The 57671-nt window shown below is 64.4% G+C and carries 53 protein-coding genes (1 of these 53 running past the window's edge); 37 read left to right on the forward strand and 16 right to left on the reverse strand.

Annotated features, from left to right (window positions below; all coding sequences use genetic code 11):
• Positions 1-158: 158 nt before the first annotated feature.
• From HHL14_RS26405 to HHL14_RS26430, 6 genes are all read left to right on the forward strand, one after another.
• A complete protein-coding gene (locus HHL14_RS26405; protein WP_169500542.1) occupies positions 159-512 on the forward strand; it encodes a hypothetical protein in 354 nt (117 codons plus the stop codon).
• Positions 513-609: 97 nt separating this feature from the next.
• On the forward strand, positions 610-2433 hold the full coding sequence (locus HHL14_RS26410; protein ID WP_329601735.1) for an RHS repeat-associated core domain-containing protein: 1824 nt from the start codon (positions 610-612) through the stop codon (positions 2431-2433).
• A complete protein-coding gene (locus HHL14_RS26415; RefSeq protein WP_169500543.1) occupies positions 2433-2765 on the forward strand; it encodes a hypothetical protein in 333 nt (110 codons plus the stop codon). The genes HHL14_RS26410 and HHL14_RS26415 overlap by 1 nt, the downstream gene beginning before the upstream one ends.
• Positions 2766-3061: 296 nt before the next feature.
• Positions 3062-3340, forward strand: a complete 279-nt coding sequence (locus HHL14_RS26420; protein ID WP_169500544.1) for a hypothetical protein — start codon at positions 3062-3064, stop codon at positions 3338-3340.
• Positions 3341-3348: 8 nt separating this feature from the next.
• Positions 3349-3663 carry a hypothetical protein gene (locus HHL14_RS26425; RefSeq protein ID WP_169500545.1) on the forward strand — a complete coding sequence of 105 codons (315 nt, stop codon included), beginning with the start codon at positions 3349-3351 and terminating at the stop codon, positions 3661-3663.
• A gap of 89 nt (positions 3664-3752) precedes the next feature.
• The gene (locus HHL14_RS26430) at positions 3753-5474 is read left to right on the forward strand and encodes a PepSY-associated TM helix domain-containing protein (protein WP_169500546.1); all 1722 of its coding nucleotides are present in this window, start codon (positions 3753-3755) and stop codon (positions 5472-5474) included.
• 254 nt (positions 5475-5728) lie between these two features.
• Here HHL14_RS26430 and HHL14_RS26435 read toward each other — a convergent pair whose 3' ends face one another.
• Positions 5729-7924, reverse strand: a complete 2196-nt coding sequence (locus HHL14_RS26435; protein WP_169500547.1) for a TonB-dependent receptor — start codon at positions 7922-7924, stop codon at positions 5729-5731.
• Between the two features lie 326 nt (positions 7925-8250).
• On the opposite strand from HHL14_RS26435, the gene HHL14_RS26440 reads away from it, so the two are divergent.
• Positions 8251-8682 (forward strand): response regulator, encoded by a 432-nt coding sequence (locus HHL14_RS26440; RefSeq protein WP_206002527.1) that lies wholly within the window; start codon positions 8251-8253, stop codon positions 8680-8682.
• 96 nt (positions 8683-8778) lie between these two features.
• On the opposite strand, the gene HHL14_RS26445 is transcribed toward HHL14_RS26440, so the two are convergent.
• Together HHL14_RS26445 and HHL14_RS26450 are read right to left on the reverse strand one after the other, a co-directional pair.
• Positions 8779-9573, reverse strand: a complete 795-nt coding sequence (locus tag HHL14_RS26445) for a DUF4410 domain-containing protein (RefSeq protein WP_169500549.1) — start codon at positions 9571-9573, stop codon at positions 8779-8781.
• 789 nt (positions 9574-10362) lie between these two features.
• Positions 10363-10836 (reverse strand): hypothetical protein, encoded by a 474-nt coding sequence (locus HHL14_RS26450; protein ID WP_169500550.1) that lies wholly within the window; start codon positions 10834-10836, stop codon positions 10363-10365.
• Between the two features lie 314 nt (positions 10837-11150).
• Here HHL14_RS26450 and phaP point away from each other — a divergent pair, with 314 nt between their 5' ends.
• The 3 genes from phaP (at position 11151) to HHL14_RS26465 (ending at position 13834) form a co-directional block, all read left to right on the forward strand.
• Positions 11151-11576, forward strand: coding sequence for a phasin family protein (gene phaP, locus HHL14_RS26455; protein WP_169500551.1), 426 nt, complete (start codon positions 11151-11153; stop codon positions 11574-11576).
• 525 nt (positions 11577-12101) lie between these two features.
• Positions 12102-12551 (forward strand): DUF2844 domain-containing protein, encoded by a 450-nt coding sequence (locus HHL14_RS26460; RefSeq protein WP_206002533.1) that lies wholly within the window; start codon positions 12102-12104, stop codon positions 12549-12551.
• Between the two features lie 11 nt (positions 12552-12562).
• Positions 12563-13834 (forward strand): DUF3443 domain-containing protein, encoded by a 1272-nt coding sequence (locus tag HHL14_RS26465; RefSeq protein WP_169500553.1) that lies wholly within the window; start codon positions 12563-12565, stop codon positions 13832-13834.
• Between the two features lie 173 nt (positions 13835-14007).
• Here the strand turns inward: HHL14_RS26465 and HHL14_RS26470 are convergent, their stop codons facing one another.
• The 3 genes from HHL14_RS26470 to HHL14_RS26480 form a co-directional block, all read right to left on the reverse strand.
• Entirely contained in the window at positions 14008-14298 is a 291-nt protein-coding gene (locus HHL14_RS26470) for a BON domain-containing protein (RefSeq protein WP_407945310.1), read from the reverse strand.
• 121 nt (positions 14299-14419) lie between these two features.
• Positions 14420-14938, reverse strand: coding sequence for an SRPBCC family protein (locus tag HHL14_RS26475; protein ID WP_169500555.1), 519 nt, complete (start codon positions 14936-14938; stop codon positions 14420-14422).
• Positions 14939-15147: 209 nt separating this feature from the next.
• Positions 15148-16341: a zinc-binding metallopeptidase family protein gene (locus HHL14_RS26480; RefSeq protein ID WP_230413214.1), complete on the reverse strand. Its 1194-nt coding sequence runs from the start codon at positions 16339-16341 to the stop codon at positions 15148-15150.
• A gap of 572 nt (positions 16342-16913) precedes the next feature.
• Between HHL14_RS26480 and HHL14_RS26485 the strand changes: the two genes are divergently transcribed.
• From HHL14_RS26485 to HHL14_RS26500, 4 genes are all read left to right on the forward strand, one after another.
• Complete coding sequence (locus HHL14_RS26485) at positions 16914-20453, forward strand: transglutaminase family protein (RefSeq protein ID WP_169500556.1); 3540 nt, start codon at positions 16914-16916, stop codon at positions 20451-20453.
• A 29-nt stretch (positions 20454-20482) separates the two neighbouring features.
• Entirely contained in the window at positions 20483-23191 is a 2709-nt protein-coding gene (locus tag HHL14_RS26490; protein WP_169500557.1) for a circularly permuted type 2 ATP-grasp protein, read from the forward strand.
• Complete coding sequence (locus HHL14_RS26495) at positions 23188-24090, forward strand: transglutaminase family protein (protein ID WP_169500558.1); 903 nt, start codon at positions 23188-23190, stop codon at positions 24088-24090. Before HHL14_RS26490 ends, HHL14_RS26495 begins: the two co-directional genes overlap by 4 nt.
• A 109-nt stretch (positions 24091-24199) precedes the next feature.
• Entirely contained in the window at positions 24200-24442 is a 243-nt protein-coding gene (locus tag HHL14_RS26500) for a hypothetical protein (RefSeq protein ID WP_169500559.1), read from the forward strand.
• A 39-nt stretch (positions 24443-24481) separates the two neighbouring features.
• On the opposite strand, the gene HHL14_RS26505 is transcribed toward HHL14_RS26500, so the two are convergent.
• Positions 24482-24979 (reverse strand): hypothetical protein, encoded by a 498-nt coding sequence (locus HHL14_RS26505; RefSeq protein ID WP_169500560.1) that lies wholly within the window; start codon positions 24977-24979, stop codon positions 24482-24484.
• Between the two features lie 142 nt (positions 24980-25121).
• Between HHL14_RS26505 and HHL14_RS26510 the strand changes: the two genes are divergently transcribed.
• Positions 25122-26459, forward strand: a complete 1338-nt coding sequence (locus HHL14_RS26510; protein WP_169500561.1) for an MFS transporter — start codon at positions 25122-25124, stop codon at positions 26457-26459.
• Between the two features lie 180 nt (positions 26460-26639).
• Here the strand turns inward: HHL14_RS26510 and HHL14_RS26515 are convergent, their stop codons facing one another.
• Entirely contained in the window at positions 26640-27296 is a 657-nt protein-coding gene (locus HHL14_RS26515) for an L-2-amino-thiazoline-4-carboxylic acid hydrolase (protein ID WP_206002528.1), read from the reverse strand.
• A 126-nt stretch (positions 27297-27422) separates the two neighbouring features.
• Positions 27423-29414, reverse strand: a complete 1992-nt coding sequence (locus HHL14_RS26520; RefSeq protein WP_169500563.1) for an FUSC family protein — start codon at positions 29412-29414, stop codon at positions 27423-27425.
• A gap of 178 nt (positions 29415-29592) precedes the next feature.
• Between HHL14_RS26520 and HHL14_RS26525 the strand changes: the two genes are divergently transcribed.
• Positions 29593-30165, forward strand: a complete 573-nt coding sequence (locus HHL14_RS26525) for a GNAT family N-acetyltransferase (protein WP_268966649.1) — start codon at positions 29593-29595, stop codon at positions 30163-30165.
• A gap of 109 nt (positions 30166-30274) precedes the next feature.
• On the opposite strand, the gene HHL14_RS26530 is transcribed toward HHL14_RS26525, so the two are convergent.
• Entirely contained in the window at positions 30275-30916 is a 642-nt protein-coding gene (locus HHL14_RS26530; RefSeq protein WP_169500564.1) for a DUF1109 domain-containing protein, read from the reverse strand.
• A complete protein-coding gene (locus tag HHL14_RS26535) occupies positions 30913-31485 on the reverse strand; it encodes a sigma-70 family RNA polymerase sigma factor (protein WP_169500565.1) in 573 nt (190 codons plus the stop codon). The genes HHL14_RS26530 and HHL14_RS26535 overlap by 4 nt, the downstream gene beginning before the upstream one ends.
• Before the next feature lie 292 nt (positions 31486-31777).
• Between HHL14_RS26535 and HHL14_RS26540 the strand changes: the two genes are divergently transcribed.
• The 5 genes from HHL14_RS26540 (at position 31778) to HHL14_RS26560 (ending at position 35048) form a co-directional block, all read left to right on the forward strand.
• On the forward strand, positions 31778-32044 hold the full coding sequence (locus HHL14_RS26540) for a pentapeptide MXKDX repeat protein (protein ID WP_169500566.1): 267 nt from the start codon (positions 31778-31780) through the stop codon (positions 32042-32044).
• Positions 32045-32125: 81 nt separating this feature from the next.
• The gene (locus HHL14_RS26545; RefSeq protein ID WP_169500567.1) at positions 32126-32752 is read left to right on the forward strand and encodes a cytochrome b/b6 domain-containing protein; all 627 of its coding nucleotides are present in this window, start codon (positions 32126-32128) and stop codon (positions 32750-32752) included.
• Between the two features lie 26 nt (positions 32753-32778).
• On the forward strand, positions 32779-33555 hold the full coding sequence (locus HHL14_RS26550; RefSeq protein ID WP_169500648.1) for a molybdopterin-dependent oxidoreductase: 777 nt from the start codon (positions 32779-32781) through the stop codon (positions 33553-33555).
• A gap of 39 nt (positions 33556-33594) precedes the next feature.
• Positions 33595-33996 (forward strand): hypothetical protein, encoded by a 402-nt coding sequence (locus HHL14_RS26555; protein WP_169500568.1) that lies wholly within the window; start codon positions 33595-33597, stop codon positions 33994-33996.
• Positions 33997-34226: 230 nt separating this feature from the next.
• The gene (locus HHL14_RS26560; RefSeq protein WP_329601736.1) at positions 34227-35048 is read left to right on the forward strand and encodes an META and DUF4377 domain-containing protein; all 822 of its coding nucleotides are present in this window, start codon (positions 34227-34229) and stop codon (positions 35046-35048) included.
• Between the two features lie 77 nt (positions 35049-35125).
• Here the strand turns inward: HHL14_RS26560 and arsH are convergent, their stop codons facing one another.
• From arsH to HHL14_RS26580, 4 genes are all read right to left on the reverse strand, one after another.
• Complete coding sequence (gene arsH, locus HHL14_RS26565; protein ID WP_169500569.1) at positions 35126-35896, reverse strand: arsenical resistance protein ArsH; 771 nt, start codon at positions 35894-35896, stop codon at positions 35126-35128.
• Positions 35897-35898: 2 nt separating this feature from the next.
• Positions 35899-36429 carry an arsenate reductase ArsC gene (locus HHL14_RS26570; protein ID WP_169500570.1) on the reverse strand — a complete coding sequence of 177 codons (531 nt, stop codon included), beginning with the start codon at positions 36427-36429 and terminating at the stop codon, positions 35899-35901.
• On the reverse strand, positions 36426-36785 hold the full coding sequence (locus HHL14_RS26575; protein WP_169500571.1) for an ArsR/SmtB family transcription factor: 360 nt from the start codon (positions 36783-36785) through the stop codon (positions 36426-36428). The genes HHL14_RS26570 and HHL14_RS26575 overlap by 4 nt, the downstream gene beginning before the upstream one ends.
• A 162-nt stretch (positions 36786-36947) precedes the next feature.
• Complete coding sequence (locus tag HHL14_RS26580; protein WP_169500572.1) at positions 36948-37967, reverse strand: AraC family transcriptional regulator; 1020 nt, start codon at positions 37965-37967, stop codon at positions 36948-36950.
• 413 nt (positions 37968-38380) lie between these two features.
• On the opposite strand from HHL14_RS26580, the gene HHL14_RS26585 reads away from it, so the two are divergent.
• The 10 genes from HHL14_RS26585 to HHL14_RS26630 all read left to right on the forward strand — a co-directional run bounded on the left by HHL14_RS26585 (position 38381) and on the right by HHL14_RS26630 (position 50153).
• Positions 38381-39739 (forward strand): MFS transporter, encoded by a 1359-nt coding sequence (locus HHL14_RS26585; protein ID WP_169500573.1) that lies wholly within the window; start codon positions 38381-38383, stop codon positions 39737-39739.
• Positions 39740-39897: 158 nt separating this feature from the next.
• Complete coding sequence (locus HHL14_RS26590) at positions 39898-40989, forward strand: porin (protein WP_169500574.1); 1092 nt, start codon at positions 39898-39900, stop codon at positions 40987-40989.
• 534 nt (positions 40990-41523) lie between these two features.
• Entirely contained in the window at positions 41524-43269 is a 1746-nt protein-coding gene (locus HHL14_RS26595) for a tannase/feruloyl esterase family alpha/beta hydrolase (RefSeq protein WP_230413215.1), read from the forward strand.
• A gap of 167 nt (positions 43270-43436) precedes the next feature.
• The gene (locus HHL14_RS26600) at positions 43437-43859 is read left to right on the forward strand and encodes a MarR family winged helix-turn-helix transcriptional regulator (protein ID WP_169500575.1); all 423 of its coding nucleotides are present in this window, start codon (positions 43437-43439) and stop codon (positions 43857-43859) included.
• Positions 43860-43943: 84 nt separating this feature from the next.
• Entirely contained in the window at positions 43944-44369 is a 426-nt protein-coding gene (locus HHL14_RS26605) for a MarR family winged helix-turn-helix transcriptional regulator (protein ID WP_169500576.1), read from the forward strand.
• A 77-nt stretch (positions 44370-44446) separates the two neighbouring features.
• Positions 44447-45547 (forward strand): HlyD family secretion protein, encoded by a 1101-nt coding sequence (locus HHL14_RS26610; RefSeq protein ID WP_206002530.1) that lies wholly within the window; start codon positions 44447-44449, stop codon positions 45545-45547.
• Between the two features lie 7 nt (positions 45548-45554).
• Positions 45555-47138: a DHA2 family efflux MFS transporter permease subunit gene (locus HHL14_RS26615; protein ID WP_169500577.1), complete on the forward strand. Its 1584-nt coding sequence runs from the start codon at positions 45555-45557 to the stop codon at positions 47136-47138.
• A gap of 9 nt (positions 47139-47147) precedes the next feature.
• Entirely contained in the window at positions 47148-48575 is a 1428-nt protein-coding gene (locus HHL14_RS26620) for an efflux transporter outer membrane subunit (RefSeq protein WP_169500578.1), read from the forward strand.
• Between the two features lie 259 nt (positions 48576-48834).
• Positions 48835-49770 (forward strand): 2-dehydropantoate 2-reductase, encoded by a 936-nt coding sequence (panE, locus tag HHL14_RS26625; protein ID WP_169500579.1) that lies wholly within the window; start codon positions 48835-48837, stop codon positions 49768-49770.
• A gap of 83 nt (positions 49771-49853) precedes the next feature.
• Positions 49854-50153, forward strand: a complete 300-nt coding sequence (locus HHL14_RS26630) for a hypothetical protein (RefSeq protein ID WP_169500580.1) — start codon at positions 49854-49856, stop codon at positions 50151-50153.
• Positions 50154-50210: 57 nt separating this feature from the next.
• On the opposite strand, the gene HHL14_RS26635 is transcribed toward HHL14_RS26630, so the two are convergent.
• Positions 50211-50648, reverse strand: coding sequence for a carboxymuconolactone decarboxylase family protein (locus HHL14_RS26635; protein ID WP_169500581.1), 438 nt, complete (start codon positions 50646-50648; stop codon positions 50211-50213).
• Positions 50649-50765: 117 nt separating this feature from the next.
• Here HHL14_RS26635 and pdxR point away from each other — a divergent pair, with 117 nt between their 5' ends.
• From pdxR to HHL14_RS26665, 6 genes are all read left to right on the forward strand, one after another.
• Positions 50766-52253, forward strand: coding sequence for a MocR-like pyridoxine biosynthesis transcription factor PdxR (gene pdxR, locus HHL14_RS26640; RefSeq protein WP_169500582.1), 1488 nt, complete (start codon positions 50766-50768; stop codon positions 52251-52253).
• Between the two features lie 412 nt (positions 52254-52665).
• Complete coding sequence (locus HHL14_RS26645; protein ID WP_169500583.1) at positions 52666-53115, forward strand: HU family DNA-binding protein; 450 nt, start codon at positions 52666-52668, stop codon at positions 53113-53115.
• A 474-nt stretch (positions 53116-53589) separates the two neighbouring features.
• Complete coding sequence (locus tag HHL14_RS26650) at positions 53590-54999, forward strand: circularly permuted type 2 ATP-grasp protein (RefSeq protein ID WP_169500584.1); 1410 nt, start codon at positions 53590-53592, stop codon at positions 54997-54999.
• Between the two features lie 247 nt (positions 55000-55246).
• Positions 55247-56197, forward strand: a complete 951-nt coding sequence (locus tag HHL14_RS26655) for an alpha-E domain-containing protein (RefSeq protein WP_169500585.1) — start codon at positions 55247-55249, stop codon at positions 56195-56197.
• Between the two features lie 12 nt (positions 56198-56209).
• A complete protein-coding gene (locus HHL14_RS26660; RefSeq protein ID WP_169500586.1) occupies positions 56210-57010 on the forward strand; it encodes a transglutaminase family protein in 801 nt (266 codons plus the stop codon).
• Positions 57011-57296: 286 nt separating this feature from the next.
• Positions 57297-57671: the beginning of a proteasome-type protease gene (locus HHL14_RS26665; protein WP_169500587.1), read on the forward strand. Its footprint extends 498 nt past the window's final position; 375 of the gene's 873 nt are visible here — the first part of the coding sequence; it begins with the start codon at positions 57297-57299; its stop codon lies beyond the right edge, outside the window.

The following is a 57671-nucleotide window of genomic DNA, read 5'->3' on the forward strand; positions in this document are numbered from 1 at the left end:
GTTTGCGCGTGCGTTTCGTTGACAGATCCAGACCAAGGCCAAGTTGTGCCATCACCCACCCCTTAAATTCTCCTGCTCCCAGGATAGTCCACCCTCACATCAATGCCAGGAATTTTGCAGACTTTCCTTAACGGGCCATCGAAGATTAGACAACTTCCATGATGCAGAACTACTTAGTTTGGGGAACCGTTGAAAACTTCGCATCCCGCTACGAAAGGATGGATGATGACGGTAACTTTGTTCCCGACGTCAAATCGCAGGAAATCGTTAGGCGATCACTGGTTGCGCTTCGGCGATTCTTCGCAGACAACGAGTTGGTGACCGTGAAAATGTTTGATGCCAAAGGCGATCTGATTGACCGTGAATATCGAAAGGACGATTTCACGGCGGAGGGAGTCGAGTTGATACGCCGGAAAGAAGGTGCGTGGCTGAAATCGGAGGGATCGAAGAAGGACCCGCCGGACATGAAGCTGCTGGAGAAGGCGCTGGCTGAGATTCGGGCCGGGAAATAATGGAAAGGGGCCGCGATTGCGGCCCCTTTGTTCCTCTATCTGGATTGCGACCTGTACAGATCACTGACTGCGAATTCAAATCGACGGCGCGCCGCTGGTGGACTTCGAGCGCGACCGGCTGCACCGCGAGACGGGTCGCACGCATGCGGCTTTCAGCCAGGCGCGCGAATACGATCCGATGGGGCGGCTGGCGCGGTTCACGGTGAAGCAGATGGGCGCGGCCAGCCCACATGAGCGCATTGCCGAGCGGCGGCTGCATTACAGCGCGGCGGGCCACCTCACGCGTATCGATGATCACGCGCGTGGTGCGACGGATTACACCTATGATCCGGTCGGGCGGCTGCTGAAGTCCGTGACGCCGGACCTGACCGAAGTCTTTGCGTTCGACCGGGCAGGCAATCCGGTCGACCCGGAGAAGGTGCCGCCGAGGCCGGAGGTCGAGACGCCGGAAGAACAGGCGTCGCGCTTCGCGCGGGAGCGTGCCGAGGACGCCGCATGGCTGCGGGCGAATCCTGGCGAAAAATATCCACCGCTGCGTTACAACAGGCGAGGCGTGGAGGATACGCGCAGGCTGGACGCATGGGAGGCGTCGCTGCCGAAGTGCATCGGCAACGTGCTGAAGGGGCTGAACCGCACACGCTATGCACACGATGCGCATGGCAACCTCGTGCGGCGGGTCGATCCGGACGGCACGACGTGGCTGTACGGGTACGACGCAGCGAACCGGCTGATCGAAGCGAAGCGCTATGCGAAGCCGCCGGAGGCGGATGAGCTGGCGCGTAGGGAACCGGTGGCGGGTGGTGGTGCGCGGTTCGTCGATGGGAGTGTGCGGCCGCTGCTGGAAGTGAGTTTTGCGTACGATGCGTTTGGGCGACGCACGAAGAAGAAGGTGACGCGACCGGATGGCGGGATCGAGCGCACGTTCTTCACGTGGGACGGCGATGTGCTGCTGATGGAGGAGCGCTTCCGGCTGCCGGTGAAGCACGAGCATGTGTATCGCGGGCTGGAGTTCCGCAGGGCGCAGATCGTGCGGGAGGAGCCGGAGGATGTGTATTCGCTGCCGGTCGCGCAGCGCATGCATACGCTTGACACACATCATGAGTGGCAGGCGGCGTCGCTTTATCTGCACGAGCCGGGATCGTTCGTGCCGCTTGCGCGGCTTGACGAGAAGCTGGTGGAGCCGGCGTTTCTCGCGACGGGTACGGACGGGCGTTTTGTGCAGGTGGCGGCGAGGACGCGGCATGCCACCTACTTCTACCAGAATGATCACCTGGGCACGCCGCAGGAGATGGTGGACGAGTCGGGCAAGGTGGTGTGGCTTGCGCGGTACAAGGCGTGGGGTGAGGTAAAGCGTGCGCCGTATGGCAAGGCCGATGCGGTTGGCGCGGATAACCGGATCCGGTTCCAGGGGCAGTATCATGACGAGGAGACGGAGCTCGCCTATAACCGGCACCGGTACTATGATCCGCAGAATGGGCGGTTCATTACGAAGGATCCGATTGGGTTGGCGGGTGGGATCAATGTCTACCAGTACGCGCCAAACCCTATCGGGTGGGTCGACCCCTTAGGACTGGATCGAATCACTAATGCGGTTGAAGGTGCGCGGCGTGAGGACGTGTTCAACGCGCGCATGAAAGCGCAGCATCCGAATGCGACAATCCAGTGTCAGTGCTACTTGCGCAATGCGCGAGGCCAGTCCGTGAGAGACCCGGATACGGGTGAGCGTCGGCGGATCGATACGGCAGTAATTGAGAACGGGCAGGCGCAAACCTACGAAGTGACGAGCCCGACAGCCGATAAGGTTGACCAGCTTGCCAAGGAAAACCGGATCTTAGGTATCGGCGGAACGTTTGTACGAAATAGAAGCACTGGTCAATTAGTACCCGTGAATGGTGCATCGGTTATCGAGAGAATTGAGTAATGCTAGACGACTACAAGATGTGGGATATAGACCAGTTACTGGGGTCATATATCAATGCTCCTGACATGGCTGCGTCTGTAAGGCAGAAGATGGAAAGCCTATTCTTGTTTCTTGAACGAAACTCGCTGCTGAAATGCAAGGTCAGTGACGGAAGCGGGAATATTGCGAGACGCTCACTCATGAGGAGTGAATTGACTGAGGAAGGAACCAAGCTCGCGAGCGGACCTAAGAACCTTGTACATCGATGGCTAGGAAGCAAAGCTTCGCAAAAAAACCCGCCGGACATGAAGCTGCTGGAGAAGGCACTGGCCGAGATTCGAGCCGGGAAGTAATGCAATGAGTGCTAGCTCATATGAACTGGCGGCGATACGGGTACGATTTGACGTCTGATCTACTCTGGTTAACTGTCGCGCGATGTCCGGGTGGCCTTGCTATGCAAGGCTTGATGACAGGTTGGTCAATGAGCGACACCTCTACGACGAAGAATTTAACCATTAACGATGCGTAGACGGGACTGCACTATAACCGGCACCCCACCGCCGCCACTCCCTCAGCACATTCCATGTATGATAATGATTCTCATTAATAGGCATTAAACCCCGCCCACTCCAGCCGTTTTCACCGAATCATGGGGAATCTTCCAATCGTCGCGCCGGCCGTCGCCGGCGCGTTGCTGTTTTATCTCGGCTCGCCCGGCCAGCGCTGGCTCCGCGCACCGTGGCCCGGTCGTCCGACGCGCATCGGCGCCGCTATTTGCGTTGCGCTGTCGGTGGTTTTCGCGGCGCGCGCGTTGCAGCCGGCGACGGCGCTGTCGGTCGTCGTGACGACGCTGATGGCGAGCCTCACCGCGTGGCCGTTTATCGGCGCGCTGCTCGAACGCAACCGCGCCCGGCGCCTCGCACGATGACGCGAACGATGACCCGCCCATCCGCCAGCCGGCGCGCGCCCGGTTCGATCGAGCGCGATCTGCTCGCCAGGTTCGTGGCCGGCATGCTCGGCGGTTTCGGCCTTGCGATCGCCGCGAGCGCGTTATTCGCGCGCTTCTCGTCGGGCGGTCTCGATGCGCCGAGCAAATTCCACGTCGCGATGTGGCTGGTGCCGCCGCTGTGGATCGCGATCGCGTCGGCTTCGTTCATGTTTCGCAGCGGCGCGCGTGCGTTCGGTTGGCTCGCGTTGAGCAACGTCGTCGCGTTCGCGCTCGTGCTGCTCTGTCAGCATGTGCCGTTCTGAGCGCCGCGCGCATGAGCGTGCGCTGCGTTCGCTAGCTTCCGTCATTTATTCCGCGAGCGGCGTGCCGCCCGTTTGATCCTCCTTTCAGCATGCGTAGCGACATTCTTCGCGTCTATAAGACCGTTCATACGTGGACTGGCATCGTCGCCGGTCTGCTGCTTTTCATCGCGTTCTACGCGGGCGCGATCACGATGTTCAAGGATTCGCTCAGCGACTGGACCACGCCGCCTACGGTTGCCGCGTCGCCGTCGGTGCCGCTCGAGCGCGCCGACGTCCTGATCGACCGCACGCTCGATGCGTATCCGGCCGCGCGCAAGTTGTTCACGCTGTCGCTCGTCGGCGATGATCGCGTGCGGCTTTCGTGGCAGTCCGCGCCGGGGCAGCGCTGGGATGCGTGGCTCGACGACGCTGGCCAGTTGCGCAGCGCGCAAAGCCGGCCCTCGGACGCGGCGCGCTTTATCGACGTGCTGCACATGACGGCCGGCGTGCCGGGCGGCTACGACGTCGGCATGGGCGTGATGGGCGTGGTGTCGCTGCTGTACGGACTCGCGCTGGTGTCGGGCGTGATCGTGCTGTTGCCGACGCTCATCAAGGATCTGTTCGCGCTGCGCATCGGCAAGAATCTGAAGCGGATGTGGCTCGACGCGCACAACGTGATCGGCATTCTGAGTCTGCCGTTTCATCTGGTGATGGCGCTGTCGGTGGTCGCGTTCGGTCTCGGCGATTACATCTTCAACGTGCAGGACAAGGTGATCTACGAGCGCGCGCTGCAGCCGATGATGCTCGCGCAGAATCCGTTCTTCGCGCAGGCACCGGTCGCGAAGAACGCAGCCTCCGAACCCGCGCCGACGATGCTGCCGCCCGCGCAACTGCTCGCCAAGGTGCACGAGCGCGCACCGCGTTTCGAGCCGACCGCACTGCGCTATCGTCGCGCGGGTCAGCCTGGCGCAACGGTGTTTGTGGCCGGCGACGATGCACGCTATCTGGCGCGCGACGGCGGCTTCGCATTGATGGACCCGTTCAGCGGCAAGTTTCTGAACGCGCAGTTCCTGCCGGGCGAAGGCAATGGCAACAACTGGTCGGCGTCGACGAGCGCGTTCTACGCGTTGCACTTCGGTAGCTATGGCGGCGCGCCGGTGCGCTGGGGCTATTTTCTGCTCGGGCTCGCGGGCGCGTTCCTGTTCTATTCGGGCAACCTGCTGTGGATCGAAAGCCGCCGCAAGGCGCTGCGACGCGACGGTATTGCCGTGACGCAGCGGCGTTCGACGTTCGTGATGGCGTCGCTGACGGTCGGCGTCGCGCTGGGCTGCATCTGCGGCATTTCGCTGACGCTGCTCGCGGGCAAGCTGCTCGCCGGACGCGTCGACGATCTGCATGCATGGCATATCGGCATCTACTACACGGTGTTCGTCGCTTCGATCGTGTGGGCGATGCTGCGCGGCGCCGCGCGTGCATCGGTGGAACTGCTCGCGCTCGCGACGGTTTCGACTGTGGCGATTCCGCTGGCGAGCGTGATCGGCGCGCTCGTGCCGTCGAGCGGTTTGTGGTTTTCCGCCGACGCGGGGCCGCTGGGCGTCGATATCGGCGCGGCGCTCGGCGCGCTGTGTTTTGCGTGGATGTGGCGCAAGACGCGGCAACGGGTGGTGGCAGGGCGGGTGGATAGCGTGTGGTCGCTGCGGGCGACGCAGCGCAGCGGACAAGCGGAGCATGAGGCGGCGGATACCGGCGAGAGTGTAACGAAAGAGGCGCAAGAGCCGCAAGAAACGAAAACGGCGGAACAGGTGGCGATCGATACGCAGCCGGGGCGATGAAGCTGGATTCGCACGTGCATTTGCTGGAATCTGCACATGAGTCCAGTCATGAGTGATCCTGAGCATTTTCCGCGTAGTCCCGGATAACCCCACCGGCAACCCGATAACAATAGCCAGCCATTCCCCCACAAAAAAATCGCCGCCGGGCCTCACAACCCGGCGGCGATTCTTTTCATGCCGCAAAAAACAAAGGCCGCCATCAAGGCGGCCTCCGTATCACGCCAGTCAAAAACCAGCGTCTGGTTTATCGCGTGTCAGAAATCCGTCGTCATCGACATCAGGAACGTGCGCGGCGCGCCCTGCGTCAGATAACCGCCGGTCGTCGACGCCCAGTACGACTTGTTCGCGACGTTCAGCAGGCTGGCGCGGAAGGTGGTCGGCTTGCCGAACAGCACCGTCGCGTAGCGCGCGCCGAGGTCGACCGTGTCCCACGTCGGGATCGACTGCGTATTGGTCGTGTTCAGATACTGCGGACCCGTGTGCGTCCAGCGCGCGGTCAGCGTCAGGCCGTTGAGCATCGGCACGTCGTATTCGGCGCCGACGTTGAAGATGAAGCTCGGCACGCCGATCGGACGCTTGCCGTCGGTACCGCTGTTGCCGGTATCGAGCTGCGTCGCGTTGATGTACGTCGCGCCCGCGATCAGGCGAATGCCTTTGTACGGCTCGCCGAACACGGCTGCTTCGATACCGCGATGCCGTTCGGTGCCGTCGGTGCCGAACACGTTCGCGCTACTCGTGACGGTCTGCGGCTTCTCGATCTGGAACGCGGCGATCGACGCACCGTACTTGCCGTTGTCGTATTTCGCGCCGACTTCATACTGCTTCGAGCGCTCGGGCGGCAGTGCCTGGCCGAAGTTCGCCGCGTACGACGGAGCGATCTGGCCGACCCCGAGCGCCTCGCTGCGATTCGCGAACAGCGCCACGTTCTGCCACGGCTTGACGACGAGGCCGAACAACGGCGTCGTGATCGACTCGTTGTAGTTCTGCGTCTGCTTGCCGGTGTAGTCGTAGTTGTTCGCGAGAATCGACTGATGACGCGCGCCAACCGTGAACAGCACGCGATCGTTCAGGAAGCCTAAGGTGTCGGACACGGCGACGCTGCGCATCAGCGTGAGCGAGGTGGTCTGCGGATCGTCCATGTTGCCGCCGGAGTACAGCGTCGGCGGGACCGCGACCTGCGGCGTGTTGTAGAGGCTGGTGTCGAACGAGCCGCTCATCGTGTAGGCCGACTGCGCGTCGACGCGCACGATCGACGCACCCGCCGTCACGAAGTGCGACACCGGGCCGGTGTTGAAGCGGCCGCGCACGCCGGCTTCGGCGGACGTCGCATCTTCCTTGTGCGGCACGGACAGGCGCGACGCGGTCGTGCCGGTGTTGCCGTAGTACGGCGACGCATAGTCGCCGTACTCGTTGGTGTGGCGCGTGCCGCCCGCGACGTACGCGGTCCAGTTCGGCACGAAGTCGTATTCCGCGCGCACGATGCCGACCGTGTCTTCGAGCGTCGTATTGGTCCACGTCTGCGCGTAGTTGTAGGTCGCCGACGGCGTTTCCGGCACCGTGTCGCCGTTCACGAACACGGTCGGGCGGCCGCCGTTCACGCGGTTGCGCTGATACAGGAAATCGCCGTACAGACGCAGCTTGTCGCCGCGCCAGTCGAGCGACACCGCGGTGGTGTTGTCGCGGCGATGTTCGCCGTCGACGGATGTTTCGCCGTCGCGATTCGCCTGGTTCACGCGGATGCCGAACTGGTCTTCGCTGCCGAAGCGGCGGCCCACGTCGACGTGGGCGCCGAACTCGCCCGACGCGCTGCCTTCGAGCGTCACGCTGGTGAGCGGCTTGTCGTCCGCGCGCTTCAACTGCAGGTTGATGCCGCCGCCGATCGCCGAGCTCGACGGCGCCGCGCCGCCGATGAACGCATTCGCGCCCTTGAACACGTCGACGCGTTCGAGCGCCCCGGTGTTCACCATCTGGCGCGGCGTGATGCCGTACAGGCCGTTCAGCGATACGTCGTCGCCGTACAGCTGGAAGCCGCGGATCACGAACACCTGCGCAAAGTTGCCGTAGCCGTACGCGGTACGCACGGACGGATCGTTCGCGAGCACGTCGGCGATCGTGCGGGCCTGCTGGTCCTGGATCAGCTTCGACGTGTAGGTGCTCATGCTGAACGGCATGTCGATGGTCTTCTGCTGACCGAACACGCCGAAATCGCCGCCGCGCGCAACCTGGCCGCCGCCGAAGGTCGGCGGCAGGTCGCCGGGCAGCACGTCCTTGGGCGCCTGCACCTTGACGGTCGGCAACGTGCTGTCGGTGGCGGCGGCCGGATCGGCGGATTGGGCGAAGGCCGCGGCCGGCGCGCTGAAAGCGATGGCGATGGCGGCGAGGATGGTGGCGCGATGCAGGGCAGCTTGGGCAGGCGTGGCCCGCGGGCGATTCAGGCGTGAAACGGACATGAATGGAAAGTTGGCGTGGTCGTCGATCTTCCGTCCCGGGGCGGTTCCTGGCACCCAGGCGGCATTTGTTCTTGGTCACGCGCGCACGACGCTGCGGTGCGATGTAAGCCGTCGGGGCGCGGAACGAAAGATTCGGCGGAATTATAGTGCAAATGGGAATCATTCCTATTGCATAAAAGCAACGATTTACATAATAGATGGGGGAAAGGGGGGGAAAGGGGGGGTAGATGGGGTCCGATTATCTGCGGGCAGAGATCGCTGCGCTGCGGCAAGCGGGGAACGCCGTTTGCTGGTCCGGCTGATTATTTTTATCGCAGGTTGTCCGCATGTCCCGAATCCCGTCTACCTGCCAGCGGTGGAGTGCCCGAGTCGTGCAGTTATTACACGAAGTGCCGCGCGTGCTTGTCGTCGACGACAACGCAAACGCGGCCGAAGCGCTCGCGACCTGGCTTTCCTACGAGGGCGTCGACGCGCGCAGCGCGGCCGGCTGTTCGGCGGCGTTGCGCTGCGTGCGCAACTGGGTGCCCGACGTCGTCGTGCTCGACATCATGATGCCGGAGCGCGACGGCTACGAAACGGCGAGCGCGCTGCGCCGCTATCTGCCGACGCATAGTCTCGGCATCGTCGCGTTCACGTCGCTCGACGAGGATCACGTCAAGGAAACCGGCCGCGAGCGCCACAATTTCGATGGCTATTGTCAGAAGGGCACGGCGCCGGCCGCGTTGCTCGCGCTCATTCGCGGGTTCTGGCGGCGGTAAAAAAAACGCGGCGGCGTGGAGACCACTCCACACCGCCGCGCTGACTACCGTGATGCTGCCGCAACTGTGCCGCAATACTGCCGCTCGATCCCGCGCTCAACTCTTCTGCGCATTCCCCGCCGACACGAAGCCCGCTTCGACGCCGAACTGCGTGACCTGTTTCGCGACCGCGTCGCCGAGGCGCTTCGCATCGGCCGACACGCCCGCGCGCTTCGTTTCCGCGACGCCATGCAGCCCCGCGCCCGCCGCCGCCGAGGTTGCCACGACGCCGGCTGCCGCGCCGACGCCGGCGGTTTCGACCATGCCGGGCATCTTGCCGCTGTCCGCGTGCGCGGTGAAGCTCTGCACCAGACGCGGCGCGCCGTCGGCCGGCTGGTAGAAGATCCGCACCGCGCTGCTCACCTCGCTCTTGCCCGCGCCGAGGCCGATCAGCATGCGGCGGCGGCGATTGCCGGAGTCGATCGTCTCGAAGCTGCCTTGCACCACCAGCGCGTTCTGGCCGGCGGGCAGCGGCCTGTCGAGGCGCACCGCGTTCAGTCCAGCCGAGCGCAGTTGCTGGACGATTTCGTCGGCGACCTGTTCGCGCACCTCGGCCGCGTCGTCGACCTGTTGCTGTGCGGTCGACGAACCCGACATCTGCGTCTTCAGTTTTTGCAGCATCCCGCTATCGAGCTTGACCTGCTGCGGATCGGCGTCGAACGTCGACACGTAGATCACCTCCGGATGCAGCGTCGCTTGCGCGCCGGCTTCGGCGCTCGCCGGCGCGTTCACCGCGCTGACGTTGGTGACGGCGGCGCCGGCGCAACCGCTCAGCAGCGCGCTGCCGCAGACGAGGGCCATGCAGGTGAAACGGACGGCGTTCTTTTTGATGAAGTTCACTGAAGTCGACATGATGATCCTGGGTTCCGGTTCGAAGTAATCGGCCGATGATCGGGCAACCGTGGGATCGTCGATCATCGGCGAAGGGATTCGCACGTGAAGCAGTGTCGATCTCATGCGTCGTTCGTTTCGTAACGCACCGGCAGCGAACGCAGTATGGGCGAGTCGCCGGTCGAACTCCATTCCACAATTATTTCGAGCGATGTCACGGTGAAATGAGGACGCGCGCAGCGTGCGTGCTCGGCGTTATGTGCGGCTTATGCGGGGCTCATGTGCGGCTCATGCGCGACGCAAAAAAGCCTAAGGGGTCGACCGCAAAAGCGTGAAAGAAGCGGAAAAACGGCGGAAAAGAAGCGATGAAAACGCGCGGGGGAGGAGGCAGAAAAGAGGCAGAAATAGCGTGATGCGGCGACCCGCCAAGCTCACGCGCCCGTCAGTTCAAAGCGAGTTTGACGATGCAGCACAGCACGAACACCAGCAGGGCGGCGGCAATGGCCATGTCCATCGGATAGCGCATTCCTTCACCTGCTTCTGGCGTTTTGGTGCTCCCATCCTAATCACCTGACGGAAGATGAGAAGCGGCAGTGTGACGGCAATGTGGGGCAGCTAACGTAGGCCGCGAAAGCCGCGCGGGGCGGGGCTGGGGGAGCGCTTCCAGTGGTTATCGAGTGGTCTGCGAGTGGTTACCGGGGGTATTAAACGCAGCGCAATTTTTGCTCGCTGCGGAGAAAAACCGCCGCGTTTGCACGCGGCGTCTGCTTTCTGATACGCGCTAAGGACCGGCTAAAAAACCGCCGCGATTTACTGCGTTTGCGTCGGCGGCTGACCCGGCGGCGTACCGCCCGACATCCCATGCGGCGCCTTGTTCGCCGCCGTGAGATCTTCGGCGAGACTGGTGCGCAGCGTCGCGATCGCCTGCTCGGGATTCGCGGGCTTCAGTTGCTCGCGCGCGAGCGAGTCGTACACGTAGTGGCGCAGCATCGGGTCCTGCGTCTTGTTCAGCACGTCGTGATAAACCGCGACGATCTCGCCCTCGTGCCCGCTCAGTGCATACAGGCGGCGCAGCTGTTCGAGATCGTTGATGACCGCGAAAGCCGGGCCGGGCTGACCCATCATCGGACCCATCGGACCAGGCCCATGCCCCGGACCTTCGCTGCGCGGGCCACCGCCGTGCATCGCGGCGGGCGGAGGCGGCATGCCCTCGTCGGCGAGCGCGGCCGTCGCGGTGATGCCCAGCAGCGCGACCAGTGCCGCGCGAAACAATGCTTTTTTCATGATGTCGCTCCCATCGAAACAGCCCGACCCACTGTGGGCCGGCACATCGGCAACGATAGACGAAGCGTCGAATAGTCGGGTTACTGAAATGCATCTGTAACTTACCGGACCTTGCAAGCGGGGGGCGTCGTCGCCAGGGTGAGCCCGGTGGCGCAATGCGGCCGGATAGCGCATGATTGTCCCGATGTGCCGTGCGACCCCAAAACCACTCTGCCGTGGCGGCAAGCACGGCACACGTCGTCGCCGGCCCCGGCGTCGCGCCTGTCGAGGGCGACGCGCAGGCGGCGAGTATTCAACCGCAAGGAGGATTTCGCATGGACCGACCTGAAGCCGCCAATCCGTTTGGCGATCTCACCAAAATGCTTGAGCAGTTCAAGCTCCCCGGCTTCGACGTGCCCGCCATCATGGAAGCGCGCCGCAAGGACATGGAAGCGCTGGTGCAGGCGAATCAGACCGCTTTCTCGGGGATGCAGTCGCTCGCGCAGAAACAGGCCGACATGCTGCGCGCAACGCTCGGCGAGCTGCAATCGATGACCGCGCAATTGTCGGCGGCCGGCACGTCGCCGTCGACCAAAACCGCCGAGCTGGTCCAGCAGAGCCTGCACAAGTCGCTCGCCGACATGCAGCAGCTCGCGCAGGCCGCGTATCAGACGCAGGCGGAGTCGTATGCGGTGATCGCAAAACGCGTCGAAGAGAACGTGCAGGAGCTCAAGTCGGTGCTGCAGCAGCAGAAGAAGTAACGGGCGCCAGACGTTCGACACCATTCCATGCCGCGGCTGGCCTTGTGCCAGCCGCGGCATTTTTTTGCCCGCTATCCGATAACGCCGCGCCCGCCAGTAGTCAGAGGAATTGGCGTTTGCGCAGGCTTTTATTCAGCAAATACTTACATTGTCGCGACGGCATCTCATGCTCGCCTAATTCTTACGCGCCGCATTTGAGATCCGTTGCACCCGTTCGCTTTAAACATCATAAGAAAACTAAATAGACCTCAAAGCATTGTCAGTAAAAGATTATCTTGAAATTAGTCAAACACAATCGAACGGCATCGCAAAACGCGTAGGTTTAAATCGCATCGCAAACGATTGCCGCGCGCCATCCTCCTCACTAAAGTTTCGCCCCGCCGTTCCGTCAACGCATTCACGCAGCCCAACCGGCGTGAAGGCAATCCGGCTCAGCCGGTCAGGTGTGCGCCCCCTAGTTTCGCGTTTGTGATCGGCCGATGCCGGTCACGGGCGTTTCACCTCGAAGGAAATCTCTTGAAACCGATGCTTCTTACCCGCATTGCGTGCGCAATGCTCGGGGCGGGCTGCGTGTTGCCTTTCGCCGCGCAGGCCACGCTCGGCCAGAACGCCAGCACCGTCGACGGCGATCAGGCGCGTCTGCATGCGGTCGCCCGCGCGGCCACCACGCAGGGCGCGTATTCGGTGCATCAGCTGACGCTGCCGTCGGGCACCCAGGTGCGCGAATACGTGGCGTCCAACGGCACCGTGTTCGGTGTCGCATGGGACGGCCCGACGCTGCCCGACCTGAAGTCGATGCTCGGCGCGTCCTTCGATGCCTACGTCGCCGCCAACGCGAGCCGGCGCGGCACGCCGCTCGCGGTGTCGAGTGACGAGCTGGTGGTGTTCTCGAGCGGTCATCTGCGCGCGTTCACCGGTTACGCGTATCTGCCACGCGCGGTGCCCGCGGGTGTCGACGTCAGCGTCATTCAATAACGGAGCGAATCATGCGATCCAGGTCTTCGTGGATGACTTTGCTGGGCGCTGCGCCCATCGTGGCTCTGGCGCTGCTGTTGAGCGCGTGCGGCGGCGGTTCCGGCGGCGCGAGCACGACCGCCAATTCCAGCACGGCCGCGCCGTCGGGCTCGACCGTGACCAACACGTCGCCGTCGCCGCAGGCGCTGGCCGCGAACGCGGTGAGCGTGACGGTCGACGCCGGCGTCAGCAACGTGCCGAACATGCCGTTCGTGAGCATCACGATCTGCGCGCCCGGCACCAGCAACTGCCAGACGATCGATCACGTGCTCGTCGATACCGGCTCGTGGGGCGTGCGCGTATTCGCGTCGCAACTGCCCGCCTCGATGAGCCTGCCGCAGCAGAAGGACGGCTCGGGCAACCTCGTCGCCGAATGCATGCAGTTCTTCGACGGCTACACGTGGGGCGCGGTGAAGCTCGCCGATCTGCAGATCGCCGGCGAGAAGGCATCGTCGCTGCCGATCCAGGTGATCGATCCGGGCTACGCGTCGCTGCCCGCCGACTGCGCGGCGGTCGGCGCATCGCGCAACACGCCGGGCGCGTTGCAGGCCAACGGCATTCTCGGCATCGGCGTGTTCAAGCACGATTGCGGCGCGAACTGCGTGCAGCAGGCGATCCCGGCGACCTACTACGGCTGCGCGAGCTCGGGCTGCACGTCGATTCCGCTTGCCGAGACCTATCAGGTCGCGAACCCGGTGCCTTACTTCACGACCGACAACAACGGCTCGATCCTCAGTCTGCCGACCGTGTCGGGTGGCGCGCCGTCGGTGTCGGGGCAGCTCGTGTTCGGCATCGGCACGCAGACCAACAACGGGCTCGGCAATGCGCAGGTGATCGGCGTGAATCCGTCGAACGGCACGTTCACGACGGTGCAGAACGGCACCACGTACCCGAGCAGCATCCTCGACAGCGGCTCGACGGGGCTGTTTTTCCGGACCACGCTGATGTCGGCGTGCGGGAATCCGAACGGCGCGTACTACTGCCCGTCGTCGACGCAGCAGCTGAGCGCGACGATCGAAGGCGTGAACGGCACGACCAGCGCGGTGACGTTCAACGTCGGCAACGCGACGTCGATCGCGCAGACCTATAGCGGCGACTCGGCGTTGCCGTTGCTCGCGGGGCCGGCGTTCGTGACGTCGACGGTATTCGACTGGGGGCTGCCGTTCTTCTACGGCCGCAGCGTGTACGCGGCGATCGAGCAGAAGGCGACGCCGGGTGGGAATGGGCCTTATGTCGCGTATTGAGTGCTGCGTGAACGTGCGTTGGAGCGTACGTTGAGCGTGGGTTGAAAGCGTTGTCGAGTGGTTGGGAAACTGAGCGAGAAAGTGCGAGAGCTGCCCGCTGCCGATTGGATCGGCGGCGGGTTTTTTTCTGGCGTGGCTTCGTTACGCGTTGGGCGTTATCGCACGATTACGCGTCATTGCGGCCTGAGCTGCAGCTCGTTGCTCAGGAATTGCACGCCTGGCACCGCGCGCGTCACGGCGAGCACCTGCTGCATCTGCGCGTCCGAATCCACGTAGCCCGACAACTGCACGACGCCGCGATACGTGGCCACGCTCATCGGCAACGCGCGCAGCGCCGGGTCCGCCGCAAGCGCCTGCTTGACGCGGCCGGCGAGCGCGGCGTCGTCGGTGGCGAACGTCGCCGATGTGTTCGGGGAGGGTCTTGTCGTGACCGTCGACGTCGATACGCAGCCGCTGGTGAGCATGAACACCGGTAACGCGAACATCGCGACGATCAGCAGCCGGCTTGTGAGGTATCGCGCGTTTTGCATGTCCCGCATGTCCCGCATGTCCCGCATGTCCCGCATGTCTTTTATGACCACCACACTACGCGCCCTCGACATACCGTTTGACGTTGGCGGCCTGCGCGGACCAACCGGCGTCGTTCATCATGAACGCACGTTGCCGGCGATGGACCGGCACATGCTCGAAACCCGATTCGACGATCGTGAGTAATGTGCCATCGGCAACGGCTTCCAGCTTGAACTCGACCCGCGTCGTCGGCTCGTTGTCCGGGTCGGCCTCGATGTCGATACCGTAAGGAATCCAGCGAAAGCTGAAGTAGCGCTCCGGCTCGATGCGCTCGACGGTGCAGAAAACGAGCGGCTTGGCGGGGACTCTGATCCGCGTCGGCGAGAGGCCGAGTTTGCGTTGGAATTCGAGAATCGCGGCTTCGTCGAATTCATGCGGGAAGCTGCCGGAGATTGCCTCGCCCTCGACGAACTCCCCCGCGAGTTCTATCCCGAACCACGAACCGAACTCGCGGGCGTCCGTCATGGCACGCCAGACGCGAGATACCGGCGCTTTCAGCGTGACTGTCTTCTCGATGTGGGTGATGGAATTCATCGGCATCCTCGATCTGAGATGGGGCTTTGACGTGCGATAGGCGGGTTGCCGTTCACTATAGGCAGGGCGCCTGGCATGTACAACCGTTGGCTTGCACAACGAACGACGCCTGGCGGATGCGCTGTTTTGTACGGCGGATCGGAGGAAGGGAACGCAATTCGACGACATGAACCCGTTGCGCCCGATGATGGGCTCGCGATACTCACCGCTCAGCCCGCGTCGTCGTTGAACTGGCGCTGCGGAGTGGCGGGGTCGTCGTTGGCGACGGTGTCGAGTGCGGCGGTACCTTGAGCGCCCTGAGTGACCTCAGCGCTCTCAACGCCCTCAACGCCCTTGCCCCGTCTTTCCCCCGCCGCCTCGATCACCCGATGCACGAAGCGCAGCTTGTCGACGACCGGCGCGGCGAGCGTAAACGGATAGCCGTCCGCCATCCCGAGACTGCGGTTCAGGCTGTTCAGCGCATAGGTCAGCGGAAACCAGCGCTTCATCAGATTGCCGAAGCTCGCGTCCTCGACCGGCGTGCGGTCGGTCAGCGTCGGTTCGTCCGGATCGTCGGGCAGCAGCGCGAGGCCGTACGACGTCGACGTATCGAGCACGTCGACGATCAGCAGATAGTGCGCCCAGGTCTCCGCCCAGTTCTCCCACGGATGCATCGTCGCGTACGCGCTGATGTACGACGCCTGCCAGTCGGGCGGCGCGCCGTCGCGGTAGTACGCGTTCAGCGCCGCGCCGTAGTCGGCCTGCTCGTTGCCGAACAACGCGCGAAACGGTTCGAGCCAGCGCGGCTCGTTTTCGATCAGCCGGCTGAAGAAGTAGTGGCCGGTCTCGTGGCGGAAGTGGCCGAGCAGCGTGCGATACGGCTCGCCCATCGCGGTGCGCACCTGCTCGCGGTGCGCGTCATCGGCCTCGGCGATGTTCAGCGTGATCAGTCCGTTGTCGTGGCCGGTCATCACCGGTGCGCCGTCGCCGCCGTCGGCGAGGAATTCGAACGCGAGGCCGCGCTCGGGGTCCGCGTCGCGAGATTGCACGTCGAGACCGAGTTCGGCCAGCGTGTACAGCAGACGCCGCTTCGCGACTTCCAGCCGATACCAGTAGAGACGGTTGTCCGGCGCGCTCAGGTTCGGGATCGTGCGGGTCAGCTGACACGCGCGACACAGCGTGTCCGGCGAATCGGCGGGGATCATCCAGTTGCAGACGTTTTCGATCGCGTAGTTGTGGCACTGACGGAACAGCGCGCCGTTTGCGCGGGGATGCAGACTGCGCCAGAGGTTCTCGCCGGCGGCGTCGAAGGCGCTGATCTCGCGGAGTTCGGGCACATAGCCGAGCAGCGATTCGCAGCGTTCGCAGCGTACGTTCTCGTAGAACACGAGTTGCGCGCAGCGATTGCAGTGGAAGGTTTTCATCGGGCGGGCCTCGGGTTAGCGGCGGTGGCGGTCAACGGCGGTGGACAAGGGTGGTGAAAAAAACGCGGCCGCAATCTTCATGCCGCGATTGCCAGCGCTCACCGCTTTAACGCACAGTACGGTCATGATCGTGCATCGGCGCTGCGCCGTGTTGGTGCATGGGTCGATGGCGATGCGGAAGAGGGCTCGCGGTCCGTTATGGTGGTGCTCGGGAAATGTCAGGAAAACGTCCTGGGCGCGTGCTGGCGTGTCTCGGCGTGCTCGGGGTTAAACCGGATAGCGGTTCGCGCGAAGCTCCGTGTGTCGCGACGAACTTCGCGGTAAGCAGATGCGAAAGCGAGACCGAAACCGTGCGCGGCCCTGAATGCAAGCGCAGGCCGTAGCGCGCTAGCGCGATTTGGGCGCATATGTCGCGTGAAACGTCGTTCGGACTGCTGCAAGCAGCAGATAGCAGCAGATAGCAGCAGATAGCAGCAGGCAGCACGCAACACCACGCAGTTCTCACAGGCGGTCGAACAACGGCATAGAGCTTGCTTTTTTGGCGGGCTGCCCATTTCGTCGAGGAGTCCGGAGTGTCCATACGCGTCGCGTTGCATCACGTTACTCATTACCGCTACGACAGGCGGGTGTCGCTGTCGCCGCAGGTCGTGCGGCTGCGGCCCGCGCCGCATTGCCGTACGCCGATCCTGTCGTACTCGCTGCGGGTCGAGCCGGTCAAGCACTTCATCAACTGGCAGCAGGACGCGTTCGCCAACTATCAGGCGCGGCTCGTGTTTCCCGAGCAGACTTGCGAGTTCAAGGTGACCGTCGACCTGGTCGCCGAAATGGCCGTCTACAACCCGTTCGATTTCTTTCTCGAACCGTCGGCCGAGCAGTTCCCGTTCGATTACGCGCCGGAGCTCGCCGCCGAACTCGCGCCGTACCGCATCCAGCGGCCGATGACGCCGCGCTTCGCCGAATTCGTCGCGAGCATCGACCGTACGCCGGCCGGCACCGCGAATTTTCTCGTCGCGTTGAACCAGCGGCTGCAGCACGAGATCCGCTACCTGATCCGGATGGAGCCGGGCGTGCAGACGCCCGAGCAAACGCTCGTCAACGCGTCGGGTTCGTGTCGCGATTCGGGCTGGCTGCTGGTCGAGACCTTGCGGCAACTGGGTTTCGCGGCGCGCTTCGTATCCGGCTATCTGCTGCAACTCGCGCCCGACGTCAAATCGATCGACGGCCCGAGCGGCACCGAAGTCGACTTCACCGACCTGCACGCATGGTGCGAAGTCTATCTGCCGGGCGCGGGCTGGATCGGCCTCGACCCGACCTCGGGGCTGCTCGCGGGCGAAGGGCATATCCCGGTCGCGTGCACGCCGGAGCCGGGCAGCGCGGCGCCGATCTCCGGCGCGGTCGACGAATGCGAGGTCGAGTTCGAGCACACGATGTCGATCGAGCGCGTGCTGGAAACGCCGCGCGTGACGAAGCCGTACAGCGAAGCCGCGTGGGACGACGTGCTGACGATGGGCGCGCAAGTCGACCGCGAACTCGCCGACATGGACGTGCGCCTGACGATGGGCGGCGAGCCGACCTTCGTGTCGGTGCGCGAGCGCGACGCCGCCGAATGGAACAGCGACGCGCTCGGGCCGACCAAGCGCGGCTATGCGGTCGCGCTGATGGACCGGCTGCGCGCGCGCTACGGCGCGAACGGCTTCCTGCATATCGGCCAGGGCAAGTGGTATCCGGGCGAGCAGTTGCCGCGCTGGGCGATGTCGCTGTACTGGCGCGCCGACGGCGAGCCGTGCTGGCACAACCCGGCGCTCTTCGCCGACGAACGCGAGCCGGGCCGCTACACGGCCGGCGACGCGCAACGCTTTCTCGCGCATCTGGCCGCGAAGCTGTCGGTGGACGCGGATTGCATCCAGCCCGGCTACGAGGACACCTGGTACTACCTGTGGCGCGAGCGTCGCCTGCCGGTCAACGTCGATCCGTTCGACGCGCGCCTCGACGACGAACTCGAACGCGTGCGGCTGCGTCGCGTGTTCGACGCCGGGCTCGGCAGCCCGACCGGCTACGTGCTGCCGATCGGCCGTGAGCCCGGCGCGTCGGGCAGCGTGCCGAAGTGGCTCAGTGGCCGCTGGTTCTTCCGCGACGAACGCATGTACCTGATCCCTGGCGATTCGCCGATGGGCTACCGGCTGCCGCTCGATTCGCTGCCGTGGGTGTCGAAGACCGACTATCCGTATCAGCACGCGCACGATCCGTTCGCGCCCGTAACGCCGCTACGCACGGCCGCGCAGTTGCGCGTGCAGTACGAGCCGGCGCGCGAGGGCGGCGAGCCTGCATCGGCCGATGCGCGGGACGTGCTGAACGCCGACCCGCGCCATGCAGCGGCACTGTCGCTCTCGGCCGCCGATCTGCTGAGCGGCATGCCGCATGGTGGCGTGCTCGCGTATGCGCGTCAGCCGCATGAGGGACTGGAAAACGCGCCGGAAAGCGCGCCAGAAAACGCCCAGCCGCCGGCGCGCGGGCAGTCGTCGCGAGACACGCTGCGCACCGCGTTGTGCGTCGAGGCGCGCGACCCGAAACGCGCGGCCGGTCCGCAAGCGGAAGCCGCGTCGTTCGGCAGCGGCTACACGTTGCTGCACGTGTTCATGCCGCCGCTCACCGATCTCGACGACTATCTCGACCTGCTCGCCGCCGTCGAGGCCACCGCCGAAGAGCTGAAGATGCAGGTCGTGCTCGAAGGCTATCCGCCGCCGCGCGACGTGCGTCTGAAGGTGCTGCAGGTGACGCCGGATCCCGGCGTGATCGAGGTGAACATCCATCCGGCCGCGAACTGGGACGAGCTGGTCGATCACACCGAGTACCTGTATGAATCGGCCGCGCACAGCTATCTGAGCAGCGAGAAGTTCATGCTCGACGGCCGTCATACCGGCACGGGCGGCGGCAATCATCTGGTGCTCGGCGGCGCGACGCCGGCCGACAGCCCGTTCCTGCGCCGCCCCGATCTGCTCGCGAGCCTGCTGGCGTACTGGCACAACCATCCGTCGCTGTCGTATCTGTTCTCGGGGCTGTTCATCGGACCGACCAGCCAGGCGCCGCGGATCGACGAAGCGCGCAACGATCAGGTCTACGAACTGGAGCTCGCGTTCGCCGAGTTGCAGCGGCAACTCGATCTGCTCGGCGGGCGCGACGGCGCGAACCTGCCGCCGTGGATGATCGATCGCGCGCTGCGTAACATCCTGATCGACGTGACCGGCAACACGCACCGCGCCGAGTTCTGCATCGACAAGCTTTATTCGCCCGACGGTCCGACCGGCCGCCTCGGTCTGCTGGAGTTGCGCGGTTTCGAAATGCCGCCGCACGCGCGCATGAGCCTCGTGCAGCAACTGCTGCTGCGCGCGCTGGTCGCGCGTTTCTGGCGCACGCCGTACACGCAGCGGTTGACGCGCTGGGGCACCGAGCTGCACGACCGCTTCCTGCTCGGCACCTTCGTGAAGATGGATTTCGACGACGTGCTCGGCGAACTGAACGAAGCCGGCTTCGCATTCGACGCCGCGTGGTTCGCGCCGCACTTCGAATTCCGCTTTCCGCTGGTCGGCGAGATGACGCTGAGCGGCATCGATCTGACGATACGCAACGCGCTCGAACCGTGGCACGTGATGGGCGAAGAGGGGGCAATCGGCGGCACGGTGCGTTATGTCGATTCGTCGGTCGAGCGGCTCGAGGTGCGCGCGCTGGGGCTGAATGGCAACCGCCACGTGCTGAGCGTGAACGGCGTGCCGGTGCCGCTGCAGCCGACCGGGCGCGTCAGCGAGTACGTGGCCGGCGTGCGTTTTCGCGCGTGGTCGCAGGCGTCGGCGCTGCATCCGACCATCGGTGTGCACGCGCCGCTCACGTTCGACCTCGTCGACACATGGACCGGCCGCTCGCTCGGCGGATGCCAGTATCATGTCGCTCATCCGGGCGGGCGCAACTACCAGACCTTCCCGGTCAACGCCTACGAGGCGGAAAGCCGGCGGCGCGCGCGCTTCTTCGCGTCGGGTCATACGCCGGGGCCGCTCGCGGTGGGCACGCCGCAGCGCAGTCTCGAGTTTCCGTTCACGCTCGACCTACGCCGTAGTTGAAAACGATGCGTCACTGACACCACACGATCTTGGCCTTTCAATCGACTTTGCCTTTCGAAGCGTCCGCGCAGCGTGCGGATGCTTCGTCCTTGCTACGGTTGCTGCCGGGCCACGATGGACATTGGGACGAACTGCGCGACGCGTCGGGCGCGCTGCGCGAACCGTGGCGGCAGTTCTTCGCGCTGCTCGGCGAAGACGGCATCGCGCGGCTCGCGGACCATAACGCGTCGATCGCGCAGCAGATCCGCGACAACGACATCAGCTACAACGTCTACGCGGACAACGGCAAGTCGCGGCCGTGGGCGCTCGATCTGCTGCCGTTCCTGATCGGCGAGAGCGAGTGGGCACGGATCGAGCGCGGCGTCACGCAGCGCGCGCATCTGCTCAATGCGATCGTCGCCGATATCTACGGACCGCAGACGCTGCTCGAACATGGGCAACTGCCGCCCGCGCTGGTGTTCGGGCATCCGGGCTATCTGCGCTCGGTGAAGGGCTTCGCGCCGCCGCGCGGCCAGTACTTACAGGTCGTCGCGCTCGATCTGGCGCGCTCGCCGGACGGCGACTGGAGCGTGATCGCGCAGCGCACCGAAGCGCCGTCGGGTCTCGGCTATGCGCTCGAAAACCGCCTGATCGTATCGACGCTGTTCGCCGAGCCGTTCCGCTCGCTGCGCGTGAGCCGCCTCGCGCCGATCTATTCGCAACTGATCGCGACGCTCGTGCAGACCGCGCAGGCGACGTTGCGCGACGGCGAGGGCGGTGCCGCTTCGGCATCCTCAGCGTCTGCTTCTTCTGCGGCCTCCGTTACCTCGCCGCATATCGCGCTGCTTACGCCGGGGCCATACAGCGAGACCTATTTCGAGCACGTGTTTCTCGCGCGCTATCTCGGCGTCACGCTGGTCGAGGGCAAGGACCTGACCGTGCGCGGCGACCGGCTCTATCTGAAGACGCTCGCCGGGCTCGAACGCGTGCACGTGGTGCTGCGCCGTCTCGACGACGCGTTCTGCGATCCGGTCGAGTTGCGCGCCGATTCGACGATCGGCGTGCCCGGCCTGTTGCAGGTGATGCGCGCGGGCAATGTGATCGTGTCGAACGTGCCGGGTTCGGGTTTCGCCGAATCGCCGGCGCTGCACGGTTTCATGCCGGGCATCGCCGAAGCGCTACTCGGCGAGGAACTGCTGCTGCCGGGCGTGCCGACCTGGTGGTGCGGCGAAGCGGCGGCGCGCGAGCAGGCCTTCGCGCAACTCGACGACGCGTTCATCGTGCCGACGTGGCCGCTCGCGGGACGCGATGCGCCGCCCGGCATCGAAGGCGGCAGGCAGTCGCTCGCGGCATGGCGCGAGCGCATCGACGCATTGCCCGATGCGTTCACGATCCAGCAGGAGCAGCGCTTTTCGTGCACGCCGCGCTATGACGCGGGCACGATCGGCGGGCGGCCGTCGGTGTTGCGCGTCTATGCGATCGCCGATGTGAACGGCGGCTGGCACGTGATGCCGGGCGGCTTCACGCGCGTGGCCGCCGAGCGGCAAACCACGGTATCGATGCAGCACGGCGGCAGCAGCGTCGATACATGGGTGCTGTCGAGCCAGCCGAGCTCGACGTTCACGCTGCTGCCGTCGCCGATGCAGCCCGCCGATCTCGCGCGCAAGCATCGCACGGTGTCGAGCCGCGCCGCCGAGAACCTGTTCTGGGCTGGGCGCTACGGCGAGCGCGCGGAAAACAACGTGCGGCTGCTGCGGCTGATTCTCGGCTCGCTCGAAGGCAACGATGCGGAGGCGATGTTTCCGACGCTGATCGAACTCGCGACGTGGTGTGGTCTCGTGCAGCCCGGCGATCTGGCGTCGCCGAATGGCGTGTCCGCCACGCCTTCGCCGCGCGGCTTCGAGCGCGCGCTGGTCGCGAATCTCGGCGAAAGCGCGGGCAGCGTGAGCATCAGTCAGAATCTCAATTGCCAGGCGCGCGCGAACGGTGAGGTGCGTGGGCGTTTGTCGAACGATCACTGGCGCGTGATTCTCGCGGCGCGCAACGACTTCCAGGACGCGTTGCAGACGTTGCTGCCGAATGGAGCGAACGGTGGAGCGAATGGCGGAAGCGGGGCAGGCGCCGGTGGTGCTAATGGTGCCAGTGGCGCGAGCGCGTTCGAACGCTACGACCGTGTGACGCTTGCGAATGCGCTGGAGCATCTGTCGGTGCAACTGTCGGCGATCAGCGGCGCGCAGGGTGATCGCATGACGCGCGATGAAGCGTGGCGGCTGCTGTTCGTCGGCCGTCATATCGAACGGGTCGCGACGATGGCCGCGTTCGTGCGCGGGGTCGCCGCGAACGGACAACTGGCGACGCCCGCCGGCTTCGAGCTGCTGCTGCAACTGTTCGATAGCACGCTTACGTATCGATCGTTGTATCCGGGGCGTTTCGAAGTGCCGGCGCTGCTCGATCTGCTGGTGATCGAACCGCACAATCCGCGCGGGATTTATGGGGTGTACGAACGATTGCGCAACAAGCTCGACGAGATCGCGGTGGCGGCGGGCGGCGCGCGGCATCGACCGTTCGCGGAACTGCTGCCGCCGGTCGAGCTGCTGCCGTCGCTCGAATCGCTGTGCGCGGTCGATGAACACGGCGGCTACGGCAAGCTGATTGCGCTGTGCGATCAGATCGGCGGCTTTGCGAATGCGGCCGCGCAGGAGATCAGCGCGCGCTATTTCAGTCACGCGACCACGGTCGCCTCGCAGGTGTGGGTATGAAGAACGCGCCGACGGTGCTGTCCGTTTCGCATCGGACCACTTACCATTATTCGACCTATGTCGAGACCGCCCAGCATCTCGCGACGATCCGGCCGCTCGCGTGTCCGTGGCAGCGCGTGGTGACGCGTAGCGAGCGGATCGAGCCGGAGCCGTCGTATCTGCACAGCCGTATCGATGCGTTCGGCAACGACGTGCTGTACTTCGCGCTCGATACGCCGCACGAGCGCCTGCAACTCGTCAGCGAAACCACGGTCGCGCTGACGCCGCGCTGGACCGATCTCGATGCCGACGCGACGCCCGCCTGGGAGACGGTCGCCGACGCGCTGCGCTTTCGCGTGGGTGGCCAGTTCCGGCCCGAGGCGGAATTCTGTTTCGCGTCGCCGAACATCGCGCTGCGCCCGGCGTTGCGCGACTACGCGTTGCCGAGCTTCACGCCGGGCCGGCCGCTCGTGGCGGGCGCGATCGATCTGATGCATCGCATTCACGAGGACTTCGCGTACAAGCCGTCGGCGACGCTGTTCGATACGCCGGCCGAGCGCGCGTTCGAGTTGAAGAGCGGCGTGTGCCAGGATTTCGCGCAGGTGATGATCGGCTGTCTGCGTTCGCTCGGCTTGCCGGCGCGCTATGTGAGCGGCTATCTGCGCAACGATCCGCCGCCGGGACAGCCGAGGTTGATCGGCGCGGATGCGTCGCATGCGTGGGTGTCGGTGCATTGTCCGGCCAGCGGCTGGATCGATCTCGATCCGACCAACGACGTGCTCGCCGATCTCGATCATGTGACGCTCGCGATCGGGCGGGATTACAGCGACGTGTCGTTGCTGCGCGGGACGATTCTCGGCGGCGGCGCGCACCGGATGGAGGTGGGGGTGACGGTGCTGGCGTTGGGCGAGGGGGCGTAATCGGTTTGCCGGCGGGTTGCTGGTGTCGGGCCGTGTCGGTTCGCGTATCGGAACTCCACGTTCTTCGGCCATAATGGCTGAAAACAACGTTGCTGGAGTTCACGCCCTCATGAAGTCCCTTTGCTTCGCAACAGCTCTTCTCGTGCTTACCGCCGGCTGTACCTCGACCTCGTCGCCGGCGAACGATCAACTGGCGCGGCCCCCTTCGGCCGATGCCGATAGCTATCTGCTGCATACGCCCGATGCCGCGGCGAGACCTCAGCGGCTTACTGTCGGGACCAGCTATTCAGATACGCAGTTGATCTTGCCGTGGTTTCTTAATGACATCATCAACTTTGTGAACTATCGATAGTCGTTGAAACCGCCAGGTGCAACCAGGTTGAAGCATTCGCTACGGCAACGGTGAACGAAGAATGGTCGGGGCGAGATCGCGTAGGGTAGGGTTCAGCCGCATGACGAGCAACGTGGCGTCGTTGCTCCCGTTCATCTTTGCGATGCCCTGGATTGGGTCCTGAGACTTCACCAGCCGGCTCATGGTGCCCAGGCCGTCTTCATTGGCTGGCGTTTCGAACGCAACCTGATCGGGGCCAAGGTGCTGGACGCGATCGCGGGGGAAAGGGCCGTTCCTGAATTCGTCCTTGGGCAAGAGGCCTTCGTTCGCGACTGCATCGACGAAGGCTTGCCGGTTCGGAAACAATCGTGCTGCGATCTTCGCTGCTTCGAAGCGCCCGGACGTATTGCCGTATGAAGTACTGAGCTGAATGCCTTGGCCCTTGATGCGGCTGTTCTGGCTGAGCGCCAACTGGTGCGGGTCGCCGGGTACTACGAAAAGCGTCGAGCCGTTTGAGCCATAGAGGCCGACGCATTTCCAACCACGCGGTGCCAACACGGCAAGATTGTTTCCATGCCCTGACGGTATAACAACAGACCCAATCGGTATTGGCGGAACAAAGCCGATTCGCATAGTCTGAGACCCTGTATCAACCGATATAAAACAAAAAGCGACGCCATCGCGCGTGCACGGAGACATCTTGGACAAGCCTCTCGACATTGCATCGCTCATTGACCGCGAGCCGCTCCGGCTCTATCAGTGGGGCATCTTCCTGCTTTGCTTTGTAACCGCGGTGTTCGATGGTTTCGACACGCAAGCCATTGCTTTTACGGGCCCGGCGATCGTCGCGGCATTCGGTTTGCACGCCGGAGATCTCGCGCCCATTCTGATTGCCGGGACGCTGGGCATGACGATCGGCGCGATGACCCTGGGTCTGGTCGGCGATCGGATAGGCCGTCGTCCGGCGCTGCTGGCTGGCATCGCCGTGTTCAGCATCGCTTCGCTGCTGACCGCCTGGGCGGGCAACACGGTGCAGATTCTCATTTTGCGGTTCATCGCTGGACTTGGCATGGGCGGTTGTACACCGGTCCTGCTGGCTCTTGCCGCGGAGTACGGTTCGGCGCAGCGTCGAGGCGCCATCATGACGGGCGTCCTGCTCGGCCTGCCTGCAGGAGCGATGCTGGGCGGCCTGCTGGCCGCACGCATGATGCCCGTGATCGGCTGGCAGGGCGTATTCGTGGTCGGCGGAGCCGCGCCGCTGCTGTTCCTCGTCGTGCTTTACTTCGCATTGCCGGAATCTCTGCAGTATCTGGCGAGCCGGTCGGACCACGCCAGCACACGGCGCGTGAGCAAAACATTGCGCCGCATCGTGACGGTCGCATTGCCGGCCGACGCGACCTTCAAGGTTGCAGGAAAAGCCACGCGCGCCAGCGTTACCGCATTGTTTGCCAATGGCAATGCGCGTAACACCGTGGCTATCTGGGCCGTCTATCTGTGCAACTGGGTTGCGTGGTTCATGTTCCTTTCGTGGCTGCCCACCGTGCTGAAGGCCGCGGGCCTGCCGGTTGCGCAAGCGCCGATGGGTACGGTGATCGTGAATGCAGTGTTCATCGTGTGCGCCATTCCGCTCTCGCTGCTTCTGCCCAAAGTGAACACCCGCCGTTTGCTGATGGTGCTGCTCGGACTCGGCATTGCGATTGCCGTCGGGCTGGCTTATGCCGGCACTACGTGGGGTCTGGTGTTTGCGCTGGCCGGCGCAGCAGGGCTGGGGATCGGCGGTCAGCAGATCGCGCTGAACTATCTGGTGGTGGGCGCCTATCCGACGACACTGCGCGCAACAGCGACCGGGTGGGCGATCGGCATGGGCCGCGTGGGCGCGATTGCGGGTTCCGCGGTAGGCGGTACGGTGCTGGCGCAAGGCGGCCCGAGCGGATTCTATCTGGCGCTCGCCGTCCCGCTCGCGGCAGCGATGTTTGCCGTGATGGCGATTCGTACGACGGGGCGCGTGGCCGACGGCGAGCTTGTCGTCGCGCATTGATCCATCGCATGATGAATGCGATGAACCGCGAGTCCCGCATTTGAGCATGCGCGGGATCGCATTCGCGTGAACGCGGGTCGCTACCGGCGGCACGGAAGTGCCGCCGGGCAAAGTACTACGCAATACCGGAAGGCAAGGTAGCCGGGAGGCCGACCTGCGGCAATCATCCTGCCGTGCGTTTTATTCAGGCTTCAGTCCGGGTTTCAGTTTTGAAAACCGGAAATTGCAGTGGCTTGCTCCACCGGCCAATGTTTGCGTCCTTTCCAGGTAGATGCCCCGCGTCGCATAGTCGTCGAAATCGAGCCCGCAGATGCTGGGCAGAAGTTCCTTGTCACCATGGCGAGCGGCGAACTTGCAGAAACCGCAAGCGGTGTAGTTGATACCGAATTCGAAGTTCTCACCGGGGCGCGGCTCGACATACTCGTATGCAAAGTCGTCCGGAAATGCCTGCCGGTGGCTTTCTGTGATGCTCATGACGGCCTGCTTGCTCAACAGGCCCCGGTTCTCCGCCGACATGAACTGGCGACCTGCGGCAAGACGCTCTGCTTCGGGCACGGCGAGCCCTTCCTGCGTCAAGGTTTCCCGCGTGATGTCGCTAATCACCGCCAGCGGCACACCATGCCGCCGGAGCACCCGGCCGATGGCCAGGAAGCCTATGAGGCGCATGAAGAAGTTGCTCATGCGATTTTCCGCGCCGCCAACATAAGGCAGTTGGGTGAGCACCAGATCGAATTCAGCCATCACCGCATGCTTGATGTCTTCAAGATCCGAAAGTCCCGTGCGCTCGCGCAAGATCGTCTCGGCGAGATCAAGGCGATGGCGCATGCTGGCTTCCATGGCGCTTCGATTCGACTCGTAAAAGGGATGAACACTTTCAGTCATGGCGCACCTCTCTAAACTTCCTGCCCGAAAAACTGGCGGGATAGATCGATTATCGACTCAAATCCCAAAGCACCGTCTACCTCAATTTACCACCCGTCGATTCCCCGGCGGCGCGACATCAGGGAACAACGCAAGACGTATCCCAACGAGATCGATTGCCGCTTCACGCACTTCGGGACTCGAAAAAGCGGGAAAAGACCACACCGCTTCGTCGAGCGCGTTCACCGCTTCTTCGGGCGTGAGATCGCCTTTGGCATAGCTGGCAATCGCCAACAGCGTTCTGCCGATAACACTTCGCGTCGCCGCGCCGAACCGGTTCATCCCCCGATGCAATTGCAGCATATTCAGCGAAGCGCGCAGATTGCCGAACTCCAGGCCCTTCAGATCGCTGGACAGTTCGTCGCCGAGGCGGATGGCCACCGCCTCAAAACGGTCCAGCATTTTGTCGAGCAGGTCGTCGTACTGGATCACGCTTTTGCCGCTCGCAATGTTCCCCATGTCGCGGCGATCCGCGCGGATAAGCCGGGCGATGCGCTGCGGCGCATTCATCGAACGCATGATGAGCGTGACGATCAGCGTGAACGTAATGCCGATCACAGTACTGATGCCGTTGTTCAGGAACGTCGCGAAATCGGCGGAATAGGTTTCCTGAAGGCTCATCGTGGGCAACGCATTCAGTAGCGCGGGCGTCAGCCATGGCGTGAAAAACGGATTGCTGACGACGGCCGCGGCGGGGATCAGGAATACGCCGAGCGAAGCAATTAATGCCGGAAATCCGTCGATACCCGGAAACACGCCGAACAAGAACACGCCGGCCACCGTCACGGCCAGCGCATTGCCGAGCAGGAAGCTGTTGATCGCCGGCGCCGGGTCGTCCATATGCGCAAAGATGCTGCCGGCCACGACCGCCATGATGGCCGCCGTGCTGCCGGCCGGCCAGGCGGTGACGCGCCAGAAGGTGCAGACGCCGATCAGACTGATCGCGACCGCGAGGCACGACAGCACGACCAGCAACGGGTCCACATGTCCGCGCGGACGGCTCCAGACGGGCGGCGATTCCTGGACCACGCGCGTGCCTTGCGCGATGTCGATGCAGTCGCACCACAGCGTGACGAACTCGCGCAGGCGAATCAGAAGTCCGGCTCGCACCAGACTTCCCCAACTGCCGTTCACCGGCACGGCGGCGGCCGCATCGAGCTTGTCCAGCAACGGGCGCGGGTCGGGATACTGCTGGCGTTGCACGGAAGGAATGCTGGCCGACAGCCAGGCGCGGATGTCGTCGACCAGTGGCGCGATCTGCTCGAATACCTCGGGCTCGTATTGCCGCAGATTGGCGAGGCGCGAAACCGACGATGTCATCATCAAACCGGTCCGGCGCACCTGTCGCCGCAACGCGTACATGGTGCGCAATATCTGGGGGTCGTCGCGTTCGTAGCGCGCCTGGTCGAACAGCTGATCGATCGCGCCCACCCGCATGGCGAGCCGGCGCCGCTCGGCGTGAGACACGCGCACGTAGCTCGTCAGGCTGGCCGACGCCAGCGCGGCGAGATCCGTCAGCCAGCCGTCCATCTGTTCGCGCAGCGCGGGGCCGACGTTTTTGACGAGGAAGATTGCGTGCAGCACATGGCAGCAGACGATTCCGAGGCTGATCTCTTCGACGCGAGCAATCGCGGTGTCGAAGATCGCCATCGGCGTATCGACGGAAGGGAAGCCGATGATCGCGGCGGTATAACCCGCCAGCATGAATGCATAGCCGCGCAGACTGCCGTCCAGCAGCGACCCGGCCAGACACACGCCGGCCCAGCCGGCCAGCGCGACGATCAGCAGCGGCGGACTGTCGACGAGATTGGGCACGGCGGCGACCGCGAAGGCCGCCCCGCACAGCGTGCCGATCAAGCGCCACAACGCCTTCGCGTTCAGCGCGCCGGCGTTGCGTTGCGAGACGATGTAGACCGTCCCCGCGGCCCAGTACGGTCGTTGGAGGTCCGCCGCGAAGGCGATGTAGAGGGCAAGCGTCGCAGCTGCGAAAGTGACGAGGGCAAAAGACCAGTCTTGTCGCGTGGGCCAGCGCATGGATCGACCGAAGAATTCAGTTGACTGGCAGCATATCGCGGGTCGCGGGATTGCGTCGCGAAAGGGCGCAGAGCGTCGCGCGGATGGAAGGAGAACGAAATGACGATTGGACTTCGCATCCCATGCAGCGAATGCTGCGGCGGTACAATCCGCGAGTCGCGATCATCTCCCCATTTTCATGCTGAGAATCAGTCCTCCGACGTTGAGCGATACCGATGCGCTACTGGCATTCGAGGTCGACAACCGCGCTTACTTCGAGCAATGGATCAACGCTCGCCCCGACGACTACTACAGCGCCTGCGCCGTTCGCGACGCGATAGCAACGGCAACGAGCGATAGGGACGCGGACCGCGCCTATCAGTACCTCGTCTGGTTCGACGATACGATCGTCGGTCGGGTCAATCTCGTCGGCGTGACTCGCCCGTATTTCAACAAGGCGACGCTTGGATATCGGATCGGGAGTCGCTTTGCGGGGCATGGCTATGCATCGCGGGCCGTCAGGCTTGCCATGGACATTGCCGCGGCGGAACTGAATTTGTCGCGAGTGGAAGCCGTCGTGCGGCCCGAGAACATCGGGTCGATGCGAGTCCTGGAGCGGAACGGGTTCGTCGCGTTCGGGCGAGCCTGCAGGAGCATGTATTTGCATGGCGAGTGGCATGACCTCGTGCATTTCGAATGCCATCTCGACGAACCGGGAGCGCCGCCGGCCATAGGTCCAGCGAAGGCGGCATCGACGTCTGGATCGAATTAGTCGTTTCGGGGCAGCCAGGAATCAGAACACGAATCCACGCCCGCATTCGTCACTCACGGCATGCCACTCGCGCCCGCTGTCCGGCTCCCAACAGCGAGCGCCCGTCTAACTACCACCGCAACAGTCGCGGTCCAAGCAGCGCGCCGATCACCGTCGGCACCAGCATCCCGAGCAGATACCACACGCCCCAGAACGGAACGCCCATTTCCGGGCAATGCAGGCAATACACGAGTGTCGCGGTCGAACCGGCCAGCAGGCCGCCCGCCGCGCCGGCCGCCGCCAGCTGGGTCGGCGCGAGCCCCCGGAGGGCCCAGAACACCGCGACGAAGCCGGGCACCGCCAGCATCGCGATCAGCGTCGGGCAGACGCGCCAGGTCTGGCCGAGCACGAGCGCAAGCCGCGCGTCGGGCGGCGCGGCGAGCAACACATAGGCGGTGGCCAGCCACACCGCCGCGACCGGCGCGGCAGTCAGCCAGCCGCTGACGCCCGCGCGCACGCCGGGCCGCGCGAATCGCGTCGACATCCACAGCGAATCGATCATCAGACACAACGGCAACGCGACCTTGGCCCAGAAGATCGGCGTGAGCGCGACTTCGGCGAGGTCCGGCCGAATGCCGAGCAGCGTCGCCATGAGCAGCGTCGCGCCCGCCACGCCAACCAGCACGGCGACGCAAAAACGTTTCGTCAGCGCGTGACGGTCGACCGGCGCGACGTCGGTGGCGAGCAGGGAAATGAAGTCGTCCGTTTTCATTGCGCTCCTCGAATCTTTGCGGCCAAGGCCTTGAGTCCGCGATGCACGCCGATTTTCACCGCCGACTCCGACAGGCCGGTCAACTTCGCGGTCTCCGTCACGGATAGTCCTTCGAGTTTCACATGCACGATCGGCAGGCGCTGGCGATCGGGTAGTTGTTCCAGCAGCTTCGCGACATCGCGCTGGGCTTGCGCCGGTTCGAGATCGGGCGCGGCCAGCAATTCGGAGGCGTCGTCGAGCGGATCGTTCAGCGCGTCATGGCGCGAGCGCGCCCGGAAGTAATCCGTCAGCTTGTAGCGCGCAATCGCGTGAATCCACGCGGTCAACGGTTCCTCGACGCGATAGGTATGTCTCGCGTTGTGCACCGCCAGCAAGATTTCCTGCACGAGATCCTCGACATCGGCTGCGTGATCGTAAAGCCGCCGCCGCAGGAAGCCGCGCAAATGCGGGCCCAGTTCCGAGAGGAATTGCCGATATGCGGCGCTGTCGCCCGCGAGGCCGAGCAGGAACAGCGCGCGCAGATGCGATTCCCTGGCCTGCGCTGCGGTGATATCAGTAGTTCGCTTCATCGGGCGTGTCGGTTACAGGAAACCGGAGTTTATTCCATCGCCAGATGGATCGGCGTTCCGGATGGGGCGTGCTTGCGGTTGCCTGACGTCTGTTTAGCGCTGGTCAGCCGTGCCGCAAAAAAATTTTCGCGGGCTGTAACCGCGCCGCGAAACGCGACGAACTACCTGACAGATGCGCGATGACGACGCATCGATCGTTGCTGGATAGCGGTCTTTTTCTGATCCATCCGGGCCGGTCGCGAGCCATAACGACAAGCGACGACGGCCCGACTCACCACCTGAAGGAGTTGTCATGAAACGCATTGCAATCGCAGCAGTTGCCGTAGCCATGCTTGTCGGCGGCGGTTCGGCGTTCGCCCAGGCGAGCGGCGCGATGTCCAACGATTCGATGTCGAAAGACACGATGGGCAAGGACTCGATGGGTAAGGACTCAATGGCCAAGGATTCCATGGGCAAAGACGCGATGGGCAAGGACGCGATGTCCAAACACTCGATGAAAAAGGACACCGGCAAGATGAAACCCGACGCGATGAAAAAAGACGACGCAATGAGCCAGTAACGCGCTCGGGTGCGTTCCCGGCATGCAGTCCCGAACGCACCTGAAGCGGCGCCTGTCCTCAGCGGCTTCACGGAGATTCGTATGAACGCGATTTCCCAACCCGGCGCTGCGCCTCGCGCGACGCGCCCGATCCAACCCGTCTGGGTGCGCATCGCGCATTGGCTCAATGCGCTGGCGGTCGTGCTGATGATGCTGTCGGGATGGCGCATCTACGATGCGTCGCCGGTGTTCAAAAGTTTCCAGATTCCGCCCGGCATCACGCTCGGCGGCTGGCTCGGCGGCGCGTTGCAATGGCATTTCGCGGCGATGTGGCTGCTGTTCTTCAACGCGCTGTTTTATCTGACGATGAACCTCGTCACCGGTCGCATCCGCTCGAAGTTCTTTCCGCTGTCGCCGCGCGCGATTCTGCACGACTTGGGCGAAGCGTTGAAAGGCCGGCTGTCGCACGCGGACCCGGGCCGCTACAACGCGGTGCAGAAGTTCGCCTATCTGTTCGTGATGATCGACATCGCCGTGCTGATCGCCTCGGGGCTCGTCATCTGGAAGTCGGTGCAGTTTCCGCTGCTGCGTGAATTGATGGGCGGATACGATCGTGCGCGCGTCGTTCATTTCTGCGCGATGGCGCTGCTGGCCGGCTTTATCGTCGTTCATCTGGCGATGGTCGCGCTCGTGCCGCGCTCGTTGCTCACGATGATTCGTGGCCACTAATCGAAGAGGTGATCGTGAAGCCACTCGTGAAGCCACTCAAGCCTCTGTCGCCGAACGTCGATCTCGACTCGGTGAGTATCGACGTGCGTCGTGAGCTCGATATGCCGTCGCGTCGTCTGTTCGGCAAACGCATCCTGACGCTGGGCGGTCTGGCGATGTTGAGCGGATGCAGCCTGTCGGACGACAAATCGGTCGAGACGTTTTTATCGCGCGTGTCGAGGATGAACGACCGCGTGCAGGCCTGGCTATTCGATCCTCACCGTCTCGCGCCGACCTACACCGAAGCGCAGATCACGCGCCCGTTTCCGTTCAACGCGTTCTACGGCATCGAGGACGTGCCGCGTGTCGACGGCAGCGATTTCCGTCTGAAGGTAAGCGGTCTCGTGCAGAGCAGGAAGGTCTGGACGCTCGACGAGCTTTACGCGCTGCCGAAGGCCGAGCAGATCACGCGGCATATCTGCGTCGAGGGCTGGAGTGCGATCGGCCGCTGGGGCGGCACGCCGTTCGCGGAATTTCTGCGGCGCGTCGGCGCGGATACCTCCGCGAAATACGTGGGTTTCAAATGCGCGGACGACTACTATGAGAGCATCGATATGCCGACGGCGCTGCATCCGCAGACGCTGCTGACCTTTACGTATGACGGTCAGCAACTGCCTGCCCAATACGGTTATCCGATGAAGCTCAGAATGCCGACGAAGCTCGGCTACAAGAATCCCAAGCACATCGTGGAGATCTTCGTGACCAACACGTTTCCTGGCGGCTATTGGGTCGACCAGGGGTATAACTGGTTTGGCGGATCGTGACGCATGGCAACGGTGCCGCCAGTGACGAGGGCATTCATCATGTCAGGCGAGTGGAAGCAGCGCGCGAGGCTCTTCATCCAGCGTTTCTGGCAGCCGACCAGCGCATGCATGACCTGCATGCCGGGAAGCTGGGGCAATATCCTGAGCGTCGCCCACTGGACGATCGCCTTGCAGACCGGTCTCCTGACCGGCCTGCTGGCGGTCCTGCTGACCTTCACGCCCGCGGGCCGATTCTATGGGCATCGCTATGGCAACGCGCTGATTGTCGGCGTGCTGACGACGATCGGCGATGCTTACTCGCACACGAGCCACTACCGTCTGTCGTACGTGGAGCACTTCGCGACGGGGGCGGTGTCCGCGATTCTGACGCTGGTCGCGTCGTATCTGCTGGAGGACCGGGCAAGACGCGTGCGCACGGTGTGGGCGCGGGTTCTGGGGTAATGAGGGTTAGCGACAGGTAACCAGGGTTGGAGCAGCCTCCAGAAGGCAGGCACGCGTCGCCCGAGTTCAGGGACGCGCGATACGCCGATTGCTCCGCGCATGTTATCCGGCGTGCATGACGCATTCGATCTTGCGAGCAACCATCTGCGCTATCCTGTCGGTCGTCGCATTGCGCCATGTTCGATGCGACCGACGCCAGGATCATCCACTGAACCCACAGAGGTGCCGACGTGAAATACCGCATGCTATTGCTGCTGCTCGTTCTTGCCGCCTGCGCGCAAACCCCCGAAGCGACCGGGCCGGCGCCGTCAACGACACCCGCGAGCACGACCGCCGCGAGCGCACCGGCGACCAGCGGGGCCGACCTGCTGGGCCGATATCATTGGCAACTCAACAATGCGATCGACAGCAAGGGCACGCGCATCGATGCCCTTTTCGTGCGTCCGAACCAGCCGTTGCAGCTGGACTTCAGCGCCGACCGGCTGAACGTGGTCAATAGCTGCAACACCCTCGGGGCCGGCTATAGCATCAAGAAAGGGCGGATGCAGGTCGGGCCGATGGTCAGCACGATGATGGCCTGCCGCGATCCCGGTCTGGCCGCGCTCGACGACGCCATTTCCCAGCGCCTGCGCGGCAGCCTCAACGTGAACCTGCTCGCGCGCGACAACGCGCCGAGCCTGCAACTGGTCACCGATAGCGGCGATACGCTGAGCTTCACTGGCGTGCCGACCGCGGAGACGCGCTACGGCGGTCCGGGGGAAATCGCTTTCCTTGAAGTGGCGCCGCAGTCGGTGCCGTGCAACCACCCGCTGATTCCGGACAAGCAATGCCTGCTGGTACGCGAACGTTACTTCGACGAACAGGGTCTCGCGAGCGGCACGCCCGGGCCGTGGCAACCGCTGAATCAGGATATCGACGGCTATACGCATACGCCGGGCATTCGCAATGTGCTGCGGGTAAAGCGTTTTACCGTCAGGAATCCGCCGGCGGATGCACCGTCGGTCGCGTATGTGCTGGATCTGGTGGTCGAATCGGAGAAGGTGGGGCAGTGAGGCACCGTCCGCGTGGCGGGCCGGCAGCCATGCCGGCCCGTTGCTAATCGGTCGTCAGATCGGCCGTCAGGCGGGGCTCATTCGGTTTCGCTGTCGTCGCTGTCGTTCGCGCTGGAGCCGGCGTCGCTTTCATGCCGCATGGCTGAGCCGGCAAGTGTGCTCGCCACCGCGGGTGCCGCCTCCTTGCGTTCGCTGTAGCGATCCGTCAGGTAGTCCGAACGGTCGCGCACCAGCAGCGTGAACTTGAACAGTTCTTCCATCACGTCGACCACGCGGTCGTAGTAGGCCGATGGCTTCATCCGGCCGGTGTCGTCGAATTCCTGATACGCCTTCGCCACCGACGACTGGTTGGGAATCGTCACCATCCGCATCCAGCGTCCCAGCACGCGCAGCGCATTCACCGCATTGAACGATTGCGAGCCGCCGCACACCTGCATGACCGCGAGCGTGCGGCCTTGCGTCGGCCGGATGCCCGCGCTCTCCAGCGGCAGCCAGTCGATCTGATTCTTGAACACGGCCGTCAGATTGCCGTGCCGCTCCGGGCTGCACCATACCTGTCCCTCGGACCACGCCGACAGCGTGCGCAGTTCGACGACCTTCGGATGATCGGCCGCGACGCTATCGGCGAGCGGCAAGCCATGTGGATCGAACACGCGGGTGTCGGCGCCGAGGTGGCGCAGGATCCGCTCGGCTTCGAGCGTCAGCAGCTGGCTATACGAGGTCGTACGCAGCGAGCCGTATAGCAGCAGGATGCGCGGCGGGTGCGTCGATGCATGCTCGGGGGTGAGCTTGCGTTGATCCGGTATGTCGAGATGAGTAGGGCTGAGGTTGGGCAAGTCGGCAAGCATGTTCAGGGTCTCCGGAAACTGGGGTGATCGGCCCGTGGCGGACGCTCGCCTATCGCGCGCATTTCGCGCTGAATCGCGGCGTGATCGAGTTCGTGCAGCGGCAGACTCATGAACTCGCTGACGCGGTCGTGGATCTGTCGATAGACCGTGTCGAAGATCTCGCGCTTGTCGCTGTCGCTTCCCTGGCACGCCGCGGGGTCTTCGAACCCCCAGTGCGCGGTGATCGGCTTGCCGGGCCAGAGCGGGCAGGTTTCGCCGGCGGCCTGATCGCATACGGTGACGACGAAATCCATGCGCGGCGCGTCGGGCGCGGCGAATTCGTCCCAGCTTTTGCTGCGCATCTGCGCGGTGTCGTAGCCGAGCGCCTTGCATCGCTCGATCGCAAACGGATTGACCGCGCTGGACGGATGGCTGCCCGCGCTATAGGCGCGAAATTTCCCTTCGCCGAGCACGTTGAACAGCGCCTCAGCCATGATGCTGCGCGCGCTGTTACCGGTGCAGAGGATCAGTATCGAATAAGGTTGGTCGTTCACGTGCGGCTCCGCGTCGGCTTAACGACTTCGGCAGGCGCGCGGCAGTCCGACCGGGCGTTGGCCGAACATGGCGCGCCGGCGCAGCAGTTCTCGGTGAGAAAGCCGAGCAGCGACGTCATCGCGTCGAAGTTGGCGGTGTAGATGACGAAGCGTCCTTCCTGTCGCGGGCTCGCGAGGCCGGCATGCGTGAGGTCTTTCAGATGAAACGACAGACCGGACGGCGAGATCCCCAACGCTTGCGCGATGTCGCCGGCGGCCATGCCCTCCGGACCGGCTACGACGAGTTGACGGAAGATCGCGAGGCGGGATTCGTGAGCGAGCGCGCCGAGCGCGCGAACGGCATTGATCGTGTCCATGCGCGGCACTCTACACGGTACCGTTCTATATTTCAATAAATGTTGAAATGATGAGGGTGACCAGTCGAATCGGCAGGGCGCTCCGTCAAGAAGCGCGTCGTTACTTCAGCGTATCGGCAAAGGTCGGCGTGCTAGCCGCGCGCACCACTCTACGGCGACGCACTACGCACACCGCTGCCGCCGCTTCTGCGTATCGCGCGGCAATTCGTTGAAGCGCGCGAAGTAGTACGCGGAAAAGCGGCCGAGGTGGCCAAAGCCGAACGCCAGCGCGGTATCGGTAATGCTGCACGACGGTTCCGTCAGCAGACGCGTGCGCGCGGCTTCGAGGCGCATGTTGCGCAGCAGTTCCATCGGCGTCACGCCATGGTGGCGCCGGCACATCACGTTCAGCGTGCGAAAACTGACGCCGGCCACGCGCGCGAGATCTTCGAGCGAAATCGGCGCGCACAGGCGCGAGTCGATATATTCGAGCAACGCTTCCATCTGCTTCGCGCTGCCGTGTTGCAGCCGCGCATCGGCCGCATTGCTGGCTGATTCGAGGGATAACGGTGCCTCCGCCGCCGCCGGCGGAAGCTGATGGACCAGCAGAAAGAGCGCGAGGTTGCGCTCGAAATGATCGCGCCACTCGCCACGAATATCGCCGTCACCGGATTGCGTGACGATGTTCAGCAGCGACTGCGCGATCAGATCCCACTGCGAAGCGAGCGCCTGCGGCAGCAGCCGGCCCGGCGTCAATTCGAGCGCGGCGTCGGGCGAGCGGCCCGACACTTCCAGCATCAATGCGTCCGGCACCTTGACGATGAACTGCTGCGTGCCCGGCAGCCAGCGCAATTGCACGCTGCGTTTCGGCGACAACACTGCGGTGCGTCCTTCGGTGACGCTCATCACCGTGCCATCGCATTCGATTTCCACTTCCCCCTTCAACGACGTATGCACGAGCGTGAAGCCGTCGAACGGCCGTGGCGTGACCTCGACCTGGGCACCGTATTGCAGCGCATAGAGGCTCAGATGATTGAGCTCGGCCTTGAAGAGCGCGGAATCCGGCGCACCGTTTTTCCAGCGTATTACGTGATCGCTTAACTCTTCGGTGACCTGCTCGTGCGTATCGACGGGGTCATCGGAGCGGAACAGGCAATTGCGGTACAGCGCCGACAGCGCTTGCGATTTCGGTGACAAGGGCATGCCGTCTCCAGTGTGGCCTTACGTTTCCCGTCGCATTCCGAAGCATCGGAATGCACTTTCTCAGGCCTCTTATAGGGCGTGAATGTCCTTGCGGATGTGGTGATGGCTGAGCATAGCGTCGTCCGCCTCGTGCGCTGAATTCGGAAAGCTACCGATAGCGCCACACCGGTTCGCGACAAGTTTATGGCAGCGGTGAAAAAAGCGGACTGACCTGGATAGTCGATGTGCAATTTCTGGATAGTGAAAACCTTTCTGGATTCATACACTGCGCCCACTCATACATAGAAAACCTGCGCCGACGATTCATCGATACGTGTTTTTCTTCTGGCGAAACATCGCTTGAAGCGACGCGGCGGCACTCGACCTGAACGCGCTTTATCGCGCGACAGGCTTTGACAAAGGAGGAGACACTCATGCGGGAAATCGATTTGCACGCGCTCGCCGACGAGGCGAAGCTCAACCCTCTGCACTACATCGTGCTGATCTGGTGCGCACTCATCATCATCTTCGACGGCTATGACCTTGCGGTCGCCGGCATTGCGCTGCCCTCGATCATGAAGGAGATGGGCGTCAATCCCGCGAAGGCGGGCTTCATGGTCAGCTCGGCGCTGTTCGGCATGATGTTCGGCAACATCCTGTTCGGCACGGTCGCCGATCGCATCGGCCGTCGCTGGGCGATCGCGATCTGTCTCGCGCTGTTCAGCGTCTTTACCGCGTTGGCCGGTTTGGCCTCGACGCCGATCGAATTCGGCGCGGCGCGCTTTGTTGCAGGTATCGGTATCGGCGGCGTGATGCCGAACGTGATCGCGCAAATGACCGAATACGCGCCGCGCCGTTTGCGCAGCACGATGGTCACGCTGATGTTCAGCGGTTACTCCGTCGGCGGCATGCTGGCGGCGGTGCTCGGCAAGGGCATGATCGAACGGTTCGGCTGGCCGTCGGTGTTCATGGCCGCGGGCGCGCCGGTTCTGCTAGTGCCGTTGCTGCTGCGCTGGATGCCGGAATCGATGTCGTTCCTCGTCATGAAGCGCGATACCGACAGGCTCGCGCGCATTGCCCGTCGCCTCGATCCGGGCTATCAGCCGCGCAGCGGCGACCGTTTCATCGTGAATCGCGCGGAGTCCGCGGGCAAGGCGTCGATGAGCCAGCTGTTCGCCGACGGCCGTGGTTTCAGCACGATCATGTTCTGGATCGGCACGTTCATGTGTCTGTTCATGGTGTATGCGCTTAGTTCGTGGCTGACCAAACTGATGGCTACCGCCGGCTATAGCCTCGGCTCGGCGCTGACCTTCGTGCTGGTGCTGAATTTCGGCGCGATGATCGGCGCGATCGGCGGCGGCTGGCTCGCGGACAAGCTGCATATCAAGTACGTGCTGGTCGGCATGTATCTGCTCGCGGCAGTGTCGATCACGCTGCTCGGCGTCAAGATGCCGACGGGTCTGCTGTTCGTGCTGGTCGGTCTCGCCGGCGCGTCGACGATCGGCACGCAGATCGTCAATTGCGCGTACGCCGGGCAGTTCTATCCGACGGCCGTGCGCTCGACCGGCATTGGCTGGGTGCTGGGCGTCGGGCGCAGCGGCGCGATCGTCGCGCCGATTCTGATCGGCGTGCTGGTCGGCATGGGTCTGCCGCTGCAGCAGAATTTCATGGCGATCGGTCTGCCCGCGCTGGTCGCGGCCGGCGTGGTCGCGCTGATCGATCATCGCCGCTCCGCGTCGCACCAGGGCGAGGCCAGCGCGCCTGTCGCCACGCAGCAGGTGGCGCGCGGCTAACCGGGCCTTTTCTTCACCACTCCGATTGATCGCACGACCGGCTGCTACGAGGGGGCGCCGCTCGTGCGTCGCCTGTCGCGCTAGTGGATAGCGCGGCAGGCCATTGCGGTACCTCGACACACACCACATACACAGTCCAAAAATAAAGGGGACGCAGGATGAAACTGAAATGGAGCGCGGCACTTCTCGCCGCCGCGACGGGGCTCGCCTATGGTCAGAGCAGCGTGACGTTGTACGGCATCGTCGACACGGGCGTGTCGTACTACAACAACGCGACGAGCCACGGCGGTACCACGGTCGGCATGCCGACGCTGACGGGCGAAGTGCCGTCGCGCTGGGGCCTGAAAGGCAGCGAGGATCTCGGCGGTGGCCTGAAGACCTTCTTCGTATTGGAAAGCGGCTTCCAGCCGGGCACGGGCGGGCTGAACTACGGCGGCCGTCTGTTCGGCCGCCAGGCCAACGTCGGTTTGAGCAGCGACTATGGTTCGCTGACGCTCGGCCGGCAGATGAACATGACGATGTATGCGCTGGCGAACGCGGACGTCATCGGTCCGTCGATCCACTCGCTGAGCAATCTCGATTCGTATCTGCCGAACGCGCGCAGCGACAACGCGATCGGCTATATGGGCAAGTTTCACGGCGTGACGGTGGGCGGCACCTATAGCTTCGGCCGCGACGCCGCCGGCCCGGCGGGTCCGTCGGCGACCAACTGCGGCGGCCAGGTGGCGGGCAACTTCCGCGCGTGCAAGCAGTACACGGCGATGCTGGCCTACGATTCGGCGAGCTTCGGCCTCGCGGCATCGTACGATCAGCTGCGCGGCGGCACGGGCGCGACGGCGCCGATGACGAACCCGGCGTACACGGATGCGCGCAATATCGTCGACGGCTATGTGTTCTTCGGGCCGGTGAAGGTCGGCGCGGGCTGGATTCGCCGCAACCAGTCGGCGGCCACGCATCTGCAGACCGATATGTTCTTCGGCGGCGCGACCTGGTATGTGACGCCGGCGTTCTGGCTCGACGGTCAGGGTGTGCGCTATCTGCAACGCACGTCCGGCGACCTGAACAACCTGGGCTCGACGCTGCTGGCCGCGCGCGCGACCTATCTGCTGTCGAAGCGCACCAGCGTCTATACGTCGTTCGGCTACATGTTCAATAGTTCGAAGGCGGCGAATTCGGTCGCGGCGGGCGGCACGGTCGGCACCGGCATGAATCAGGTCGGCGTGATGGCGGGGCTGCAGCAGCGCTTCTGATTTTTCGGCGTTCGTTGAAAAGTACGGCGGCGTATGCGCGTGATGGCGCGCGCGCCGCCGTTTGTATTTGTGCTGTCCATCGCGTTCGAGGTGGGACGTTCAGTAGTCCGTTGTGATGCGCGCGCTTCGGGTCCGGCGTCGTCTTTTTGCCTGTGCGGCCATGGCGACCCTCCACTACGACGCGTTTTTCCCCACGCTTTGCCGGCCTCGTTCCAAAGAGGCCGAAGTCTCTCCACCGCATCCTCCAATGCTTTCCTCATAGCGCTCCCGACGCGGCATGCGGTTTGCTCTGCTGCGCATTGCCATCGGTGCGCCGCGCGGCTCGATACACGCGTCGGCAGACGGCGCGGCCCCCGCGTGCAAGCCGTCCGCTTCGGCCCGGCTAGACTGTTTCGCGCAGCAGCGGTATCGGCGTCTGGTCTACTATCTGCCGATCACCCGTCAAAACGAACTACCATCGTCAGTGCAGAAACGGCGCGCGAGATCGAACACCGGCTCGCGCGACCGCGACTCCGACCTCACAGGGAGACAGTCATGCCCATGCAGTGCGCCGCTTCGTCATCTTCTTTGTCTTCATCTTCTTTAGTACTGCGCGCGACTCTCGCCGTCGCGCCACTGCTCGCGGTGCTGTCGCTGAGCGGCTGTCATGGCGACGACGACGGTGTGTCGCCCGCCGCGCCGCTCAGTTGCGCGCAACTCGCCGGCAAGAGCGTGCCGGCCTCGGCCATCGGCCTGTCGACCAAGGGCGCGACCGTGACCGCGGCGACCGTGGTGCCCGCGTCCGGAACCGGTGTGCAGGCGACCGGCGAATACTGTCTGGTCAGCGGCGCGATCGCTCCCGTCGATGCGTCGGCGCCGCAGATCAAATTCCAGATCGCAATGCCGACCAGTTGGAACAACAAGATCATGATGTTCGGCGGCGGTGGCTATGACGGCACCATTCCGGCGCCGACCGGCAACGTGCCGGCCGGCCCGACCGCACAGCCGACGCCGCTCGGCCGCGGCTACGCGGTATTTGCGAGCGACTCGGGACACCAGGCGAATGCGCTCGGCAGCGAGGACGGCTCGTTCGCCGTCAATGACGAAACGATGCAGAACTTCAACGGCGATGCGCTGAAGAAAACGCGCGACGCAGCGGTCTACCTGATCGACCAGCGCTATGCGGTCAAGGCGCCGAAGCGCGCGTACTTCGCCGGCGGTTCGTCGGGCGGTCGCGAGGCGCTCGCGGTCGTGCAGCGCTGGCCGCAGGACTGGGACGGTTCGATCGTGCTGTATCCGGCGTGGGCGGCGGCGAGTCTCGATCTGCAGTTCGGCCGCATCACGCGCGCGCTTGCGGCGCCCGGCGCGTATCTCGATCAGGCCAAACGCAAAGTGCTGCTCAATACGGTGCTCGCAAACTGCGACACGCTCGACGGCGTTGCCGACGGACTGATCAGCAACGTCGCCGCGTGCAACGCAAACTTCAATCCGTCGACGGCAACGCTCAACGGCACGCCGCTGCGCTGTCCAGGCGGCGTCGATACCGGCGACACCTGCCTGTCCGACGCGCAGATTACGGCGCTCAACGTGTACAACACGCCGATCACGTTCGGCTACACGCTCGCGAGCGGCGAGACCCAGTATCCGGGCTTCAATGTGTACGGCGCGGACCTCGGCATCGCGAACCCGTCCGCCTTGCAGCCGACGGTGATCGCGCTGGCGCTCGGCACCACGCAGCCGGCCTCGCCGATGCCGACCACCGCGCCTTATCTGAGCGTGTTCTGGGATCAATGGATCCGCTACTTCGTTACGCGCGATGCGAACTACAACTCGCTTCTGGTCGATCCGCAGAATCCGGGCGTGCTGCAGGCGCGCATCAGTCAGCTGACCGGCATGCAGGACGTCAACAAGACCGACCTGTCGGTGTTCAACGCGAAGGGCGGCAAGATCCTGATGGCGCACGGCATGGCCGACGCGCTCGTCAGCACGCGTTCGAGCGAGCAGTACTACCAGCGGCTGCAGGCGACGATGGGTGTATCGGCTGTCGCGAACTTCGTGCGCTTCTACGAGATTCCCGGCTATGGCCATGCGGTCAGTTCGGTGTTCAACGCATCGTGGGACTCGCTGACGACGCTGGAAAACTGGGTCGAGAAGGGCGTCGCGCCGCCCGCGCAGAGCGTCGCCGATACGGCCGGCGTGCCGGGGCGCACGCGGCCGCTGTGCGAGTATCCGGCGTTCCCGCGCTACAACGGTTCGGGTGACGTGAATCTCGCGGCGAACTTCACCTGCTCGACTCAGTGAGTGGATTGCAGTGAGCGGATCGGGACGATCGAAGGGGCGCGCGCGTTTTGCGCGCGCTCCGCTGTCCGGTTTTGCGGCCCGACGCAGCACCTCGGCCACGCCAGCATCTTCGATGTCCATGAAATAAAAACTTGACTCCGTGCATATGCACACATAGACTTCGCTGCATGAACCGCCCACTCTCCTACGACGAATGCAACTGCTTCGCGCTGCGCCAGGCGGCGCGGCACGTCACGCAGATTTACGAGCGCCATCTCGGCGGCGTCGGTCTGACGGCCGCGCAGTTCACGATCCTGGCCAAGCTCGCGCGTACGCCGAATCTGCCGATCGCCGATCTGGCGGACGCAATGGTGATGGAGCGCACCACGCTGGTCCGCGCGATGAAGCCGTTGCAGCGCGACGGTCTGGTGGTGGCCGAGGCGGCGGAGCACGACGGCCGCACGTTGCTGTTCAGCCTGACGCCGGCTGGCGAGGCGACGTTCGATCAGGCGTCGATCGCGTGGCGCGCCGCACAGGAAGAATTCGAAAAGAAGTTCGGCCGCGCGCGTGCCAAAACGCTGCGCGCCGAGCTGTTCAGTATCACGGGCTAACGTGCAGGTCGGAACCCGCTGCGGCGGGTTTTATTACGCCTCTTAATGTGCATATGCACTGATGAGCAAAAGGAAGTGCCGCCAATGGAAGCGCTTTTCGACGACGACTGTTTTGCGATCCGCCAGGCCGCGCGGCACGTGTCGCAGCTTTACGACCGACATCTGTCGCAGGTCGGGCTGACTATCACGCAGTTCTCGCTGCTGGGCCGGCTCAAACGCACCGGCCCGATGACGATGAAGCAGATCGCCGAGGCCATGCGCATGCAACGCACCACGCTGGTCCGCACGATCCAGCCGTTGCGGCGCGACGGCCTGGTGTCGAGCGAAGCGCTGGGCGCCGATGCGCGCACGCTGCTGATTTCGCTGACGACCGCCGGCGAACAGCGGCTGAACGCGGGCCGCGCGCATTGGTATGCGGCGCAGGCCGAATTCGAACATCGCTTCGGCGAACAGCGCGCTGCCGCGTTGCGCAGCGAGCTGTTCGCGATTACGCGGGACGCTTCGACATAAAACGCAGAAGGTAGTGGAGGCCGGCGCATCGCGCCGTTTTTTTTAACCTGAAGAGTGCATACGCACATATCGACACCATGTCCACAACTCCTTCGACCGTCGCGCCGCCGAGCGCGGTGCAACCCGTCGGCGCGGCGCGCCGTGTGCCGTGGATGCTGCTCGCGGTCCTGTCGGTTCTCGTCGCGCTGACGCTGGCCGCGTCGTACTGGTTCTTCGTTAGCCGCTTTGTCGAAACGACCGACGACGCTTACGTCGGCGGCGACGTCACGGTGATGGCGCCGAAGGTGAACGGCTTCGTCACCGACGTGCTGGTGCACGACAACGAGTTCGTGCACGCGAACCAGGTGCTGGTGCGGCTCGACGCACGCGACTATGACGCGCGTCTCGCGCAGGCCGACGCGCAGGTGCAGAGCGCCGAGGCGGCGGTCACCGAACTGGAGGCGAAGAAGTCGCTGCAACTCGCGGCAATCGGCGAGCAGGCGGCCGAGGTCCGTGCATCGGGCGCCGAATTGACGCGTAGCGCCGCCGACCAGACGCGCTACCGCGAACTCGTGAAGGACGACGCGGTGTCGAACCAGGTGGTCGAAAAGGCCGACGCCGATCTGAGCAAGGCGCGCGCCGCGGTCGATCGCAGCGGCGCGGCGCTGCTCGCCGCGCAACGGCAGATCGCGGTGCTCGACGCGCAGATTGGCGACGCGAAAGCGCGCATTGCCACGGCGCAGGCCGCGCAGCGCGTCGCCGCGTTGAACGTCGAATATACGACGATCCGCTCGCCGATCGATGGCTACGTCGGCAATCGCACCGCGCGGGTCGGCTTGCTCGCGAATACCGGCGTGTCGCTGCTGACCGTGGTGCCCGCGAGCGGTCTGTGGATCGACGCGAACTTCAAGGAAGACCAGCTGCGCAAGATGCGCGCGGGCGATGACGTCGAGGTTCAGCTCGACGCGTCGAGCACGAAGTTGCACGGCGTGGTCGAGAGTCTGGCGCCGGCGACCGGCGCGACTTTCAGCGTGTTGCCGGCGGAAAACGCGACCGGCAACTTCACCAGGATCGTGCAGCGCGTGCCGGTGCGCGTGCGTCTCGACGTGCCGAAGGACATGCAGGGCGTGCTGCGTCCAGGCCTGTCCGCGACCGTGAAGGTGCATGTAGATGCGGGCAGCGCGAACGCGCGCGGATGAGCCGATCATGAACCACGCTCCCGTCAACCTGCCCGACAATCCCGCCGACCAGCCGACCCGCACCAAGGTGTTCGCGTTCGCGCTGATGTGCGTCGGCTTTTTCATGGCGACGCTCGATATCCAGATCGTCGCGTCGTCGCTGCGCGATATCGGCGGCGGACTGTCCGCGAGCCAGGACGAACTCTCGTGGGTGCAGACCTCGTATCTGATCGCGGAGATCATCGTGATCCCGATGTCCGGCTGGCTCACGCGGGTGTTCTCGACGCGCTGGCTGTTCACGTTTTCCGCGTTCGGCTTCACGGTCACCAGCATGCTGTGCGGGCTCGCATGGGACATCAACTCGATGATCCTGTTTCGCGGTCTCCAAGGCGCGCTCGGTGCCGCGATGATTCCCACCGTGTTCACCACCGCGTTCGTGCTGTTCCCCGGCAAGCAGCGCCTGATCGCATCGACCACGATCGGCGCGTTGGCGTCGCTCGCGCCGACCATCGGTCCGGTGATCGGCGGCTGGATTACGTCGCAATGGTCGTGGCACTGGCTGTTCTATCTGAACCTCGTGCCGGGCGTCGCCGTCACGCTGCTGGTGCCGAAGTACGTGCATATCGACAAGGTGGACCTGTCGCTGCTGAAGAAGGGCGACTATCTCGGCATTCTGCTGATGTCGGGCTTTCTCGGCTGCCTCGAATACGTGCTGGAGGAAGGGCCGCGCAAGAACTGGTTTGGCGACGACGTGATCGTGCTGTGCGCGTGGGTCGCGGCGATCTGCGGCTTTCTGTTCCTCGTGCATGCGTACACCGCGAAGGAACCGATCGTCGATCTGCGCGCGCTGGCGGTGCGCAACTTCGGGATCGGCAGTCTGCTGTCGTTCATCACCGGCATCGGCATTTTCTGCACGGTGTTTCTGACGCCGGTGTTTCTCGCGCGTGTGCGCGGCTTCGACTCGTTGCAGATCGGGCTCGCGTTGCTGTCGGTCGGCTGTTTCCAGCTGCTTGCGCTAGCCGCGTATTCGACGCTCGCGCGTTTCGTCGATATGCGCATGCTGATGGTGTTCGGGCTCGTGCTGTTCGGTGTCGGCTGTTATCTGTACGTGCCGTTGACGAACCAGTGGGGCTGGCAGCAACTGCTGATTCCGCAGGCGCTGCGCGGCATCGGCCAGCAGTTCTGCATTCCGCCGATCGTCACGATGGCGCTTGGCGCGTTGCCGCCTTCGCGGCTGCGCTCCGCGAGCGGACTGTTCAATCTGATGCGCAACCTCGGCGGTGCGATCGGCATCGCGGTCAGCAGCACGATGCTGAACGACCGGCTGAACCTGCACTACGAACGACTCGACGAGCATCTGAGCGCGGGCCGTCCGGCCGTCGAAGCGATCCTGCACAAGCAGGCCGACTATCTGGCGGCAATCGGCGGCAACGTGCTCGACGCCGCGAACGCGGGGCTCAGCGAACTGCATGCGCTGGTGATGCGTGAGGCGCTGGTGCAGGCCTTCTCCGACGCGTTCCTCGCCGTGTCGCTGTGTTTCGTGGTCGGTCTGCTGAGCGTGCTGTTTTCGCGCCCGTTCGGCAATACCGCGCCGCCGCCCGAATCCCACTAGGAGACCGACATGAAACGGATCGTGATGAAGTTGGCGGCGAGCGTCGCATGGCTCGCGCTCGCGGCCTGCGCGGTGCAGCCGGCCACGCACGCGGATTTGCCGCAGACGGTGAAGACGCTCGCGCCGGCCGCGTGGAGCGTCGACGCGCCGCAGGACAACGTGAGCGCCGACGCGTGGTGGGCGCAGTTCGGCGACCCGGTCATGCATCGGTTGGTCGAGTCGGTGCTCACCGGCAATCTCGACGTGCAGGCGGCCGTCGAACGTGTGAAGCAGGCGCAGGACCTGGTCACGCAGAATCGCGCGGCGCTGCTGCCCGAGCTGAACGCGAACGCCGGCGCGTCGACGGAACGGCAGAACACGCCGCCGCCGCTCGGCTACGTGCGGCAGGCCGGCTTCGGACTCGCCGCGAGCTGGACGCCCGACGTATTCGGCGGCGAGCGTCTCGCGGTGCTGGCCGCGCAGGCGCAGGTGTCCGGCCGCGAGGCCGCGCTGAACCAGTTGCGGCTCGCGCTCGCCGCGAATGCGGCGGCCGCGTACATCGATCTGCGCTGGGCGCAGGCGCAATTGCAGATCCTTGGCGATAACGAGCAGATCCGCAGCCGCGCGCTGAAGCTTACGCAGGAGCGCCTGCATTACGGACTGTCGACGCAGCTCGACGTCGCGCGTGCGCAGAATCAGCTGCAGGATTTGCAGGCGCAGATTCCGCGCATGCAGTCGGCGGTGCAGCATCAACTGAGTCTGATCGCGGTCTATTCGGGGCGCACGCCGGAGAGCGTCGACACACTCGTGCTCGGCGACGCGCGCGCGATTCCGGTGCCCGCGCAAAGCGCGCCGCAGACCTTGCCGTCCGCGGCGCTGCTGCACCGGCCTGATGTGCGCACAGCGTATGCGCTGGTCGAACAGCGCGCGGCGGAGGTGGGGGTATCGAAAGCGCAGCGCTATCCGCAGTTCAGGATCAATCTGACGAATGGGCTGCTCGCGTCGTCGTATCTCGGCTTGCCGACGCTGACCGACAATCTGTTCAGCGCCGCGCTGAATGCGACGAGCCCGATTTTCAACGCCGGGCGCATCACCGCGAATATCGACGCGAGCGAAAGCCGCATGCGCGAATCGCAGCTCGGTTTGCAGCAGACGATGCTGCAGGCGCTGAAGGAGATCGAGGATAACCGCAGCGATCTCGTCAGCGGCGCGGTGCAGGTCGAGCGGCTGGGCGGCGCGCTCGATGCGTCGAATCACGCGCTGCGTCTGTCGACCGAGTTGTACAAGGGCGGCGCGTCAAGCTTCCTCGACGTGCTCGCCGCGCAGGAGGCGTATCTGCGCGACTCGGAGTCGTTGAATCAGGCGCGGCGCGAACATGCGTTGTCGGCGATTGCGTTGTACCGGTCGCTCGGCGGTGGCTGGGAGCAGGGCGAGACGGTGGCGGCGGCTGGGCGGTGAAGCGAGGGGGCCCGGAGCCGACGCATTGCGTTGCGCTAGTTTTAGTTTGGGAAGCCCGATGCGGCATGCTTGCCCACCTGCCTCGGGCCCGAGAGCTGGTTTCAAGCAGGTTTCAATCTTTGCTACATTCCTGAACACGCGTCGCCTGGCTGGCATCGTCGCTGCCGTCTTCAGCGATAAGCGGCATCATAAGGATGCGGCGCCGGTCGACGCGTGTGACCGACGGTCGGCAAGATCGAAATCTTTCAAGAGGCTCAAGATGCGAATTCTGGTAGTAGGGGCGGGCGCGGTAGGCGGTTATTTCGGTGGACGTCTCGCGGCGGCGGGTCAGGACGTGACCTTCCTCGTGCGCGCAGGCCGCGCGGAAAAGCTGCGGCGCGACGGCCTCGTCATCGAGAGCCCGCGCGGCAATCTCGAACTGCGCGACGTGAAGACGATCCTCGCGGGCGTCGCCACCGAGCCGTTCGATCTCGTGCTGCTCAGTTGCAAGGCCTACAGTCTCGACGACGCGATCGACTCGTTCGCGCCGCTGGTCGGCGAGTCCACGGTGATCCTGCCGATGCTCAACGGCATGCGCCATGTCGACGTGCTGACCGCGCGCTTCGGCAAGGAGCGCGTGCTCGGCGGCCAGTGCGTGATCGCCGCGACGCTCAACGCCGAGCAGCACATCGTGCATCTGAACGACATGCAGGCGATTACGTTCGGCGAACTGACGGGCGGCACCTCCGAGCGCACCCAGGCGATCGCCGACGCGATGTCCGGCGCGAGTTTCGATGTCGCGGTCAGCGACAACATCCTGCTGCGGATGTGGGAAAAATGGGTGTTCCTGGCCACATTGGCGGGCAGTACCTGCTTGATGCGCGGTTCGGTCGGCGATATTCTGGCTGCGCCCGACGGCAAGCGCTTCGTCGAGAACCTGCTCGGCGAGTGTCGCGCGGTCGCCGAGCACAACGGCTTCACGATGGACGTGGAGTTCGACGCGCGCGCCACGCAGATGCTGCTGAAGCCGTCGGCGTTGACCGCGTCGATGCTGCGCGACGTCGAAAACCGCTCGCATACCGAGGCCGATCACATCCTCGGCGATCTGATCGCGCGCGGCGGCGATGCGCAAAAGGGCGAGCATGGGCTGTCGCTGCTGCGCATCGCCTATAGTCATCTGAAAGCCTACGAAGCGCGCCAGTCCCGTACGTCCTGACGGTTTGCCGCGACGGCGATACCGAGGCGCGGTGAGCGGGGCGGATGCGCCCGGCGTCGTCGTTCAACGATCGGAGGTGAAGCATGCGCACTCCCACCGGCTCGGTGCCGGCGCTCAGCGCCGCTTCCGCAACCGTGTTCTCGATCGGTATCGTCTTTCTCGGCTACTGGGGTATGTATGAGCCGACCGCGTGGCGCGCGGCCGACGTCGTGGTCGTGGTGCTCGCGCTGACTGGCTTCGCGTGCCTCGGTCTCGTGCCGTGGATGGCGACGAGCCCCGTCGAGCCGGAAACCAGCGACGTGCGCGTGCGCATCGCGCGGCATCTGTTTCTTGGCGGCGTGGCCGCGATCTGGCTCGCGGTCGCGGTCTCCGTGATTTTCTGAAGTCCGCCGCACGCTGCCTGGTGGCGCTTGGTACCACCTGGTGCCGCCAGGTGTCGCTTACTCCGGCAGCTTCCTGAACGACACCGCAATCCGGTTCCAGCCGTTGATCGCCACGATCAGCAGCGTCAGGTCGCCGATTTCCTGCTCGCTGAAATGCGGTTTGACCGCTTCCCACACGTCGTCCGGCACGCGCGTTTGCGCGACCAGCGTGACCGCTTCGGTCCATTCGAGCGCCGCGCGTTCGCGCGCGGTGAAAAACGGTGCCTCGCGCCATGCGGCGATCGTCGCGAGACGTCGTTCGGTTTCGCCGTGCTGGCGCGCGTCGCTCACGTGCATGTCGAGGCAGAACGCGCAGCCGTTCAATTGCGACGCGCGAATCCGCACGAGCTCCGCGAGCGTCTTGTCGATACTGCTTTTGCCGATGGTTTCCTCGAGCGCGAGCATTGCGCGGGTGCCGCCCGGGCAGGCTTTGTAGAAGTCGAGACGTACTTGCATAAAGAGTCCTTGTCAGTGTCGGGATGCGCCCGCAAGGGCGTCCGTGCAGGTAAGCTTACGGTCGTCACTGGTCGTTCGAAATAACCATTTCGCCGTTATTTGAGGTAGCCACCCCGAATGGACATTCACATCGCGATCGAAGGCCATCACGATCTGTCCGGACAGATTTATCGGCAGTTGCGCGCCGGCATTCTCGAAGGGCGTCTTGCCGGCGGTACGCGCCTGCCATCCACGCGCGATCTCGCGACGCAGCTCGGCGTCTCGCGCAAGACCACGCTCGACGTGTTCGAGCGGCTGCTGTCCGAAGGCTATCTGAGCGCGCGCGCCGGCTCGGGCACCTTCGTCGCCGATGGACTCGAACGGCTGCCCGCCGAGCGTTCCACGCAGGCGCGCGCGGCGGACAACTCGCGCGAGCGGGCGGCGGCGAAAACGCAGGCCGCCGCGCGGGCGCAGCCGCTGTGGGAGCAGATGCCCGACAGCCTGCCGTTGCCGCGGCCGTCGGTGGCGTCGCCGCTCGACTTCATCGGCGGCGCGACGGACAAGGCGCTGTTTCCGTTCGACGTGTGGCGCCGCTGCGTCAATCACGCGTTGCGCGCGCAGACGCGCACGCCCGGCACCTATCGCGAGGCCGCCGGCGACCAGCAGTTGCGGCTCGCGATCTCGCGCTACCTCGCGTTCAATCGCGCGGTGTCGAGTAACTGGGAGGACGTGATCGTCACGCAGGGCGCGCAGCACGCGCTCGATCTGCTCGCGCGCATCACGCTGCGACCCGGCGATATCGCGGCCATCGAAGATCCCGGCTATCCGCCCGCGCAGGCCTGCTTCACGGCGAGCGGCGCGCGCGTCGTGCCGGTGCCGGTCGATCGCGAAGGGCTGGTGGTCAGCAAGCTGCCGGACAAGGCGCGGCTCGTCTACGTGACGCCCTCGCATCAGTTTCCGCTCGGCATGCCGATGAGCCTCGAGCGTCGCGTCGAGCTGCTGGAGTGGGCGCAAAAGCGCGGCGCGGTGATCATCGAGGACGACTACGACTGCGAGTACCGCTTCGAAGGCCGGCCGATGGAGCCGCTGAAAAGCCTCGATCGCGCCGGCCTCGTCGCCTATGTCGGCACGTTTTCGAAAACGATCTTCCCGGAGCTGCGGATCGGCTACGTGGTGCCGCCGGCGTCGCTGCATGCTCCGCTGCTGAAAGCGCGGCAGATCGCCGATTGCCACGGCTGCACGCTGACGCAAACCGCGCTCGCGTCGTTCATGCTGAACGGCGACTTCGCGCGGCATCTGCGGCGCATGCACAAGGCGTACGCCGCGCGGCGCGCGATGCTGCTCGAACATCTGCAAGGCGGTCTCGCGCGCTGGTTCGAGCCGATCGTGCCGACCGCCGGCATTCATATGGCCGCGCAATTGAAGGGGCCGCTGGCGTCGCTCGGCGAAGCGGCGCTCGTCGCCGCGGCGCGCGAGGCGTCGATCGGTCTCTATGGACTCGCGCCGTTTTATCGCAAAAGTGTGCCGCAGCCGGGGCTGATTTTCGGCTACGGCAGCATCGCGGTCGAGCACATCGACACCGCGTTGACGACGCTCGGCGACATCCTGTCGCGCGTGGCACGCTGAAATAAAGCATGCTGCAAGCCTCGCGAAGGCAACGCGCTGGTGTCGCGTTGGTGTCGCGTCGGCATCGCGTCGAGCGCCGGGCGGCGTTCAAAAATGACAAAAGTGCCATGATTCAAGGGGCGAAAAGCTCCCGGCAACCTCGCACGAGCGGCACGAAACGCCAGCCGAAAAGCCCGCCGAAACGAACTGTAACGTGGGTTACGTGTGCATGTTAAAGACTGTGAGGTACGCGTTTTACCCGCTAAAACAGGCACTAAAACGCGTCGGGCAGTCAGCGCCGCGCAACAAACCTGGCCATCGATACATAAAAGAGTCGCGCAAATCGCTTGAGCGCTTGTAGAATCCGGCGTTGAAGCGTGCGCATACCGTGTGCGCTTCGTGCAATTCACTGACCACAACAGGTAGGAGAAACATGCCGACTTCCGCAAAAAAGGTGGCCAAGAAGGCTGCCCCGGTTCCGACCAAGAAAGTTGCTGCAAAGAAAGCTCCGGCGAAGAAAGCCGTCGCAGCCAAGAAGGTCGCCGTGAAGGCGTCTGGCGCACCGTCGCCGATCAAGGACACCTTCACGAAGGCCTCGTTGGCAGCGCACGTTGCTGAACGTGCCGCGGTGGAACCGAAGACCGCCAAGGCGGTGCTGGCCGCGCTCGAAGACACGATCCTCGGCTCGGTGCACAAGAAGGGCGCTGGCGAATTCACGCTGTCGGGTCTGCTGAAGATCGTCGTGCAGGCTGTGCCGGCGAAGAAGAAGCGCTTCGGCAAGGACCCGTTCACGGGTGAAGAGCGTTGGTTCCCGGCCAAGCCGGCAAGCGTGCGCATCAAGGCACGTGCGCTGAAGAAGCTGAAGGACGCGGCAGCAGCCTGAGCGTGACGCTTGCGCGACTCGCGCGCGGGCAGCTTGTTGGCCTTGAAGGTTTAACCGTTGCCTGACGTTTGAGTGCTTGTCTTAGCGCCTGCATGCAGGTAAAGCGAAATCCCCGTGGATGCGAATCCACGGGGATTTTTTATGCGCGCGCTGCGGAGTGGGTTTTAAAGCGGACGTTGAAGCGGGTTCTGAAGCAGGCCTGAAAAACGAGGTCCGCGATTTGAAACCACCCGCGAAACAACGCGCGTCATCTCATAGTGTGTGCCCTGATGGCGCATACGCACCGTGGTGGCGCATCATGATCCATGACAGATCGGTCGATGCGATACGAGGCCATCCGCATGCGCCGTTTGCGTGCATGGCGGTGCGCGATCGCACGACAGGTTCAATGGCATAACGCTTGCTTGATCGAGTGTGAATTCCGAATGCGCATGGCATTCGCCTTCTATTTGACAAAACAAGAGTGGGGCTGAGATGCGATGCTATGACGAGATGCGCCATCATGACGATGGCGTACGGCCGCATTACGCGCGCTTCGAGCGATGGCTGGCGCGGCAGGGTGACGAGGCGATCGCACGCAAGCGTGCGGAAGCGGACCTGCTGTTCCGGCGCGTCGGCATCACCTTCGCGGTGAACGGCGACCTGTCCGGTACCGAGCGACTGATTCCGTTCGATCTGATTCCGCGCATCATTCCGCGCACCGAATGGCAGACGCTCGAAGCCGGTTTGCGACAGCGCGTGCAGGCACTCAATCTGTTCATCCACGACGTCTATCACGAGCGCAACATCGTGCGCGCGGGCATCGTGCCGGCCGAGCAGGTCTATACCAATGCGCAGTATCGTCCGGAGATGCAGGGCGTCGACGTGCCGCTCGGTGTTTACGCGCATATTGCCGGCGTCGACGTGGTGCGCGCCGGCGACGCCGGCGAGTTCTACGTGCTCGAAGACAATCTGCGCGTGCCGTCGGGCGTGTCGTACATGCTCGAAAACCGCAAGATGATGATGCGGCTCTTTCCCGAACTGTTCGTGCAGAACCGCATCGCGCCGGTCGCGCATTATCCCGATCTGCTGCTCGATACGCTGCGCTCGGTCGCGCCCGGGGGCGTCGACGATCCGGTCGTCGTCGTGCTGACGCCGGGTATGTACAACTCCGCCTATTTCGAACACACGTTTCTCGCGCAGCAGATGGGCGTCGAACTGGTAGAGGGCAAGGATCTGTTCGTCGACGACAACTACGTGTTCATGCGCACCACGCAGGGGCCGAAGCGCGTCGACGTGATCTACCGGCGCGTCGACGACGACTTTCTCGACCCGCTCGCGTTCCGTCCGGATTCGGCGCTCGGCGTGCCGGGCCTGCTGACCGCGTATCGTGCCGGCCGCGTCGCGCTCGCGAACGCGATGGGCACCGGTATCGCCGACGACAAATCGATCTACCCGTACGTGCCGGACATGATCGAGTTCTATCTCGGCGAAAAGCCGATTCTGAACAATGTGCCGACCTACCAGTGCCGCAAGCCCGACGACCTCGCGTACACGCTCGCGCATCTGCCGGAGCTGGTCGTCAAGGAAGTGCACGGCGCGGGCGGCTACGGGATGCTGGTCGGCCCCGCGTCGACCCACGCGGAGATCGAGGCGTTTCGCGAGCGGCTGATCGCGCGGCCGGCCGGCTATATCGCGCAGCCGACGCTGGCGTTGTCCGCGTGTCCGACCTTTGTCGAGTCGGGTGTCGCGCCGCGCCATATCGATCTGCGGCCGTTCGTGCTGTCCGGCAAGACCACCACGATGGTGGCGGGCGGCCTCACGCGCGTCGCGTTGCAGGAAGGATCGCTCGTGGTCAATTCATCGCAGGGAGGCGGCACCAAGGACACGTGGATGGTCGACTGACGCGGTTGCCGCCGCGCCTGCCCGAGGCCGCCAGGGCCGCTATAGCGCTGTATCACGGCGCTATGACGAGCCATGAGCATGAGGCCGTACAAGGCCGTCATCGGGCCTCGGCAAGCGCGACGCACGCAACCGGATACGCCTGACGCGGCACGCCGCACGCCGCCGGCGCTCACGGATAATCCGCGCGGAGCTTCGCTCGACATGGACGAAGACCCGCGCGCCCAGATCTCAGATATGGAACGCCGCCATGCTTAGCCGAACCGCCGATCACCTCTTCTGGATGGCCCGCTATATGGAGCGCGCGGAGAATACCGCCCGCATGCTCGACATCAACCTCAAGGCGCAGCTGCTGCCGCAGACGCCCGAACAGGAGGCCCGCGCGCAGCGCTCGGTGCTGCGCATCTCCGAGCTCGAAAGCGCGTTCGCGCAGCGCTACGACGAACCGACGCGCGACCACGTGCTCGACTTCATGGTCGCCGACGCGAGCAATCCGTCGAGCATCCACTCGTGTCTGCAGGCCGCGCGCGAAAACGCCCGCGCGGTGCGCGGCACGCTGACGACCGAGTGGTGGGAAACCATCAACGACACGTGGCTCGAATTCAACGAGCGTCTGTCGTCGGGGCAGGCTGGGAGCAATCCGGGCGCGCTGTTCGAGTGGGTCAAGTTCCGCTCGCATCTGTCGCGCGGTGTGTCGATCGGCACCGCGCTGCAGGACGACGCGTTCTTCTTCACGCGGCTCGGCACCTATCTGGAGCGCGCCGACAACACCGCGCGGATTCTCGACGTGCGGTTCGCGAACGTGGAGCCGAATTCGCGCGACGCCGCGCGCCAGCTCGAAGACTTCTATTACTGGACCTCGATCCTCAGTTCGGTGTCGGCGCTCGAAATCTATCGCAAGGTGTATCGCGACGTCGTGACGCCCGCGCGCGTGGTCGAACTGATGATCCTCAACCAGCAGATGCCGCGCTCGCTGCTCGCGTCGCTCGACGGCGTGTGCAGCAATCTCGAGATGCTGCGCACCTCGGGTTCGAACCAGTGCGAGCGTTTCGCCGGCAAGCTGCGCGCCGAGTTGTTGTATGCCGACATCCGGCAGATTTTCGAAAGCGGTTTGCACGCCTATCTGACGCAGTTCCTCGCTCGCGTGTTCGAGCTGGGCAATCTGGTGGCGCGTACCTATCTGATGCTGCCAGTCGCCTGACGGAGTTTTCCCATGAATCTGACGATCCGCCACGACACCTCCTACCGCTACGAAGCGACGGTCCACTATTCGATCCAGCAGCTGCGCCTGACGCCGGCGAGCGGCGCCGCGCAGACGGTGCGGCGCTGGAACATCGACGCGCCGGGCAAGCTCGACGCCACACTCGACGCGTACGGCAACGTGCTGCATACGCTCGTCATCAACAAGCCGCACGATGAGATCCATCTGCGCGTGTCGGGCGAGGTGGACACGATGCCGCTCGTCGACGGCGTGCTGCGCGAGCCGCCCGGGCCGATCCCGCTCGAGCATTTCACCTGCGCGACGCGCCTGACCGACGCCGACGCGGCGATTCGCGAACTGGCCGCGTCGGTGCCGAATCTCGCGAGCCAGGCAAGTCTGATCGCGCTGTCCGAACAGATCGTGCAGCGCGTGCAGTACCGGCCCGGCATCACCGCGGTGACGAGCACGGCCGCCGAGGCGCTCGCGCTCGGCAACGGCGTGTGCCAGGACCATGCGCATCTGATGCTCGCGTGCTGCCGCGCGCGCGGCGTGCCGGCGCGCTACGTGAGCGGCTATATCGAACCCGGCGAGGTCAACCACGGTGCGAGCCATGCGTGGGTCGACGTATGGCTCGAAGGCAAGGGCTGGATTTCGATCGACGTCACGCATGCGGCGTTTGCGAGCGAGATCTACTGCCGGCTCGCGGTCGCGCGCGACTACGAAGCGGCGGCACCGGTACGCGGCCGGCGCATCGGCGGGCTCGAAGAGGAGCTGGATGTGGCGGTGACGGTTAGCGCTCAGCTCACGCAGTAACGGCGGGGCGGCGCGCGGACGGCGCGTGGTGGGTGATGAGTCCGGAAATAGATCGAGTCATTCGCGCGCGCCGCCATTTAACATTCCTGATGATCGGACACGGGTCGGCAAGCCTGAAGACAGGCAGGCGTCCCGTCGAAGTGCCGAAGTTCCGAAGCGCTCAAGGGCCGAAAAAATCTGCAAAAGAGGCGGTAAAAAAGGCCGCAAAAAGGCCGTAAACACGGATAAAAGGCGCGTGTGCGCCGCATTACAATAGCGCCGTTCTCTGGCTTTCTGTGGATTCCTCATGACTTACTGCGTAGCGATGGCCGTCGACGACGGCCTCGTGTTCCTCTCCGACACGCGTACCAATGCGGGCGTCGATCACATCAGCACCGCGCGCAAGATGTCGGTGTTCGAGGAGCCCGGCGAGCGCCTGCTGGTGCTGCTCGGCGCCGGCAACCTGTCGCTCACGCAGGCGGTGGTGCACGAGTTGTCCGAGCCCGCCGATCCGACCCAGCCGACGCTCTGGAGCGTACCGACGATGGCCGACGCGGCGCGCGTGGTCGGCGGCGCGGTGCGGCGCGTGCATGAGCGCGAGGCCGAGGCGCTGCAGCAATTCGGCGTCGACTTCAATTGCAGCTTCATTCTCGGCGGGCAGATCGCGGGCAACCGGATGCGC

The organism is Paraburkholderia antibiotica, assembly GCF_012927125.1.
GTDB classification, from domain to species: Bacteria; Pseudomonadota; Gammaproteobacteria; order Burkholderiales; family Burkholderiaceae; genus Paraburkholderia; species Paraburkholderia antibiotica.

Bases quoted from the DNA above. Each gene is read 5' to 3' on its own strand.
- HHL14_RS26405 (WP_169500542.1), top strand. From the start codon at position 159: ATGATGCAGAACTACTTAGTTTGGGGAACCGTTGAAAACTTCGCATCC.
- HHL14_RS26415 (WP_169500543.1), top strand. From the start codon at position 2,433: ATGCTAGACGACTACAAGATGTGGGATATAGACCAGTTACTGGGGTCA.
- HHL14_RS26420 (WP_169500544.1), top strand. From the start codon at position 3,062: ATGGGGAATCTTCCAATCGTCGCGCCGGCCGTCGCCGGCGCGTTGCTG.
- HHL14_RS26425 (WP_169500545.1), top strand. From the start codon at position 3,349: ATGACCCGCCCATCCGCCAGCCGGCGCGCGCCCGGTTCGATCGAGCGC.
- HHL14_RS26430 (WP_169500546.1), top strand. From the start codon at position 3,753: ATGCGTAGCGACATTCTTCGCGTCTATAAGACCGTTCATACGTGGACT.
- HHL14_RS26435 (WP_169500547.1), bottom strand. From the start codon at position 7,924: ATGTCCGTTTCACGCCTGAATCGCCCGCGGGCCACGCCTGCCCAAGCT.
- HHL14_RS26440 (WP_206002527.1), top strand. From the start codon at position 8,251: ATGTCCCGAATCCCGTCTACCTGCCAGCGGTGGAGTGCCCGAGTCGTG.
- HHL14_RS26445 (WP_169500549.1), bottom strand. From the start codon at position 9,573: ATGTCGACTTCAGTGAACTTCATCAAAAAGAACGCCGTCCGTTTCACC.
- HHL14_RS26450 (WP_169500550.1), bottom strand. From the start codon at position 10,836: ATGAAAAAAGCATTGTTTCGCGCGGCACTGGTCGCGCTGCTGGGCATC.
- phaP (WP_169500551.1), top strand. From the start codon at position 11,151: ATGGACCGACCTGAAGCCGCCAATCCGTTTGGCGATCTCACCAAAATG.
- HHL14_RS26460 (WP_206002533.1), top strand. From the start codon at position 12,102: ATGCTTCTTACCCGCATTGCGTGCGCAATGCTCGGGGCGGGCTGCGTG.
- HHL14_RS26465 (WP_169500553.1), top strand. From the start codon at position 12,563: ATGCGATCCAGGTCTTCGTGGATGACTTTGCTGGGCGCTGCGCCCATC.
- HHL14_RS26470 (WP_407945310.1), bottom strand. From the start codon at position 14,298: ATGCTCACCAGCGGCTGCGTATCGACGTCGACGGTCACGACAAGACCC.
- HHL14_RS26475 (WP_169500555.1), bottom strand. From the start codon at position 14,938: ATGAATTCCATCACCCACATCGAGAAGACAGTCACGCTGAAAGCGCCG.
- HHL14_RS26480 (WP_230413214.1), bottom strand. From the start codon at position 16,341: ATGAAAACCTTCCACTGCAATCGCTGCGCGCAACTCGTGTTCTACGAG.
- HHL14_RS26495 (WP_169500558.1), top strand. From the start codon at position 23,188: ATGAAGAACGCGCCGACGGTGCTGTCCGTTTCGCATCGGACCACTTAC.
- HHL14_RS26500 (WP_169500559.1), top strand. From the start codon at position 24,200: ATGAAGTCCCTTTGCTTCGCAACAGCTCTTCTCGTGCTTACCGCCGGC.
- HHL14_RS26515 (WP_206002528.1), bottom strand. From the start codon at position 27,296: ATGGAAGCCAGCATGCGCCATCGCCTTGATCTCGCCGAGACGATCTTG.
- HHL14_RS26520 (WP_169500563.1), bottom strand. From the start codon at position 29,414: ATGCGCTGGCCCACGCGACAAGACTGGTCTTTTGCCCTCGTCACTTTC.
- HHL14_RS26525 (WP_268966649.1), top strand. From the start codon at position 29,593: ATGCTGAGAATCAGTCCTCCGACGTTGAGCGATACCGATGCGCTACTG.
- HHL14_RS26530 (WP_169500564.1), bottom strand. From the start codon at position 30,916: ATGAAAACGGACGACTTCATTTCCCTGCTCGCCACCGACGTCGCGCCG.
- HHL14_RS26535 (WP_169500565.1), bottom strand. From the start codon at position 31,485: ATGAAGCGAACTACTGATATCACCGCAGCGCAGGCCAGGGAATCGCAT.
- HHL14_RS26540 (WP_169500566.1), top strand. From the start codon at position 31,778: ATGAAACGCATTGCAATCGCAGCAGTTGCCGTAGCCATGCTTGTCGGC.
- HHL14_RS26545 (WP_169500567.1), top strand. From the start codon at position 32,126: ATGAACGCGATTTCCCAACCCGGCGCTGCGCCTCGCGCGACGCGCCCG.
- HHL14_RS26555 (WP_169500568.1), top strand. From the start codon at position 33,595: ATGTCAGGCGAGTGGAAGCAGCGCGCGAGGCTCTTCATCCAGCGTTTC.
- arsH (WP_169500569.1), bottom strand. From the start codon at position 35,896: ATGCTTGCCGACTTGCCCAACCTCAGCCCTACTCATCTCGACATACCG.
- HHL14_RS26575 (WP_169500571.1), bottom strand. From the start codon at position 36,785: ATGGACACGATCAATGCCGTTCGCGCGCTCGGCGCGCTCGCTCACGAA.
- HHL14_RS26580 (WP_169500572.1), bottom strand. From the start codon at position 37,967: ATGCCCTTGTCACCGAAATCGCAAGCGCTGTCGGCGCTGTACCGCAAT.
- HHL14_RS26585 (WP_169500573.1), top strand. From the start codon at position 38,381: ATGCGGGAAATCGATTTGCACGCGCTCGCCGACGAGGCGAAGCTCAAC.
- HHL14_RS26590 (WP_169500574.1), top strand. From the start codon at position 39,898: ATGAAACTGAAATGGAGCGCGGCACTTCTCGCCGCCGCGACGGGGCTC.
- HHL14_RS26595 (WP_230413215.1), top strand. From the start codon at position 41,524: ATGCCCATGCAGTGCGCCGCTTCGTCATCTTCTTTGTCTTCATCTTCT.
- HHL14_RS26600 (WP_169500575.1), top strand. From the start codon at position 43,437: ATGAACCGCCCACTCTCCTACGACGAATGCAACTGCTTCGCGCTGCGC.
- HHL14_RS26605 (WP_169500576.1), top strand. From the start codon at position 43,944: ATGGAAGCGCTTTTCGACGACGACTGTTTTGCGATCCGCCAGGCCGCG.
- HHL14_RS26610 (WP_206002530.1), top strand. From the start codon at position 44,447: ATGTCCACAACTCCTTCGACCGTCGCGCCGCCGAGCGCGGTGCAACCC.
- HHL14_RS26615 (WP_169500577.1), top strand. From the start codon at position 45,555: ATGAACCACGCTCCCGTCAACCTGCCCGACAATCCCGCCGACCAGCCG.
- HHL14_RS26620 (WP_169500578.1), top strand. From the start codon at position 47,148: ATGAAACGGATCGTGATGAAGTTGGCGGCGAGCGTCGCATGGCTCGCG.
- panE (WP_169500579.1), top strand. From the start codon at position 48,835: ATGCGAATTCTGGTAGTAGGGGCGGGCGCGGTAGGCGGTTATTTCGGT.
- HHL14_RS26630 (WP_169500580.1), top strand. From the start codon at position 49,854: ATGCGCACTCCCACCGGCTCGGTGCCGGCGCTCAGCGCCGCTTCCGCA.
- HHL14_RS26635 (WP_169500581.1), bottom strand. From the start codon at position 50,648: ATGCAAGTACGTCTCGACTTCTACAAAGCCTGCCCGGGCGGCACCCGC.
- pdxR (WP_169500582.1), top strand. From the start codon at position 50,766: ATGGACATTCACATCGCGATCGAAGGCCATCACGATCTGTCCGGACAG.
- HHL14_RS26645 (WP_169500583.1), top strand. From the start codon at position 52,666: ATGCCGACTTCCGCAAAAAAGGTGGCCAAGAAGGCTGCCCCGGTTCCG.
- HHL14_RS26650 (WP_169500584.1), top strand. From the start codon at position 53,590: ATGCGATGCTATGACGAGATGCGCCATCATGACGATGGCGTACGGCCG.
- HHL14_RS26655 (WP_169500585.1), top strand. From the start codon at position 55,247: ATGCTTAGCCGAACCGCCGATCACCTCTTCTGGATGGCCCGCTATATG.
- HHL14_RS26660 (WP_169500586.1), top strand. From the start codon at position 56,210: ATGAATCTGACGATCCGCCACGACACCTCCTACCGCTACGAAGCGACG.